General features: G+C 51.7%; 34 protein-coding genes and 1 pseudogene (1 of these 35 running past the window's edge). 18 read left to right on the forward strand and 17 right to left on the reverse strand.

Annotation, left to right across the window (positions count from 1 at the left end):
• The 5 genes and pseudogenes from BLX24_RS32575 to BLX24_RS04000 form a co-directional block, all read left to right on the forward strand.
• Nucleotides 1-308: pseudogene (locus BLX24_RS32575) on the forward strand (bZIP transcription factor); the annotation flags it as partial.
• Nucleotides 309-380: 72 nt separating this feature from the next.
• Nucleotides 381-1,811, forward strand: a complete 1,431-nt coding sequence (locus tag BLX24_RS03985; RefSeq protein WP_071501819.1) for a M14 family zinc carboxypeptidase — start codon at nt 381-383, stop codon at nt 1,809-1,811.
• Nucleotides 1,812-2,033: 222 nt separating this feature from the next.
• Nucleotides 2,034-4,913, forward strand: coding sequence for a TonB-dependent receptor (locus tag BLX24_RS03990; protein WP_071501820.1), 2,880 nt, complete (start codon nt 2,034-2,036; stop codon nt 4,911-4,913).
• Between the two features lie 67 nt (nt 4,914-4,980).
• The gene (locus BLX24_RS03995; protein ID WP_071501821.1) at nt 4,981-6,666 is read left to right on the forward strand and encodes an IPT/TIG domain-containing protein; all 1,686 of its coding nucleotides are present in this window, start codon (nt 4,981-4,983) and stop codon (nt 6,664-6,666) included.
• A 280-nt stretch (nt 6,667-6,946) separates the two neighbouring features.
• A complete protein-coding gene (locus tag BLX24_RS04000; RefSeq protein ID WP_229201694.1) occupies nt 6,947-8,674 on the forward strand; it encodes a beta-helix domain-containing protein in 1,728 nt (575 codons plus the stop codon).
• On the opposite strand, the gene BLX24_RS04005 is transcribed toward BLX24_RS04000, so the two are convergent.
• Complete coding sequence (locus tag BLX24_RS04005) at nt 8,671-8,865, reverse strand: hypothetical protein (RefSeq protein WP_218160675.1); 195 nt, start codon at nt 8,863-8,865, stop codon at nt 8,671-8,673. The two genes, BLX24_RS04000 and BLX24_RS04005, sit on opposite strands and share 4 nt — an antisense overlap.
• Before the next feature lie 242 nt (nt 8,866-9,107).
• Here BLX24_RS04005 and BLX24_RS04010 point away from each other — a divergent pair, with 242 nt between their 5' ends.
• Both BLX24_RS04010 and treF read left to right on the forward strand, forming a co-directional pair.
• Nucleotides 9,108-11,789, forward strand: coding sequence for a cellulase family glycosylhydrolase (locus BLX24_RS04010; protein ID WP_071501823.1), 2,682 nt, complete (start codon nt 9,108-9,110; stop codon nt 11,787-11,789).
• A 92-nt stretch (nt 11,790-11,881) separates the two neighbouring features.
• Entirely contained in the window at nt 11,882-13,384 is a 1,503-nt protein-coding gene (gene treF / locus BLX24_RS04015; RefSeq protein ID WP_218160676.1) for an alpha,alpha-trehalase TreF, read from the forward strand.
• On the opposite strand, the gene BLX24_RS04020 is transcribed toward treF, so the two are convergent.
• Nucleotides 13,385-14,167 carry a DUF2490 domain-containing protein gene (locus BLX24_RS04020; protein WP_083421789.1) on the reverse strand — a complete coding sequence of 261 codons (783 nt, stop codon included), beginning with the start codon at nt 14,165-14,167 and terminating at the stop codon, nt 13,385-13,387. It abuts the gene before it with no gap.
• A 197-nt stretch (nt 14,168-14,364) separates the two neighbouring features.
• Between BLX24_RS04020 and BLX24_RS04025 the strand changes: the two genes are divergently transcribed.
• The 3 genes from BLX24_RS04025 to BLX24_RS04035 all read left to right on the forward strand — a co-directional run bounded on the left by BLX24_RS04025 (nt 14,365) and on the right by BLX24_RS04035 (nt 23,032).
• Nucleotides 14,365-16,581 carry a S46 family peptidase gene (locus BLX24_RS04025; protein ID WP_071501824.1) on the forward strand — a complete coding sequence of 739 codons (2,217 nt, stop codon included), beginning with the start codon at nt 14,365-14,367 and terminating at the stop codon, nt 16,579-16,581.
• Nucleotides 16,582-17,212: 631 nt separating this feature from the next.
• The gene (prmA, locus tag BLX24_RS04030; RefSeq protein WP_071501825.1) at nt 17,213-18,046 is read left to right on the forward strand and encodes a 50S ribosomal protein L11 methyltransferase; all 834 of its coding nucleotides are present in this window, start codon (nt 17,213-17,215) and stop codon (nt 18,044-18,046) included.
• Between the two features lie 90 nt (nt 18,047-18,136).
• Nucleotides 18,137-23,032: a helix-turn-helix domain-containing protein gene (locus BLX24_RS04035; protein WP_083421791.1), complete on the forward strand. Its 4,896-nt coding sequence runs from the start codon at nt 18,137-18,139 to the stop codon at nt 23,030-23,032.
• Between the two features lie 104 nt (nt 23,033-23,136).
• On the opposite strand, the gene BLX24_RS04040 is transcribed toward BLX24_RS04035, so the two are convergent.
• From BLX24_RS04040 to BLX24_RS04050, 3 genes are all read right to left on the reverse strand, one after another.
• A complete protein-coding gene (locus tag BLX24_RS04040; protein ID WP_071501827.1) occupies nt 23,137-24,852 on the reverse strand; it encodes a S41 family peptidase in 1,716 nt (571 codons plus the stop codon).
• 287 nt (nt 24,853-25,139) lie between these two features.
• The gene (locus BLX24_RS04045; RefSeq protein ID WP_071501828.1) at nt 25,140-26,594 is read right to left on the reverse strand and encodes a S41 family peptidase; all 1,455 of its coding nucleotides are present in this window, start codon (nt 26,592-26,594) and stop codon (nt 25,140-25,142) included.
• 155 nt (nt 26,595-26,749) lie between these two features.
• The gene (locus tag BLX24_RS04050; RefSeq protein WP_071502291.1) at nt 26,750-28,738 is read right to left on the reverse strand and encodes an acetoacetate--CoA ligase; all 1,989 of its coding nucleotides are present in this window, start codon (nt 28,736-28,738) and stop codon (nt 26,750-26,752) included.
• Nucleotides 28,739-29,076: 338 nt separating this feature from the next.
• Between BLX24_RS04050 and BLX24_RS04060 the strand changes: the two genes are divergently transcribed.
• The 3 genes from BLX24_RS04060 to BLX24_RS04070 all read left to right on the forward strand — a co-directional run bounded on the left by BLX24_RS04060 (nt 29,077) and on the right by BLX24_RS04070 (nt 34,755).
• Nucleotides 29,077-31,305, forward strand: a complete 2,229-nt coding sequence (locus BLX24_RS04060) for a pseudouridine synthase (RefSeq protein WP_083421792.1) — start codon at nt 29,077-29,079, stop codon at nt 31,303-31,305.
• A gap of 155 nt (nt 31,306-31,460) precedes the next feature.
• A complete protein-coding gene (gene dxs / locus BLX24_RS04065; RefSeq protein WP_071501830.1) occupies nt 31,461-33,395 on the forward strand; it encodes a 1-deoxy-D-xylulose-5-phosphate synthase in 1,935 nt (644 codons plus the stop codon).
• A gap of 91 nt (nt 33,396-33,486) precedes the next feature.
• Complete coding sequence (locus tag BLX24_RS04070) at nt 33,487-34,755, forward strand: aspartate kinase (RefSeq protein ID WP_071501831.1); 1,269 nt, start codon at nt 33,487-33,489, stop codon at nt 34,753-34,755.
• A gap of 134 nt (nt 34,756-34,889) precedes the next feature.
• Here the strand turns inward: BLX24_RS04070 and BLX24_RS04075 are convergent, their stop codons facing one another.
• The 4 genes from BLX24_RS04075 to BLX24_RS04090 form a co-directional block, all read right to left on the reverse strand.
• Nucleotides 34,890-35,498, reverse strand: coding sequence for a cytochrome c oxidase subunit 3 (locus tag BLX24_RS04075; RefSeq protein WP_071501832.1), 609 nt, complete (start codon nt 35,496-35,498; stop codon nt 34,890-34,892).
• A gap of 17 nt (nt 35,499-35,515) precedes the next feature.
• A complete protein-coding gene (locus BLX24_RS04080; RefSeq protein ID WP_071501833.1) occupies nt 35,516-36,325 on the reverse strand; it encodes a 4-(cytidine 5'-diphospho)-2-C-methyl-D-erythritol kinase in 810 nt (269 codons plus the stop codon).
• Between the two features lie 75 nt (nt 36,326-36,400).
• The gene (locus BLX24_RS04085; RefSeq protein WP_071501834.1) at nt 36,401-38,968 is read right to left on the reverse strand and encodes an OmpA family protein; all 2,568 of its coding nucleotides are present in this window, start codon (nt 38,966-38,968) and stop codon (nt 36,401-36,403) included.
• A 148-nt stretch (nt 38,969-39,116) separates the two neighbouring features.
• Complete coding sequence (locus BLX24_RS04090) at nt 39,117-41,186, reverse strand: T9SS type B sorting domain-containing protein (protein WP_177225773.1); 2,070 nt, start codon at nt 41,184-41,186, stop codon at nt 39,117-39,119.
• A gap of 422 nt (nt 41,187-41,608) precedes the next feature.
• Between BLX24_RS04090 and BLX24_RS04095 the strand changes: the two genes are divergently transcribed.
• The 4 genes from BLX24_RS04095 to BLX24_RS04110 all read left to right on the forward strand — a co-directional run bounded on the left by BLX24_RS04095 (nt 41,609) and on the right by BLX24_RS04110 (nt 44,988).
• Nucleotides 41,609-42,748 (forward strand): TlpA disulfide reductase family protein, encoded by a 1,140-nt coding sequence (locus tag BLX24_RS04095; RefSeq protein ID WP_071501835.1) that lies wholly within the window; start codon nt 41,609-41,611, stop codon nt 42,746-42,748.
• Between the two features lie 166 nt (nt 42,749-42,914).
• Entirely contained in the window at nt 42,915-43,514 is a 600-nt protein-coding gene (locus tag BLX24_RS04100) for an RNA polymerase sigma factor (protein WP_071501836.1), read from the forward strand.
• On the forward strand, nt 43,511-44,134 hold the full coding sequence (locus BLX24_RS32040; protein ID WP_071501837.1) for an energy transducer TonB family protein: 624 nt from the start codon (nt 43,511-43,513) through the stop codon (nt 44,132-44,134). The genes BLX24_RS04100 and BLX24_RS32040 overlap by 4 nt, the downstream gene beginning before the upstream one ends.
• A 137-nt stretch (nt 44,135-44,271) precedes the next feature.
• On the forward strand, nt 44,272-44,988 hold the full coding sequence (locus BLX24_RS04110; protein ID WP_083421793.1) for a porin family protein: 717 nt from the start codon (nt 44,272-44,274) through the stop codon (nt 44,986-44,988).
• A 68-nt stretch (nt 44,989-45,056) separates the two neighbouring features.
• Here BLX24_RS04110 and BLX24_RS04115 read toward each other — a convergent pair whose 3' ends face one another.
• From BLX24_RS04115 to BLX24_RS04150, 8 genes are all read right to left on the reverse strand, one after another.
• Nucleotides 45,057-47,552: a TonB-dependent receptor gene (locus BLX24_RS04115; protein WP_071501838.1), complete on the reverse strand. Its 2,496-nt coding sequence runs from the start codon at nt 47,550-47,552 to the stop codon at nt 45,057-45,059.
• A gap of 38 nt (nt 47,553-47,590) precedes the next feature.
• Nucleotides 47,591-48,376, reverse strand: coding sequence for a hypothetical protein (locus tag BLX24_RS04120; protein ID WP_071501839.1), 786 nt, complete (start codon nt 48,374-48,376; stop codon nt 47,591-47,593).
• A 53-nt stretch (nt 48,377-48,429) separates the two neighbouring features.
• Nucleotides 48,430-49,251 carry an NAD(P)H-binding protein gene (locus tag BLX24_RS04125; RefSeq protein WP_071501840.1) on the reverse strand — a complete coding sequence of 274 codons (822 nt, stop codon included), beginning with the start codon at nt 49,249-49,251 and terminating at the stop codon, nt 48,430-48,432.
• A gap of 6 nt (nt 49,252-49,257) precedes the next feature.
• Nucleotides 49,258-50,109 (reverse strand): ribose-phosphate diphosphokinase, encoded by an 852-nt coding sequence (gene prs, locus BLX24_RS04130; RefSeq protein WP_071501841.1) that lies wholly within the window; start codon nt 50,107-50,109, stop codon nt 49,258-49,260.
• Between the two features lie 12 nt (nt 50,110-50,121).
• A complete protein-coding gene (locus BLX24_RS04135) occupies nt 50,122-51,597 on the reverse strand; it encodes a nicotinate phosphoribosyltransferase (RefSeq protein WP_071501842.1) in 1,476 nt (491 codons plus the stop codon).
• A 12-nt stretch (nt 51,598-51,609) separates the two neighbouring features.
• The gene (locus BLX24_RS04140) at nt 51,610-52,299 is read right to left on the reverse strand and encodes an NUDIX hydrolase (RefSeq protein WP_071501843.1); all 690 of its coding nucleotides are present in this window, start codon (nt 52,297-52,299) and stop codon (nt 51,610-51,612) included.
• Between the two features lie 138 nt (nt 52,300-52,437).
• Nucleotides 52,438-53,709 carry a D-alanyl-D-alanine carboxypeptidase/D-alanyl-D-alanine endopeptidase gene (gene dacB, locus BLX24_RS04145; protein WP_071501844.1) on the reverse strand — a complete coding sequence of 424 codons (1,272 nt, stop codon included), beginning with the start codon at nt 53,707-53,709 and terminating at the stop codon, nt 52,438-52,440.
• A gap of 81 nt (nt 53,710-53,790) precedes the next feature.
• Nucleotides 53,791-56,469, reverse strand: coding sequence for a T9SS type A sorting domain-containing protein (locus BLX24_RS04150; protein ID WP_071501845.1), 2,679 nt, complete (start codon nt 56,467-56,469; stop codon nt 53,791-53,793).
• Nucleotides 56,470-56,819: 350 nt separating this feature from the next.
• Here BLX24_RS04150 and BLX24_RS04155 point away from each other — a divergent pair, with 350 nt between their 5' ends.
• Nucleotides 56,820-57,671, forward strand: partial view of a RecQ family ATP-dependent DNA helicase gene (locus BLX24_RS04155; RefSeq protein WP_083421794.1) — the 5' portion only. It continues 1,074 nt past the right edge of the window; the window shows 852 of its 1,926 coding nt (coding positions 1-852); it begins with the start codon at nt 56,820-56,822; its stop codon lies beyond the right edge, outside the window.

Genomic DNA, 57,671 nt, shown 5'->3' on the forward strand with positions numbered 1-57,671 from the left:
AGCGGATCAAGGTAGCGGTGAAGAACAGCGGTGAGTGGAGTGATTATGTGTTTGCGCCGGGTTACCGGTTACGTGAGCTGAGCGAGGTAGAGGCGTATGTGAAGGCGCACAAGCACCTGCCGGGCGTACCGAGTGCGGAACAGGTGGTAGCAGAAGGGGTAGATGTGGTGAAGATGAACGCTAAGCTCCTGGAGAAGATCGAAGAACTCACGCTGTACATGATCGACCTGAAAAAAGAAAATCAGCAGATTAAAGCGGAAAACAAAGAGATTAAGCAAATGCTGAAAAAGCAGGCCGCTAAAAAATAGTTGACAGAACACGTTTGATACCTATATTGTAGCCCGCAGCTGTCGACAGCTGCGGGCTATTTTTTTACCGGAATGAAACCGAATACAGACATAGAAGCGGCAAGGACGCTTTTCCTGCAGTTATACGAAAATTACCATGCTTACCGCGAGCCGTATTTTACACACCGCCGGTTTAAGCATAAAGAGATTGAACCGCTGATTCAGGAACTGGCAACGGTGTACCCGTTTGAGGTATCCGTTATCGGGACATCCCTCGAAAAACGCCCGATTTATCAGGTTAAAGCCGGAAATGGGCCGATTCCGATTTTGCTTTGGTCGCAGATGCACGGCGATGAGGCTACAGCAACCATGGCGCTGTTTGATATATTTAACTTTCTGCGGGTCTCCGGCGACGGACTGGATACGCTCCGGCATGACCTGCTGACTAAAACAACGCTTTACTTTATTCCGATGCTGAACCCCGACGGGGCAGAACGCTTCCAGCGGCGGACGGCTCTGGATATTGATATGAACCGTGATGCCCTTCGGTTGCAGTCACCGGAATCTGCCGTCCTGAAAGAACGGCAACAAACGTTAAAACCGCTGGTTGGGTTTAACCTGCACGATCAGAACCCCCGCTATACGGTCGGGACAACGGGCAAACAGGCCGTTATGTCGTTTCTGGCAACGGCCTATGACCAGGACCGGAATATTAACGACGTCCGGAAACGCTCGATGCAGTTGATTGTGAGTCTGAACCGGTTGTTGCAAGCCTATATACCCAATCAGGTTGCGCGCTTTGATGATGAGTTTGAGCCCAGAGCGTTCGGCGATAACATTCAGAAGTGGGGAACAACCCTCATTCTGGTTGAATCGGGGGGCTACAAAGGAGACCCGGAAAAGATGTATATCCGCCGCCTGAACGTTGTTGCCCTCCTTACGGCAATGGGCGCTATCGCGAATGAAACGTATGTGGAGGAAGACATCAGCGCCTATCAGGCGATTCCGGAAAATGGCCGGACGCTGCTCGACGTGCTGATCCGGAATGCACAGGTCATCTGTCAGGGACATACAACCCGTATGGATATCGGTATCCTGCGTCACGAAGAAAACACAGCCGGAGCAGCGGATTTTTACTACCGGAGTGTTATCGACGATCTGGGTGATTTGTCGACTTTCTACGGATTGCAGGAAATTGATGCAACCGGGTTGACCATTCTTCCGCCAAGAGTGTACCCCGATGTGATGGATAACCCTGAAGCGGTAGCCGCGTTAGAGCTTGATACATTGCGTGATCAGGGCATTGTAGTATTCCGGGTAAAAGATATTCCTGCTAATTATAAACCGGTTTTACCGGTGCATATCGTCCATGAGGGTAAACCGCCGGAAACGCCGTTGTGTCTCGGACAGATTCCGACGTTTCTGCTGGCAGATGATACACGGATACGGTATGTGTTTGTTAATGGCTTTGCAATCAATACGATGCTGGATATCGGCTATCAGGTAACAGGGGTAGTTGATTAATATTCCGGGCGTCTCGCCGATCAGGCGTTTACCTAACTACGCGGTTAAGTAGACGCCTGATTTTTTATTTCCGGAAAGTATTCCGTATGTATTAAGAAGGCATGATAAACAGGCTGATAAAGAACGGGAAAGATAATTTAGGCATAACGGTGGCATAACATTGAGGTAACATTACAGCTCTAGTTTTGTGCCGTAATTCTACCAGTAGGTATTAATGCCAATATGAAAAAGATCTCGTTAATTATTTTTCTTCTGACACTAAGCATTGGCGCGTTTGCCCAGAAAGGAACCATCAGAGGTTCGGTGAAGGACGCCAAAACAAAAGAAGCACTCATCGGATGTACTGTCCGTATCGACGGTACCCAACTCGGCTCAACAACAGATATTGAAGGAAACTTCAGCGTTGCTAACGTACCGGCCGGGAACTACAACATTGTTATTTCGTACGTTTCATACAAAAACAAATCCCTCGCCAACGTACGGATCGAATCGGGTAATACAACGGTAATTGATACCGAACTGGAAGAAGAAGGCAAATCGCTCCAGGAGGTTGTGATTCGGGCTACCCGCGCAACCAATACCGAAATTGCGGTTATCTCCGAAATTAAACAGTTAAAACCTATCGCGGTTGGGTTGTCGGCACAGCAGATTGTAAAATCGCAGGACCGTGACGCTGCCGCTGCCATTCGCCGTGTACCTGGCGTCAGCATCGTCGACAACCGGTTCGTTATGGTTCGGGGGCTTGGGTCCCGCTATAACTCGGTATTAATCAATGACGTCATTACACCCTCTACCGAAGTTGATACCCGCTCTTTCTCATTTGATTTAGTGCCCAGCAACATCATCGACCGGATGATTGTCTACAAATCCGGTTCGGCTGAGCTGCCGGGTGATTTCGCTGGTGGAGCCATTAAAATCTACACAAAACGTCGTCCGGACCAGAATTTTATGGACGTCGGATTTACGGTTGGTTACCGCCCGATGACCACGCTGAACGATGCACAGACGCACTCACGCTCGGGCCTGAACTGGCTGGGTCTGTGGGGCGCCGACCAGCAGATTCCGTCGAGCTTCCCGTCGAAGGCGGCGACGTTTAACAACCAGAGTGCGTTACAGCGGGCGGCCTATGCCAGGCTGTTGCCAAACTCGTGGGGATTGAATACCGTTACGGTGTCGCCCGACGTACGGCTGGCCCTGAACATGGGACGCCGGTTTGATATCGGTAATATCCGGGTGAGCAACCTGACCAGTATCAACTACTCGATGACGCACCAGAGTGCGAATGTGAACTTTAACCTGTATCAAAATGGTCTGACCGCAAACGACCTTTTTGAACAGTATACCGATAACAGCTACGCCCGTCAGACCCGCTTAGGTCTGTTACACAACTGGACGCTGCGTTTCTCGCCTTCGTTTATTCTGGAGTGGAAAACCCTCTTTAACCAGCTGGGTAACACCGAAACGGTTGTCCGTAATGGTCAGAAAGTAGTGGATGGCTACGACGTGCGCAGCTACTCAGAGCGTTTTGAAAACCGGAGTATCCTGACAACACAGGTGTCGGGCGAACACACACTGAATGAACTGACGAAACTGACCTGGATTGCCGGTTACGGGTATACCGGCCGCTGGGAGCCCGACTGGAAACGGGTTCGCTACCAGCGTGCGGCGGGTTCGTCGGGCAATGAGTCATCGTATCAGATTGCGGCTCCGGTTGACCCTAACCCAATCGACGTAGGCCGCTTCTATTCAAAACTGGGTGAGCGTGTGGCTACCTTCGCTGCCAATGGCGAGCACACATTCGGTAACCCGGCTGACCGTGAGCCAAACCGGATACGGTTCGGTGTCTACGGCGAAAAGAAAGATCGTGATTACTCGGCCCGTTTCTATGGTTACAACACCATCGGTAACGCTTCGGCTATTACCCAACAAGATATTAGCAGTGTGTTTGCCCTGCAAAACATTACGGGTCAGGACGGTGGTCTGTCGCTGCGCGATGGAACAAAAGACCTCGACTCCTACCAGGGTCTGAACAACTACGGTGCCGCTTACGTCACGGGTGATGTTTACTTCGGACCAAAGGCAAACCTGACCCTCGGTTTCCGTGGTGAGTATAACGATCAGGGCCTGAAGGCAACGGTTTCAAACACGAACCGTCGTCTGGTCAACAACAAGATTTTCAGTCCGCTGCCTTCTCTGAACTTTACCTATAAGCTGGACGACAAACAGAACCTGCGTTTCGCGTTCTCGTCTACGGTCAACCGGGCTGAGTTCCGTGAGCTGGCTCCATTCAGCTACTTTGACTTCAACCTGCTGGCCGATGTACGTGGTAACACCGCCCTGAAAACGGCGAACATCCAGAACGTAGATGCTAAGTGGGAGCTGTACCCTACGCCGAATGAGCTCATTTCAATTACCGCGTTCTACAAGCACTTTACTAACCCGATCGAAACGTTCCTGTTGCCAACCGGCAACGGCTTAGCCTACACCTTTACCAATGCAAAGTCGGCACAGAACTACGGGGTTGAACTGGAAATCAGGAAGGGCTTCCCGAACGCATCAAGTGTGTTCCTGCAAAACCTGACGTTTGTCGGTAACGCATCCTTCATCAAGAGCCGCGTAAACCTGGGCCAGTTTGTAACGGCTCCAGACCTGAGCGGGGCTACACAAAACTACGACCTGACAGGGGTTGCCGACAAAGAGCGTGCCCTGGCCGGTCAGTCGCCGTACCTGCTGAACATGGGTCTGTACTACAGCGATCCTAAGTCGAACTGGAATGCTAACCTGCTTTACAACGTGTTTGGCCAGCGGATTTTTGCCGTGGGTAACGTTAATAACCCGACCGTCTACGAGATGCCGCGTAACGTAGTTGACCTGAACATCAGCAAGCAATTCAAGAAACAACTGGAAATCCGGTTAGGTATCCAGGACCTGCTGAATCAGTATGTCCGGTTTAGCCAGGATTTCAACCGGAACGGTAAAATCGAGAGCGATGTGACCTCAAAATCGGCGAACGCCGATCAGGATGTCCGGAAATTCAAGCGGGGCAGCTATTTCACATTGACAGCGGTATACACGTTTGGTCGCCGAACTATTATCCCATAATCGCTCTATCTGTAAAACACGTAGCAGGTCGGGCAGAACAGTCTAAAACAACCAAATCCGTTTAATTATGCAATTCCTCAAAAACTGGTCGTATTGTTTACTCGTTGTCACGGGCTTATTCATAGCCGTCTCAGCTTGTAAAAATGACAGCACGCCCGAACCTGTTTTGACAATTGAATCGATCTCCAATACGTCGGCTCCGGTTGGAACGACCATGACTATCACCGGTACTAAGTTTGACGCAACGCCGGCAAACAACGTGGTTAAGTTTGGTAGCGTACAGGCTACGGTTGTTTCGGCAAGCCCGACACAACTGGTGGTTCAGGTACCGGCCGGTGCGCAGAACGGCCCGATCACGGTTACTGTAAATGGTGTAACGGTAAGTAGCACACAGGCGTTCTCACTGAGCAACCGCCCGGTTATCACCGTGCAGGGCGCCATCACGGCCAACACAACCTGGTCGGCCAGCAACGTTTATAAGATTCTGGGTTTTGTATATGTCCGTAACGGCGCAACACTGACAATTGAAAAAGGTACGATTATCAAAGGCGCGCCGAAAGAAGAAGACCCAACGGCATTAGGCAAAGGGGGAACGCTGATCGTCCAGCCAGGTGGTAAACTGGTGGCTATCGGTACGGCTGACCAGCCTATCGTATTTACATCGGGCAAAGCTGCCGGTCAGCGTAACTATGGTGACTGGGGTGGCATTGTCCTGATCGGTAAAGCGCCGATTAACCAGCCGGGGGCTACGACATTCGAAGGGGGTATTGAAGGATCAACCGGTACCTATAATGAACCAACAGACAACTCCGGTACACTACAGTACGTTCGGATCGAATTCGGTGGTATTGCTTTATCAAATGCCTCGAACAGCGAAATTAACGGTCTGACGCTGTACGGTGTAGGCTCAGGCACAACCATTGACCACATTCAGGTTTCATACAGCGGCGACGACTCATACGAGTGGTTTGGCGGTACCGTAAACGCGAAATACCTGGTTGCTTTCCGTGGCTGGGATGATGATTGGGATACCGACTGGGGCTTTACAGGCAAAGTACAGTATGCTGTTTCCCTGCGTGATCCGGAGTATGCGGACCAATCAGGATCAAATGGATTTGAGTCCGATAACTTTACCGGTACAGGTGAACCGGCAACGGGCCCGAATGCAGGTCTGCCACTGACGGCACCTGTCTTTGCAAACGTAAGTAACTTTGTCACGAGTGGTACGCCGTCAAATGCAACGATTAAAGGCAGCGGGGGGTACCAGTCAGGGATGCACCTGCGCCGTAATACATCGATCAGTATCTTCAATTCAGTATTTGTTGGCTACCCGGAAGGGCTGCGTCTGGACGGTACAGTAACCGGTACACAGGCAAATATAAACAGCGGTGCACTTGATTTAAAAGGTATTGTGTTAGCAAACGTTGGTACCTCATCAACAACTGCCGTACGCGGTGCCAGCGCGATCACAAACCAGCAGGCGCAGGACTACTTCAACGCCACGGCACGTAAGAACCAACTGATTGCTTCTTCAGATGTAGCGACCCTGTTGCTGAATGCAGCTTCGTTTAACCTGACTGCTCCGAACTTCCTGCCACAAACCGGTTCGCCGTTGCTGACAGGTGCGGTATGGGAAGGCAAAGGTGCCGATTCATTCTTCACGAAAGAAACATTCCGTGGTGCGTTCGGGACAACCAACTGGACAACCGGCTGGACTAACTGGAATCCACAGAATACGGATTACGATAAATAAACTCTTTTTTTTAATTCATATTGGTGTCGCAGAAAGACCGGGAGCCTTGCCCCCGGTTTTTTTTATGGCTGTAAGTTTATGTTGTTAATTATCAATATAGAACTGCATTAAAGTGGCAACTTATCGAACGGTGGTAAAAGTGTTAGTTGTTGCGCCAAGGTTTTCCGAATTTAGCTAATCAAAAACCAAATTATCCGACCTGATGCAAAGCCAATACCCGGATTCAGTAAACTATTATCAGATTTTATCAGTATGGAGACGTACGTCTTCTTTGATTAATGTGTTGACAGTCACACTACTGTCAGTAGTATTTCTGTATGGTTGTAAGAAAGAGGAGGATGTGCAGCCTGCCCCAACTGTTGCCTGGAACCAGACAACGATAGAGGCAGCTGCCGGACAGCAGATTACGATTGGAGCGTCTGTCAGCGCACCGGCCGGCCTGAAAACCGTAACTGTTACCCGAAACGGAACAGCTTTTGACAGCAAAGCCTATACAACTGAAACAACCGCTGCCTATAGCGTTAGCTATACGGTACCCAAAACGCAGCCACTGGGCTCACAACTGGTGTTTACGATCGTGGCGCAGGATAATATGAGCCGGCTTTCGCAAACGAGCACATTGGTGGTAACCATTACCCCGAAACCTGTAATCACGGTTACCGGATCAATCACAACCAATACTACCTGGACTAACGACAAGATTTACAAACTTTCGAGCTTTGTTCGTGTCGGTGCTGATCAGACCATTACCGGTAGTCCGTCGGCTACGGCCGTGTTAACCATTCAGCCGGGAACGATTATTCTGGGCGAGCGCTCAACACACGGAACATTAATCGTACAGCGGGGAAGCCGGCTGATGGCTGAAGGTACTGCCGACGCACCGATTATTTTCACCTCAGAACGTGAGCCGGGCCTGCGTGAGCCAGGCGACTGGGGCGGTGTCGTCTTATGCGGCCGGTCAACGTTTAATCAGGATGGCTGGGGTGAACTGGAAGGAAATTACGGGGCGTTTGCCGGCGGCGGGCCGTCTCCTGTGCTGGCTGATAACTCGGGCACACTGCGCTACGTACGGATTGAGTATGCTGGTTACAGCCTCTCACCAAATGCCGAAATCAATGGCTTAACGCTGGGGGCTGTCGGCAGCGGAACCACGCTCGAATACATACAGGTGTCGTATTCCGGCGATGATGCGTTCGAATGGTTTGGCGGTACCGTGAACAGTAAGTACCTCGTGGCCTACCGGTCGGTCGATGATGATTTTGATACAGACAACGGGTATACCGGTTATAGTCAGTTCGGGTTGGGCATTCGCGGCAGTATGCTGGCCGACGGATCGGGATCTAACGGGTTTGAGTCAGACAACAATGCCTCGGGGAGCAGCGCCCTGCCGGTTACCGCCGGTGTGTTTGCCAACTACAGCCTGATTGGCCCCAAGGCCGATGCCAACACAGTGATTAATGTGCAGTTCTATAATGGTATTCACCTGCGCCGTAATACACGACTGAAGGTATATAACACCTTTGTAACGGGATATCCCAATGGGTTATATGTCGATCCGGCCGATGCCGGTGTGACGCTGACTAATGCGCTCAACGGCACACTGCTGCTCAACGGCGTGGTTTTGGCCGGTATTCAGAACTGGGGATCAAACGGGTTTGGTCTGGGAGCGGCTACCGCACCGAGAGGCTATCCGGTCCGGAATGCCACACTCTCGGCAACAGAAACGCCTTATAACATCGGGCTGCAGACACCGACGCAGTGGTTTTTGTCACAGACTGGTAATAAGACGCTGGCCGACAACCTGACGACAGGTGTAAACCCGGCCAATATCGTTACCGGACGGCCATCATTAACCGTCGGCACGGCCGGAACCTTGCTGAGCGGTTCGGCTACGTTACCTAATAATGCGTATTTGACAACGGCTGCCTATATTGGAGCCTTCGGTGCGACAACAGACTGGACAAGTAGCTGGACAGAATTTAATCCACAGGTGCAGGCCTACCGTTAAGGGCGGGTCTGCTTACCGAACAGCAGAAAAGCAAGACTGCCTGCTGCAAGGAAAAGGAAGAAGTAGGTGGTTCCTGATAAAAGCGTTGAAATTGACGCCGTTTCCGATACCGTATCGGTAGCAAAACGGGAAGCGTGCGGATACATCAGCTGATGCACAGCTAACAGGCTTCCGGCAAAAATAAGCGTCAAAACAATTCTGATTTTATCTGAGGATATATTCATTTTCTGGTATAAATAAACTGCTGGTTAGGGAACTCCCGTTGATCGAAACGGCCCCTGATCAGCAGTTGTTTGTTTTATGGCCGGAAGTTAAGCCCCATTTCCTCAAAAATTTATAAAAAAATGACCCAATGGTAAGACTTTTAGTAAGTGAGCGATATTAACAAAAAAGTACTTATGTTTTGTCGTCACCCATAAACCGGTTACATACCATGAAACACATTTCCTCTTTTCTGGTCAATATCGTGATCCTTTGGCTGGGGTTCTGTACGCTTGCAGATGCGCAGGCCCCAACACCGGTTGCTGCCAACGGTCGCCTGAAACTGGTGGGCCGCCAGTTGTCAAATGAGGCAGGAAAGGCTATTCAGCTGCGTGGCATGAGTTCACACGGTCTTCACTGGTTCGGGCAGTGTTACAATGCCGGGGCCATCCAGACCCTTGCCTCGCAGTGGGGAGCTGACGTATTCCGGGCGGCAATGTATGTTGACGAGGGCGGATACACTAACAACCCTGCCGGTCTGCGGGCAACGGTCGACAATATCGTTGACTGGACGGCACAAAACGGCATTTACTGTATCATCGACTGGCACATCCTCAACCCCGGCGATCCGAATATTCATCTGAATGAAGCAAAGCAGTTTTTTCAGATCATGGCGCAGAAGCACGCCGGTAAGAAACATGTGATCTACGAAATCTGTAATGAACCGAATGGGGTAAGCTGGAGTTCGGTGAAAAGCTATGCCGAGCAGGTGATTCCGATAATCCGGCAATACGACAGCGAAGCCATTATTCTGGTTGGTACACCAAACTGGAGCGGAACACCGGGTGACGTGATCAGTAACCCGCTGACAGGAACCAATGCCTACAACGTCATGTATACCTTTCATTTCTACGCCGGTTCGCATTACTCACAGAGCTACATTGATAATGTACTCAAAAGTGTTCCGCTGTTTGTTTCGGAATGGGGTACGAGCAACTATTCCGGCAACGGCGGCAACGACTACACGAATGGTCAGAACTGGATTAACCTGATGGCGGGTCAGAACTCATCGGGTATAAAGGTAAGCTGGTGTAACTGGAGCTTCTGCGATAAAGACGAGTCGTCGGCGGCACTCGTGCCCGGCGCCTGCGGGAGTAATGGCTGGAACAATACAAGCCAGTCAGGGGCGTACGTGAAAAACTGGATACTGAGCCCGGCTGATGATTTCGGTCCGGCCACACCGGCGGTTACTATCGCCAGCCCTGCTGCTAATACGACGGTGACGATTGGGGCAAATGTAGTGATTGCCGCAACGGTGAGTAATACAACGGCTGCTTCCGTTGCTTTCTATAGCGGCAATACGAAGCTGGGCGATGATACTACCGCGCCGTATGCCTGGACCATCACCGGTATCGCGGCGGGTTCGTATACATTGACCGCACAAGCTACCTTACCGGATGGGCAGACGCTCACATCAACGTCCGTGCAGGTAACCGCTGTACCCGCTCCGAACCAAATTCCAACCGTCTCCCTGACCGCTCCGGCTGCGAATGCCGGCTTTACGGCACCTGCCCTCATCAATCTGTCTGCCACGGCAACCGACGCCGATGGTAGTGTCGTCAAAGTCGAATTTTATAACGGGAATACGAAACTCGGAGAAATTACGGCAGCACCGTATACCTTTTCATGGACAAATGTCGCGGCCGGTTACTACACGGTATCTGCAAAGGCAATAGATAATCAGGGGGCTATAGGAACATCGGCGACGGTGAATATTATCGTCACCAATCCCGGTAGCTCCGGCGCTGATTTGATCGGCCCGGATTGTGTCAGTGTAAACGACATTAAAATATTCGAACTGAATCCGAATCTGTTGCAGAATGCGACGAATTTTTCGTGGTGGAGTACGGGGTCGACCAGCAGCATAACACCGACGCAACCCGGCAAGGCAACGTTTAATTTCGGGCCTTATTTTTCCGGCGGGCAGGTCTGTGTGGGCGTTAATTATTCGGCCGCGCCGTGGTATCAGCAATTCTGCAAGACCGTATCGGTTTGCTCCACAACCGTAACACCACCGGCTAATCAACCGCCAACGGTAGCGCTGACCAGCCCTGCCAACAGTGCCACCTTTACCGCACCGGCTTCGGTTACTATTTCAGCCAATGCATCGGATAGCGACGGTACCATCGCGAAGGTTGAATTCTACAACGGCACGGCCAAACTCGGCGAGTCTATGGCAATGCCGTACCGGTTTGTCTGGGGCAACGTAGCGGCCGGAACCTATACGCTCTCGGCAAAAGCAATGGACAATGCCGGTGCCGTGACTACGTCAGGGACTGTTACCATCAACGTGCTGACCGCAACGGTTACCCCGCCAACCCCGGCAACAGCTGGCATCGTCGGGCCGGATTGCGTAGCTGCCAATGCCGTGACCGCGTTTGAGTTAAACCCTGCCTATCTGGCCAATGCGACCAATTTTTCGTGGTGGTGCACCGGCTCAACGAGCAGCGTCACTCCGACGCAGCCAGGTAAGGTAAGTATTCATTTCGGACCCTGGTTTACGGGAGGTGATCTCTGTGTCGGGGTTAACTATTCGGCGTCGCCATGGTACCGTCAGTTCTGCAAACGGGTGAACAAGTGCTCGGCAGGCGCACGGGAGGCCATCGTGGAGGAGGTGCTGAACGTTGCCTACCCCAATCCGACCGCTGACCGGTTCACGTTTGTGGCCGATCAGGATATTTATGCGCTGCGGGTACTGGATATGCTGGGCGTAGAGCGAAGCGTGCCGGGGAGCGTACAGAAAGGCGAAAAAGTAATTTTCGGGGACAACCTGAATGCGGGTCATTACCTGCTCGACATTCAGTACACCGCTGGCGGGCGTCGGACCATCAAATTAGTGAAAGCCGGCCGTTGATCGGATAATCAATAAAAAAAAAGTAAAAAAGTAACCCAAAGGTCCGGAATGGGGGTTTATGCTAGCATGTGTTAGTGTAAACCCCTTTTGCTGTGACAAAGAACCTGGTCTCACCGGATATTCTTTTTGGCGAACTGTTCTGCGAGGTGCAGTTAAGCCGCATTTTTACCGATACCAAGACATTTGTGGACGCTGTTCCCCTGTTGTCGCCTGAAAATATTCTGATGCTGTACCGTGCTGAGAAAGAAAAGCCTGACTTTAATCTTGAGCAGTTTGTACGGCAGTATTTCGATATACCCGAATCGGCTACCAGCCATTTTGTGAGTGATACGTCCATGACAACTAAGGCGCATATCGAACGCCTCTGGGATGTGCTTACCTGCCCGGCTGATCCCCTGGTAGAGGGTAGCTCACGGCTGCCGCTACCGCATCCGTATGTTGTTCCGGGCGGACGGTTCCGCGAGATTTTTTATTGGGACAGCTACTTTACCATGTTGGGGCTACAGCGTTCGGGGCGGAACGGACTGGTGCGGGGGATGGTCGATAATTTTGCTTATCTGATTGATACCTATGGATTTATTCCGAACGGCAACCGCACATACTTCCTGACACGGTCACAACCCCCTTTTTTCAGCCTGATGGTTGAACTGCTGGCTGAGATTGACGGGGCCGACGTATTCAGCGAGTATTTGCCGCAGCTGGAGAAGGAATATGCCTACTGGATGGCAGGCGGCTCGGGTGATACGGCGGTGGCAGAACATGTGGTAACGCTGGATACCGGCGGCCTACTGAACCGGTATTGGGACCCCACCCCTACCCCGCGTCCGGAAGCGTTCCGGGTAGAGTCGGAGTTGCGGACAGAAGCCCGCTTTCTTGGTGTTGACCCCGACAATATGTACCGGAACCTCCGGGCGGCCTGTGAATCAGGCTGGGATTTCAGTAGCCGCTGGATGACCGATGGGCAAAGCATTCCGTACACTATTACCATTGATATCCTGCCGGTTGATTTGAATACACTGCTTTTTTCTTTTGAGCGCACCCTGGCCAAAGCATACCGGCAAAGCGGGCAGGAGATGCCGACCGCAGAATTTACCCGGAAAGCGGAAGCCCGCCGGCAGTTGATTCAGGCACTTTTCTGGGATGATCAGGCCGGTTTTTACAAGGATGTCCATGGCAGTACCTTAACGCCGTTGCCCGCCTTAACCCTGGCCGGTGTATTTCCGCTGTTTTTTCAGATCGCTACGTTTGAACAGGCTCAGCGGGTTCATGACCTGCTGGAGCAGGAGTTTCTGCAGTCAGGTGGCTGGGTGACCACCCTGAAGCAATCGGGGCAGCAGTGGGACTGGCCAAACGGCTGGGCTCCGCTGCAGTGGATTGTCTATCAGGGATTACTGAATTACGGATTTACGGCAACTGCCCGGAAAGCACGTGACCGCTGGCTGATGCTGAATGACAAGGTATTTCAGGTAACGGGCAAAATGATGGAAAAATACAACGTGGTGGATGATGTTCTGGTAGCCGGCGGCGGTAAATACCCGAATCAGGATGGCTTTGGCTGGACCAACGGCGTATATCTCGCCCTTTTACATAGCTGATCACCGGCGGAAATCAAGGTCGCCGTATACACTCAGGGTAAAGCCGTTGTTGCGTTCCATGACCGGTAAACGGGTTGCCGGATCGGCTTCGGCGTGTTGAACAACCTGATTCAGAAAACCGGCTTCAAGCCTGAACGACGGCGAAAACCGGTAGCCGAGGCCCAGAAAGATCCGGTTCTGATCAAAGATATCCAGCTGAACATTAGGCCCGAAGCCAATAAACAGCTCGTCGTAAGCGGTCAGGTACCAGTTGGCCTCATCCATCGTTGGCTGGCCAAGGGGGAGCGCCCCGCGAATACGGTAGCGGGCCCGGTTCTGGTATTGCCAGCCCGGTGATTGATCGCCTCCGGTATCTGGCCAGGTACTCATCCAGCGTTGTTCGAGCCGGAAACGATGCGTAAGTTGCAGGCGGCCGGTCGTTTGCTCCAGGTCAATATCCTGGTACATCCGGTGTTCGGGATTGGGGACACCCGCTTCGGATTCCGGGAAACGGCCGTATGGAAAACCCAGTAACAGCGTGTAGCCCGCCGACGTTTTAATATGGTCGGTAAGGCTATATTGAATCCCGGCACGGGCCAGAGATTGCTGCCAGCTCCGGATCAGATCAATCCGGCGCCATTGGTATTCCGTATGAATCGCCCATTTGTCCGACAGTTTATGATCGCCGAAGTAGGCATACCAGCCAATGGTATTCGCATCGTGTATTCTGTTTTGTGCTGATAAGCAGACCGGAAAAAGCAGGCATGACAGGATATATAGAAAATAACGTTGCAGAGTAAACATGAGATAGAGACGATGCCGGCTTGGTTTATTAAGAGAACCGACAAGGCGGCCGGTAAGGCTGAAAACTATATCAAAAGGGACCGGAAGGCCGCTAAACCGGTAATTTGCAGGAGCTTACTCAACAAATTACCGGTTTGTCCGTTTTTAGTCTTACTTTACCACAGGAATGTTATATACCATCGTTAGAAATCAAACCTATGCAAGTTCAACATAGATGGAGACAGGAAGCCGCTGTGCTTCTGACGATTGCCACTATTTTAAGCAGTGGCCTAACACCGGCGCGGGGGCAGGCCACTGCTGCTCTCCGGGCCGATACGGTCAAGGCCGGCCCGTATGATATGGGTAAAATGTGGACTTTTGATAGCCCGCCGAAAGAATACTTTGCTAAAACATACGGCTTTAAACCCGATGACAAGTGGTTTGAAGAAACACGGCTGGCTTCTCTGCGGTTTGCCGATTATTGCTCGGCTTCGTTTGTGTCTGCGAGCGGGCTGGTGATGACCAATCACCACTGTGCCCGGGAATCCGGAACGGGTGTTGCCCGCAAAGGGGAGGACCTGAACAATACCGGGTTTTATGCTAAAACACTGGCTGAGGAGCGCAAGGTGCCGGGCCTGTTTGTCGATCAGCTGGTAAAAATCGAAGACATAACAAAGCGGGTACAGGATGCCATGGGCACCGGTTCGGAGCGGGAGCAGTTGCGGGGGCGCGAGCAGGCGTTCGCTGCGATCAAACAGGAGTACACGGCCCGGGCCGACTGGAAGGGGCTGGAGCTGCAGACTATTACGCTTTACAATGGCGGCCGGTATGCGCTATATGGGTTTAAACGCTATACCGATGTGCGGCTGGTGTTTATGCCTGAGCTACAGCTGGGCTTTTTTGGCGGCGATCCCGACAACTTTACCTATCCGCGTTATGCGCTCGACTGTTCGTTTTTCCGGGTATATGATAACGGGAAGCCCCTGCAAACCAAACATTTCTTTAAGTTCAATACAAACGGTGTCCGCGAGAATGAGCCCATTTTCGTAATTGGTAACCCGGGGAGTACCGAACGGCTGAAAACGGTAGCCGAGCTGGAATTCGACCGTGATCTGAAAATTCCGTACATCCTGACCCTGATCCGGAACCGGTCGGCCGCGCTTCAGGCGTATAACGCAACCGCTAAAAGTGACAGCGTTCTGAACGAAATTTTCAGCTTCGAAAACAGTTATAAGGCCTACAGCGGACAGCTCGATGGCCTGCGCGACCCATACCTGATCGCCCGCAAAGCCGCCTTCGAACGGCAGTTTAAAGCCGATGCCTTGTTGGAGCAATCGGCGAAACGGGAAGCACAGGTAGGCGGCAGTTCGGCCACCAACGGCGTACCGGCTACGTCGCCCGGCAGTTCGGCCCGGGGCGGGGCCACAACGGGCAGGGCAGACGTTTGGGCCGATATTTCGGAAAACGTAACGGCAATGCGGCAGTTGTTTAACGACAATACCTACTTGTCGCCCAATCCGCTGGCGCGGGGCGAATTACTGACGTTTGCTCATCTGCTGGCGCAATACGGTGAGATTTATCTGGCCCAACCCCGGCAGGCCGAGCGGATGCGTACCATGCTGGAAATGCCGGAGATAACCAGCCGCACGCTGGAAGAAAGCTATCTGGCGGCTCATCTAGCCGAAGCACAGGCCGCTTTGGGGAATGATGATCCGTATGTAAAAGCGGCTTTAACGGCGGAAAACGGGCAGCTGCGGACCCCCAAAGAAGCCGCCGCTTATTTGCTGCGCACCACAAAACTGCTTGATAAAGCCTTCGTTGAGGATATGATTACACGGGGCGGGGCCATTACATCGTCGACCGATCCGATGCTGGTGCTGGCGCGGGCAGGTCAGAAACGGTACGAGGCTGCCAGCCAGAAAATGCAGCAAATCAATGCCCGTCAGGAAGTGTTGAGCAGCCAGCTGGGAAGGTATGTGTATGATGTATACGGTAATAACGTACCACCGGATGCCACCTTCTCGCTGCGTATCAACGACGGGATTGTGAAAGGCTATCCGTATAACGGCACCGTTGCGCCGGTGATCACCACCTTTGCCGGGCTGTATGACCGGAATTATTCGTTTGGCGATAAATACCCCTGGAGCCTGCCCGCCCGCTGGAAAAATCCCCCGGCTGAGCTGTTGAAGCAACCCATGTGTTTTATCACCACCAACGATATTATTGGCGGTAATTCCGGCAGCCCGATGATAAACAAAAACCGCGAAGCGGTGGGGCTGGTTTTTGATGGTAATATGGAGAGTTTACCGGGAAGCTTCATCTTTGTGCCGGATAAAAACAGAAGCATTTCAGTACATGCCGGGGGGATGGTCGCCGCCATGCGTTACATCTACAAAGCCGACCGCCTGATTCTGGAGCTGACAACCGGAAAATAACCGATCAAGACCGCAATACGAACCGGCGTTTTCTTATGGAATCATTCATAGGGAAATGCCGGTTTTGTATTCAGGGACGAAGAATCTTAGTAATGTTGCTTATTTTACGTTAGGATTTGAAAAAAGATGGAACCTGAACAGTTTATATTAGACCGGAGTGCATTTCATATGGGTAACCATACAACCGTATCCAGCTACCACGCCCGTATGCAGCCCGAATCATTTGCCGGTCGTTTACAGGCCGCTAATTATTTGATTAGTGTAGCTTTTCGATACGACTTGAGAAGGCCACCTAAACTCGATAGAGACTGTTTTCTGGCCCGTAAGCACAATGGCTAACCTGCTAAATCCTTCAAATGGCTATACCACATAGGCACATAGAGCTCATAAGTATTTAAAAATCTTTGTTTTTCTATGTGCCTATGTGGTATAATATCGAATAAGCTGTTTAGTGTTTAAGCAGACAGAGTTCTGAATTAAAGAAAGAGGTTGATACTGGAGGAAGATAAAGGCACCTTCCGGTAATTCAGTTAATATATCACTACAATGATTTAATCAAAGCTAAAAGAGCAGCGGGACGTCCCCGGGATTTGAACGATATTGAACAGTTAGAAAAAGGAAAACAAAACACATGAATTATATTGAATTGTCGCTGACACTCTCGCCCGATTATACCGATATCCTGATGGCAGAGTTGGGAGAGCTTGGTTTTGAGTCATTTGTTGAAACCGACGAAGGGCTGTTGGCATACGTTACCGAAGATCTGTTCGACGAAACAGCTATTCAGGAAGTTATCGCGAAATACGAAGAGCTGACTGCAATAGCCTATCAAGTCAGTTCGTTAGAGAAAAAGAACTGGAACGCCGAGTGGGAACAGAATTATGAACCCATTACGGTGGGCGAAAACCTGGTCAGAGTGCGGGCGTCGTTTCACGAGCCGGATGCTGCCTTTCAGCATGAACTGGTGATTAACCCGAAAATGTCGTTCGGTACCGGTCATCATGAAACTACATCGATGATGCTGGAGCACCAGATGCACATCGGTCATGCCGGTAAGGCGGTCTTAGATGTCGGCTCCGGTACAGGCATTCTGGCGATTCTGGCCGCTAAAATGGGGGCTTCACCGGTGGTTGCGTTTGATATAGAAGAATGGGCTGTGGAGAATGCAGTGGAAAACGCCGGGTTAAACAACCATCCCGAAATCCGGGTCTTTCAGGGAACCATCGCCGATGTTGATCCGGCTGAACGCTATGATATCGTACTGGCCAATATCAACCGCAACGTGTTACTGGTCGAAATTCCGACGTATGTAAGCCTGCTGAATGAGAACGGTTACCTGTTTGTGAGCGGATTTTATGAGCACGATGCGGCCGACATTGAGGCTAAGGCCAATGAAGCAGGGATGGAGCTGGTCCGGTCGCTGACCAAAAATCAATGGTCGTCGCTCGTTTTCCGGAAAGCGTAATAAACCCGTCGGGGTATAATTGATTGATAAACAGAATGTCGGGCTGGCCTGGTGGTCGGCCCGCGTAGTTGAATACAACAAATGAGGTTCATGAAACGTGTTTACCTGCTTTTGCTTGCAAGCTGGCTGGCTGGCTCGATGGCCTTTGCACAAGCCATTAAACTTTCCGAAAATCCCGACCAGTTTCTGACTGATCTTCAGAAGCTGATGGCGACGGGCGGGCCGGTGGCGGCGAAGGCTCAGAAAGATCTGGAGTCGCTTTGGGCCGACAACCGGCTGAGTCAGCCGCAAAAAGAGCGGATTATTGCGTTAAGCCGCAAAATGAACACAAAGCGCTACCAGCCGGCGACCCATTTTGCGCCGTTTTTTCAGGCGCTTTACCATGCGTTGTACACGCAGAAAAATATTTCGCCCCCCGACGTTGATAACCTGATTCTGGTGGCCGAAAAGCAGTTCGATGCCAACGACCCTAAGGCGTTTACGCGGGTGATGGAAACGATGCGGCTGTTTCTGGAACGGCGGTTGTTCTACAGCAGCAACTACAACAAGCTCTATGCAGAGGGTGGTACATTCAGTTTTCGCTATATAGATGCAAACGCTACCGCTCCGGCCAACGGCACCGTAACGGATCCGCTAACCAATACCGGATCGGCCGCTACCCGCGTGCTCGACGACGACGGTTGGGGTACGCCACCCAGTCAGCGTGATACGACCCAGCCAAAGCAATATGGCAATGTATTTATTCCGCAAAAGCGGGCGCTTCCGGCCGTAACGGGTCCGGTCCTGACGGTGAAAGATGTCTTTCTGGCTATTGTCGCCAACGGCGATTCGGTCATTGTGTCCAACACCGGCGGTGATTTGTTGCTTAAGGATGGCGTGTTTGTCGGAAAAGACGGTAAGCTGACATGGGATATTGCCGGTCGTTCGGATATTTCGGTGACCCTGGCCGATTATGCCATGGTCACCATGAATCCGCGCCTGTCGGCCGATGATGTAACGCTGACGTTCGAAAAAGCCAAACCGATTAAAGGAGTTCTGGAATATGTGAGTAAGAAACGGGTGGCCGGACAGGCCGCTCAGTATCCGCGATTTGTTTCCTGGCAAAACAACGTGACGATTCCGGATCTGGGGCCTGATATTGAGTATCGGGGCGGGCTGGCGCTGATCGGCGTACAGGTGGTCGGAGCGTCGGCCAGCGGGCAACCGGCCGTACTGGTTGTAAAACATGCCGGCAAACCGGCCTTTAAAGCCAGCAGCCGCCGGTTCGAATTCAGCGACTCGCTGATTACAGGCAATGCCGTGCAGTTTGTTGGCTACATCCAGCCCGCAGACTCCATTACCCACCCGGCTGTTCAGTTTAAGTATTCAAAACAGCAGAAAATTGCCTGGCTGAACCGCGTCGACCGGACGAGCTACGGGCAGGTACCGTTTGCCGATTCCTATCATAAATTCTACATCCAGCCGGAAGTGGTGCGCTGGGACCTGGGCCGCCAGAAGGTTGATTTTTATCAGGTCGGCGCCAAACGTGAGGTGCCGGTGCGCTTTGAATCTTTTGATTACTTCCATCCGCAACGCTATTCCGACCTCTCGGTCGACTACGGGTACCATCCGCTGCAGCTGATCGGAAACTATATTACCGTCAGGAAAACCCAGAGTTTTTTCCCCGAAGACATTGCACAGTTTGCAAAAGTGAATCCGGCAACGATGGCCGGTACACTGGATCGTATGGTGCAGGAGGGGTATATCGACCGTGAAGCCAACGGAACCATGCACCTGAGCCGCAAAGGTATCCTGTACGTGCTCGCCTACAACGACAAAAAAGACTACGACAACTTTCAGGTTCAGTCTTATTTTACGTCGAGCGATAGTGTCAAAAATGCAACCATCAACCTGAACGACAAGTATCTGCTCATTCGCGGGGTATCGCAGTTTACGATCAGCGACTCGCTGAAAATTTTCGGGCGGCCATCCGACAAGACCCTGAAGGTTGGCAAAAACCGGTCATTTACACTCAATGGCCAGCTGAAATCCGGTAATTTCCGCTATTCGGGCCGTGATCTGGTATTCGACTACGATAAGTTCGGGATGAATCTCAATAAGATTGATTCTATCACCTTTACGCCCCAGAAACTGGCAGCACAGGGCAAGAGCGGGGAAATCGGCGGCGATATCAAATACGAAAAGCCGGGGATGGTTTACTTCGCAACGACAGACAATAAGTCGGGACGGATGAAGGATAAAAAGACGACCCAGCGGCTGGTAATGCCGGAGGGTATGACGGTATACTTCAACCAGCCTGACCGGGGTAACATTACGTACAACAACAAGGTCTATTTCAAAATCCCCGCCATCGACAACGACAGCATCGGGAAGGGCGATATCTCATTTGTCGGTACGTTCTACTCCGACGGTATTTTCCCGCCGTTCAAGGCTGAGTTGAAAACGATGCCTGACAATACCCTTGGTTTTGTGCATAAGGCCCCTGCTGCCGGTTATCCGGTTTACGGCAGCAAGCCTGGCCCCAACCAGTCGAACGTGAAGTTCACGGGCGACATCAAGATGGACAAAAGCGGGTTACGGTCAGAAGGGATGCTTCATCACCTGACGACAAACCTGACTGCCAGCGGTATTCTGTTCATGACCGACTCGTTACTGGCCTCGGGAGATAAAGGCGAGATCAAAGAGGGGATAATCGGCAAGGGGTATTACCCGCAGGTGCAGCTGAATAATTACAGCATGAAGTGGTTCCCGAAGACGGATAGCATGGTGATCATGAGCCAGAAAAACAACTTCAATTTCTATAACGGAACGACTAAACTGGACGGCAACCTGCTCGTGCGGGCAACGGGCCTGTTCGGAAACGGTACCCTGCGCCGGAACGATTCCGAGACGTTATCGGAAAGCATCAAGTTCAATAAGGAAGGGTTTCTGGCCGACAACGCCCGGTTCCGGGTGGTGTCAGATGCGGCTCAGCGCAATGTGGCCAACAAGCCGATTCTGCTGGGCAATGCCGTCGATGTGGATTTCAATCAGGTGAAGGGAATTGTGAACGTGGCCATTAACCAGAAAAAGACACAGAGCATCGATGATACCTTGCAGTCGAGTATGGAGTTTCCGTATGCCGCCTATAAAACGAGTATCAACCGGGCGCAGTGGAACATGAATGCCAAAACCATTGCGATGAAAGGCGATGTAAAAACATCGACGTTTACCGGTACCAGTGATGAGCTGGAGGGCTTGACCTTTAACGGGGCTGCTGCGATTTACGACATCGAAAAAATGACGCTGAATATCAGTGGCGTCCCATACGTAAATTCCGCCGATGCCCGGATTTATCCGGACAAAGGGCTAGTGTCAATCCGCCGGAACGGAGAGATGGCCGCCTTGAAAAACGCCCGTATTGAACTGGATACCATTACATTGCACCACCGGATGAAGAACGGTAATATCCAGGTGGTGTCGAGAACCCGTTTCTCCGGCGACGCGACCTACCAGTTTGCGACTGCTGCCGGTGATACGGCGAACATCAAGATGGGCAGCTTCGAGCTGAAAGAGAGTATCGGGACACCGGCTGCTCTGGCATCAGCAAGTCCATTATCGGCGGCGGAAAAAGCAATGGTGGGCGATGTGAAGGAGACGAAAGAAAAAGAGAAGGAAAAGGAAACCCGCTCCAGGAAGAAAGCCGGGAATGCCCCCGTCCGCACTTACTTTACCGTGGCGAGGGCCGAAATCGAGGAGAAGGATAACCTGATGCTGGCACCGCGGATTGCGTTCAAAGGCGACATCGTGATGCAGGCTCCCGACAAAGACCTGGCGCTGGATGGCTTTATCAAGCCGGTGTTGCGGAAACGACAGGACCTGGTCAGCGGCTGGATTCCGTTTAAGGAAAAAGTCGTGGAGCGGATTGAGGTGAAAGTCGATAAAAACCTGAAAAACGAAGGCGATCAGCCATTAGTAGCCGGTATCCATGCGCGGGCAGACGGAACGGGTCTGTATCCGACGTTCCTGTCGCCGAAAGAAGACCCGAAAGATGCCGATCTCTTCACGGCAAACGGGGTGATGCGCTACGATGAAAAAGAAAAAGTCTATCGTATTGTACAGAAAGGAACCGACGGGCTGGAGGATATCGAAGGGGCGTTTACGTTTAACGACCCGAAAGGCATTATGACGTTCAAAGGCAAGTTAGGCCTGATTACAACTACGTCTGAGACAAATCCGAACGCGCCGGCACTGATTTCATCGGCAGGCTCGGCCCGGGTAAATGTGGATAGTGTGAAGTATGAAATCAACGCTTTACTGTCGTTTGCCTTCCCGATTCCGGAGCCGCTGAATCTGGCCATTGCCGATAAGCTTGTGAAAACAAATCTGGATGAGAAAAATGACGATCCGGCCGACGACGATCTGAATGAACTGGCCGATAAAATGATTCCGCTGATTGGCCAGAAAGAAACCGAGGCATACCGCCTGAAAGCCCAGAACGCCCACGTGCCGCTGGTTCAGGCCTCGCCGAAGCTGAATACTGCGCTGGTGTTGTCGAATGTTAACCTGCGCTGGTCTGACAAGTTCAAGTCATTTTATAGCATCGGTCAGCTGGGCGTGTCGCACATGAACAATACCGATATCAACGCACAAATGGATGGGTTTATCGAAATACGTAAAACCGCAAACGGCGATGAATTCAGTATTTTACTGGAAGCCTCCCCCGATGTCTGGGTATTTTACGACTATAAACCAAACGGTACGTTATCCATCGTTTCGTCGGAACAGGAGATTAACGACCGTTTACTGGCCGGATCGAAAAATACGGCTAAAGGAGCCATTGAGATTGTCGCAGGCGAGGCAGAGGAGAAGAAGCAGTTTATGGCCCTCTACCTCGATCAGTACAAAACGCGGCCGAAACCACAGCCTAAAGGGGCTAAAGTGGTGAAAAAAGACGCACCGAAAGAGAAGAAGAAAGAAAAAGACGAGAAGCAGGAAGGATTCTGATCGGGATCGTTACAAGTTAAAATGAGTGAGGGGTGGCCGACCTTCCCGGGAGTTCTAAACTTCCCGGAAGGCCAGCCACCCCTCATTTGTTTCCATTAATTTTATTACTTCCGTTCGCCTTTCGGAACGTAGGAGTAAGTGCCGTGTTCGAGCTGACGGGCGCGGTCAAAAAGACTCAGGGCCTTTTTGTAGGTGTCGTCTACCTCACCGGCAATTTTAAAATATTCGTTATTCTGGCCGTTGCGGTTGTTGCGCTGGTAAATGTAGCGGGCTACATACGCTTTCAGCTGGGTGCGGATGTATTCTTTCGAGCGGGCAAATTCAGCCGGATTTTGTTTAATTCCTTCCGACGATGCCAGGCTGACCAGTTTGTTTAGCTGATCATCCCCGAAGTTAACGGTCCGGTTAAACTCAGCAAACGGCATTTTTTCAAATTTCTTCCGGTTATCGTTGGCGTATTCCAGCGCGTATTCCCGCAGCAGGTTTTTACCGTACAACTGGGCGATATAGCTTGTCTGCCAGCTGGTGTCGCGTGGCACAAAGTAATCCGGGGTGATACCGCCTCCGCCATAAACCAGACGGCCGGCATCGGTTTTAAAGCGCAGCTTAGGGTCGTTCTTGATCGAATCGGCGATAAAATATTCACCGCGTTTGGAGCGGGCTTCCAGATCTTTCTCATAATCCCCTTCGTGGCCCGGCACATACGGTTTCTGAATACTCCGGCCACTTGGCGTGTAATAGCGTGAAATAGTCAGCCGCAGCTCAGAACCATCGAACAACTGCACCGGCATCTGTACGAGCCCTTTGCCAAACGAGCGACGGCCAACGATCAGCGCGCGGTCATGATCCTGAAGCGCACCCGCCACAATTTCAGACGCCGAGGCACTGCCTTCATCGATCAGAACGATCAGCGGGCCATCTTCAAACTGACCGGCGATGCGGGCAAATGTCTGACGATCATAGCGGCTGTCTTTGCCGTTAGTATAAACGAGCAGCTTGTTGCCGCCGATAAACTCGTCGGCCAGACTCGTAGCGCGGTCCATGTAGCCGCCCGGGTTATTCCGCAGGTCAAGCATCAGTTGCTGCAAACCCTGCTGTTTCAGCGAGGTCAGGGCCGTTTTAAACTCGTCGTAGGTTGTTTCAGAAAAGCGGTTTACCTTGATGTATCCCGTTTTATCATCCACCATATAAGCTGCATCAACCGAGTACGTCGGAATACGGTCGCGCACAACCGTTACCACTTTAGGTTCTTTTTCGCCACGGCTCAGAATAGTGAGCCGTACTTCGGTTCCCCGCCGGCCCCGCAGCGCCTGGAAAATAGAACCATTGTCAACTTTATTGCCCGTCAGGGCTTTATCGTCTACTTTCAGAATCTTGTCGCCGCTCTGAATACCAGCCGTTTCTGAAGGACCACCGGCCAGTGGGGTTACCACATAAACGGTGTCTTTGTAGAGATTAAACTCAATCCCGATACCATCGAAACCGCCTTCCAGCTGTGTACGGGCCGCGACGGCCTCGTCTGGGTTCATGTAGCTGGTATGCGGATCGAGTTTCTCCAGCATTTTACCGATTGAATAGTCAACCAGCTCGTCGGTATTTACCGTGTCAACGTAGTTGTTTTCAATGAGTTGTAGAATTTCTTTGTATTTGGTGTAGCCGCGCCCAATGTTGTTGAGGTTCTTTGACCCTCCGAAAAAAGTAGCTCCGATAAGAATACCGCCTGCCATCGTAACGCCCAATATCATGGGTAGCCGTACGGCGGCCTTGTTGTTTTGTATTGGCTTATCGCGCTTAATACCGAACTCCTCTTTCTCTGCCATAGCCCATTAGTAGTTAAAGTTGTATTCCTGGTTGTGCTTGACGGGTTTATGGCGACAAGACAAAACGATCTCTGCACCATACATACGCCGATAACGTAATACCAAAGGCATAATGTTTGCCAAAAAAACGATTTTTGAAAAAAAAGTATGTATGTGGAAGAAAGTTTACACAAAAATGCCCGAAACCATGACACATACAGATTTAACGGCCTTAGGGTGAAGCGAAAAGTAAAAAAAGTGGGGAAGCCACTGTGTAGCTTCCCCAACAACTCTGTTGATTTATTGCCTTATTGACGTGATTTTACCGGCAGGCTTTTCAGGTGTACGAAGAAATTACTGCCCCCTGCCTTACGCTGTACCGATGAGCCGATGACGGTCAGCGGGTTGTTATCGCGGATGCCAAACCGGCCGCTACCGGTACCACTGATTTGCTGAAGGGCCGTGCTGAGCAAGTCTTCGTTAATATCCCCGAGTGGTTTAAGAACAATCGGCTCCTCAATCTCAACCGTTGGCGCAAAGCCACCCGTATAATCCGACTGCCCCAGGCTGTTGTACGCTTTGACAATAATAGGTTGCAGTCCCCACTTGATTTTGCCGGTATCATCCGAAATAGTCGTTGACCCTACGTTTTTACCATACGTTGCCGTACCGATTGTTATAACGGACATGTAAGGCTTTAGCCCGTTGATAATCAACTCGCTGGCCGATGCTGTCCAGTCAGTTGTCAGGACAAAGACGCGGTTCAGGCTGGCACCGATGCTTTGGGCCTTATTCGCAAAGTTATTCACAAAGACACTGCTGCCATACTGGCTTTTCAGGTATTGGGTTACCTGTGAATTATACTCTTCATGGAAGAACTCCTTCGTATTATCAACGTTCTTGCCGATCAGACTCGCCAGGTTGATGGCCGACCGTTCATCGCCGCCGCCATTATAGCGCAGGTCAAGAATCAGTTCGGTAACGCCCTGCGCCTTAAAGCTGGCAAAGACAGCATCCACTTCGTTATCGTACTGCGTACCCGAGCTGCCGTATGGTGCCTGTGTGAATAGGTTATACATCAGATACCCGACCTTCCTGCCATTAACAGTATAGACTGAATCCAGAAAGACAGGGTCTTCCTGGAAAGTCTCAGCCGTGACACTGCGGGTGTCATCCGTATCTGCGAGGGTGCCGTTGCTTACCTTCGCCAGCCCGAACGTAAACGAAGTCTGCTGGAAAAGCAGCGAGTAATAATTTGTTTTGTTGAGCGCAGTGCCATTAACCTTACTGATGATATCGCCCCGGACAATCCCGGCTTTGGCCGCCGGTGAGTTAGGTAAGACATACAGCACCTGTGCAATGACCGCGTCTGAACCAGCCGATCGCAGATAAAGCGTAAACTCCATACCCGTTGTTTTGGTCTGCCCGCTCAGTTCGGCCTCAAGCGATTGACTGTCATCTTCAATCCACGAAAAACGGTCGCCGTCGGGGCGTAGCGTGGCATCGTATTTATACAGAATCGAGTCGAAGAAATCGGCCGGAGCCAGGGTGGTGTCCGGACTGGCGGGGATTTTATCATTCCAGTAATACAGATCACGCATATTATCCAGAATCCAGTTATTCACCAGCCCATTCTGAACCAATGTCGGATCGGGTTCCGGCGTAACGGCGTCATCTGCTTTTTTGCAGCCGGTAACCACCCACGTACTGACAGCCAGCAGACCCAGTACCCATACATGACGCAGTGAAACGTTTGTGTGCATAAATTGTAACAGTTAGTAAGCCAATAGAGCTAGTCAATTAAAGAAACACACTGCTACGCAGTTGGATCGTATATAAACCATTACGCGATTGGCTTACCGGACTGTTGCAGGCAGCAAGGGAATTAATTCACTTTTAATTAAAACAGGTTACAGCCTTAGACCTTGTCCTGAAACGGCACAAAGTAGTCCAGCGCATCGGGGTTACGCATGGTATCTTTTGCGGCAACCAGAGACGGATCAAGGCCCGAAAGGATCTTTTTTACCGGCATTTCCATTTTTTTGCCGCTGATGGTATACGGAATTTCGCGGACGGCAAAAACCGCGTCGGGCACATGGCGGGGGCTGCACTGGATACGCAGCGTTTTTTTGATCTGGTCGACCAGTGTGCTATCAAGATCCTGGTTTGCTTTCAGAACGACAAACAAAGGCATGGCGTACCCGCCGTTCTCCTTCTCGATCCCGATCACGAGGCTATCGGCAATTTCGGGTAATTGCTCCACCGCGCTATAAATCTCGGCCGTACCGATCCGGACGCCATCGCGGTTGAGGGTGGCATCTGAGCGGCCATAGATAATAACACCGTTGTGGCCGGTGATTTTGATAAAATCGCCGTGGCGCCATACATGCGGGCCAAAATTGCCGAAATAGCTGTCGGTATAGCGTCGGTTGTCGGTATCGTTCCAGAAAAAGACCGGCATGGAGGGCATGGGGGCCAGAATCACCATTTCGCCGAGCGACTCCCGAACCGGATTGCCGGTTTCATCAAACGCCTCAAGTTTGCAGCCCAGTAACCGTCGCTGAATTTCGCCGGGGTAGACCGGAAGCAACGGACAACCGCCTACAAAACCGCTGCAGATATCGGTGCCGCCGCTGAAGGAAATAAGCCAGACATCTTTTTTCACGGATTGGTAAATCCACTCAAAGCCCTCATTCGGTAACGGCGAACCTGTCGACCCGATAGAGCGGAGCGCGTTCAGGGAGTGGGTTTTGGCCGGTTCAAGCCCCGCCCGCATGGCGGCGAGGTAATAGGCCGCACCGCCTCCGAAATGATTTATTTTGAGCTGATCGGCCAGGTCCCACAATACGTTCATGTCGGGATATGCCGCTGAACCGTCGTAAAGAACCAGTGTAGCGCCCACCAGCAGCGACGCCACGGAGAAGTTCCACATCATCCAGCCCGTTGTCGAGTACCAGAAGTAGCGCTCACCCGGCTTTACGTCCTGATGCAGGGCCAGCGTTTTCAGGTGTTCAATCAGACAGCCACCTACGCTGTGGGTGATGGCTTTCGGTTTCCCCGTTGTTCCTGACGAATAGAGGACCCAAAGCGGGTGTGAAAACGGTACGGGCGTAAATTCGAGGCCGGTATGCGGTGTATTGAGTACTTCATCCCAGTTAATGCTCCATTCGAGTCGGCTGTCGGGATTGAGGTAGGGTAGCCAGACAACCTTTTCAAGAGTAGGCAGGTGCTGGCGCAGCTCACGGAAGGCACTGATCTTTTCGATAGGCTTCCCGTTGTAGGTATACCCGTCGACGGCAAAAAGTACTTTAGGCTCAATTTGCTGAAAGCGGTCAAGAATGCTGCTTGTACCGAAGTCGGGCGAACAACTCGACCAGATGGCCCCGACGGCGTTAGTCGCCAGAAAGGCCACAACGGCTTCCGGAATGTTGGGTAGTACAGAGACCACGCGGTCGCCCGGCCCGACATTGACCGACCGGAGATACGCTGCTACCGCCGCTACCTCTTCTTCCAGTTGTGTCCACGAAATGGCCGTTGGTCTCAGATCCGACGCCACCGACCGCTCCGAATGAAAAAGGATGGCAGGATGCTGCTTGTTTTTAAACCGGAACGCGTGCTCGGCGTAATTGACCGTTGCGCCGGTAAACCATTCCGTACCGATCATACCGTCGGGGTTGCGGTCCAGTACGTCGCGGTAAGCAGAGTGTGATTGTATGTCAAAAAACTGATAAATACTCTCCCAGAAATCCTCCAGATCCGTAACCGACCAGTCCCACAGGTCGTCATAGTCCCGGATGTATAATCCCTTTTTGACAAAAAGCCAGTCCATGTACCGCTTCAGTGTCGAACTCTCGATAAATCGGCGGTCAGGTTTCCATAGATACGAAGATGCTTGTTTCTGTGTCATCTGCCGGTAGTTGTTAGCCCGAAAAGATGAGTCATGCATGGGGTAATAAGTAAGCTAACAACTTACCACTAACGATTGACACCCCTTCGGGATTGTTTTTCGGGAAAATTACGTTGTTGAGAGAAGTGCGTTTTGCGGGCCAAAATACGCAAATCAGCCTGAAAAGTAAGGGACTGACGGAGAGTAGCCAATGTCTTTTTTTGATGGATGACGGGCTTTATTCCGGCATTAATCAGAAAAGCTGTAACTTTGCATCCCTTTTACAAGCTATAAATAAAAATAAGCTGATTATCAGCAGCTATGCATGTCGACAACAGTAACAATTACTGTACAATTCCATGAAACGAGATAACGACTTCGAAGGAAACGACCGCCGCGAGGGTGGCCGTGGGAAATTTGGCCGTCGCGAGGACGACCGCTTTGGAAATGACCGCCGTGGCGAAGGACGCCAGACTGGTGGCCAACGCCGCGAATTTGGCAATACAGATCGCCCGCGCGGAGCCGGAGACGGTGAGCGCCGGTTCGGACAAAACAGACCATTCAACAACGATAACGATAAACCACGTTTTAACCGCGACAACGACCGGCCACGTTTCAACCGGCCGGATGATGAGCGGGGAGAACGGCCACGCAATGCCGGCTTCGACCGCGAAAAACGCGGATTTGGCAGCCGTCCGGACGATGACCGCAAGCCGTTTAACCGTGAGGGTAGTGACTTCAAGCCACGTTTCAACCGCGACGGTGATGACCGCAAACCACGCTTCGACCGTGAGGGTGGTGACCGCAAGCCGTTCAACCGCGACGGCGATGACCGTAAACCGTTCAGCCGTGACCGTGAGGGTAGTGACTTCAAGCCACGTTTCAACCGCGACGGCGATGACCGCAAACCACGCTTCGACCGTGAGGGTGGTGACCGCAAGCCGTTCAACCGCGACGGCGATGACCGTAAACCGTTCAGCCGTGACCGTGAGGGTAGTGACTTCAAGCCACGTTTCAACCGCGACGGCGATGACCGCAAACCACGCTTCGACCGTGAGGGTGGTGACCGCAAGCCGTTCAACCGCGACGGCGATGACCGTAAACCGTTCAGCCGTGACCGTGAGGGTAGTGACTTCAAGCCACGTTTCAACCGCGACGGCGATGACCGCAAACCACGCTTCGACCGTGAGGGTGGTGACCGCAAGCCGTTCAACCGCGACGGCGATGACCGTAAACCGTTCAGCCGTGACCGTGAGGGTAGTGACTTCAAGCCACGTTTCAACCGCGACGGTGATGACCGCAAACCACGCTTCGACCGTGAGGGTGGTGACCGCAAGCCGTTCAACCGCGACGGCGATGACCGTAAACCGTTCAGCCGTGACCGTGAGGGTAGTGACTTCAAGCCACGTTTCAACCGTGACGGCGACGATCGCAAACCACGCTTCGACCGTGAGGGCGGCGACCGTAAACCGTTCAACCGTGACGGCGACGATCGTAAACCACGCTTCGACCGTGACGGCGATGACCGCAAACCGTTCAATCGCGATGGTGGCGACCGCAAACCATTTAACCGTGACCGTGATGGCGACCGCAAACCGTTCAGCCGCGATGGTGGCGACCGCAAACCGTTCAGCCGCGACCGTGATGGCGACCGCAAACCGCGCTTCGACCGTGACGAAAAGAAAGGACGCAGAATTGGCCGGCAGGAAGAGGCCGAAAACGGCCGTTTTTCTAAGGAGCAAACACTGGATAGCCGCGAGCGCCGTGTAGGTAAGTTTGAAAAAGCACCGAACTATAACCTCGATGCCTTGCGTGAAAAAATGCCGGCGGGCAAAAAAAAGGCAGCAGCCCGCGAGGAAAGCAGCCACAAGTCAGTCGATGACGGAACCGTACGGCTCAACCGGTATATTGCCATCGCCGGTATCTGCTCGCGCCGTGAAGCCGATGCCCTGATTGCCAGTGGCGATATTACGGTAAATGGCAAAGTCATTACCGAAATGGGGTATAAAGTAAAACCAAACGATAAGGTAAAGTTTGGGACAAAGGTGCTGAATCCGGAAAAGATGGTCTATGTGCTGCTGAATAAGCCGAAAGACTATATCACTACTACGGATGATCCGGAAGAGCGTCGGACAGTGATGGAACTGGTGGCTGATGCAGGCCCGTACCGCATGTATCCTGTTGGTCGCCTCGACCGTAACACAACCGGTCTTTTGCTGTTGACAAACGACGGTGAACTGGCCGAAAAATTAACGCATCCGTCAAACAATATCCGGAAAATTTATCAGGCTGAACTCGATAAACCATTGACCGAAGAGCATTTTGAGGCGATCCGGAACGGGGTGGAACTGGAAGACGGTTTGATTAAGCCGGATGATTTAGGCATTGTAACACCGGATGCCCAGGTGATTGGTATTGAAATCCATAGTGGCCGTAACCGGATTGTGCGTCGTATCTTCGAACACTTTGGTTATGAGGTAACTAAGCTGGATCGTACAACATATGCCAGCCTGACCAAGAAGGAATTGCCACGTGGAAAATGGCGGTTCCTCGAGCCTAAAGAGGTGGTTAAGCTGAAGTTTTTTTAAGGAGCCGCGTGCCCCTCTGATACAAAGAGGGGCACGCGTATTGAAAAATCCATTACATTCGCTCCGAACTCCTCAAAACTGTCATTTCGAGGAGACACAAAACAAAAGGTAGGTTAAGTTAGTTGTTGCATGACAGGCACTTCTCGTCGTCGCGTATGTTAATCACTCCCGGTAAACTTTTAGCCACCATCAATACGCCCGAAGATCTTCGGCGGCTTGACAAAACAAAACTGCCGCAAGTCTGTGACGAGCTTCGTCAGTTTATCATTGACAACGTATCCGTATATGGTGGTCACTTCGGTGCCAGCCTCGGTGTTGTCGAGCTTACAGTCGCATTACACTACATCTTCAACACACCCGATGACCAGCTGATCTGGGACGTAGGCCATCAGGCATACGGCCATAAGATTCTGACCGGTCGCCGGGATAAGTTTCATACCAACCGGTTTTATGGCGGGCTATCTGGTTTTCCGAAACGCCGGGAAAGTCCGTATGATGCCTTTGGTGTAGGCCACTCTTCTACCTCTATTTCGGCTGCTTTGGGGATGGCTGTCGCGTCGCAGCTGCAAAACCAGATGCACCGCCACCATATCGCTGTCATCGGCGATGGGGCGATGACGGCGGGCGAAGCGTTTGAAGGCATGAACCACGCAGGAGCCACAAACAGCAACCTGCTGATCGTGCTGAACGATAACTGCATGAGTATCGACCCGAACGTGGGGGCGCTCAAAGAATACCTGACGGATATTACTACTTCACACACCTATAACCGGGTGAAGGATGAGGTATGGAATCTGCTCGGTAAAATGAGCACGTTCGGTAAGAGTGCGCAGGAGATTGTGTCGAAGGTAGAGGCGGGGATGAAAGCTACGCTCCTGAAAAGCAGCAACCTCTTTGAATCGCTGAATCTGCGGTATTTCGGCCCGATTGATGGCCATGATATCGACCACATGACCAGCGTACTGGAAGACCTGAAAAATATTCCCGGCCCGAAATTGTTGCATTGCGTAACGGTAAAAGGAAAAGGATACGGCCCGGCCGAGAAAGATCAGACCAAATGGCACGCGCCTGGGCTGTTCGACAAGGTGACGGGTGAAATCAAGAAAAAAGTATACGAAACGCCGCAGCCACCGAAGTATCAGGATGTTTTCGGACATACACTGGTTGAACTGGCGCAGGCGAATGAGCGTATTGTGGGCGTAACACCGGCTATGCCGTCGGGTTCGTCGATGAATCTCATGATGAAGGCTATTCCGGAGCGGGCGTTCGACGTAGGGATTGCCGAACAACATGCTGTGACGTTTTCGGCCGGTATGGCAACGCGGGGCGAAGTGGTGTTCTGTAACATCTACTCCACCTTTATGCAGCGTGCCTACGATCAGGTAATCCACGACGTTTGTATTCAGGAATTACCGGTTGTTTTCTGTCTTGACCGTGCCGGTTTTGCCGGTGCCGACGGACCGACTCACCACGGTGCCTACGATATTGCCTTCATGCGCTGTATTCCGAATATGATTGTGGCGTCGCCGATGAACGAAAAAGAGCTCCGGAATATGATGTTCACGGCAGCATCTGACACCATTCAGTCTGGCAAACAGGCCTTTACAATCCGTTATCCGCGCGGCGAAGGCGTTATGCCGAACTGGCGGACTCCGTTCGAAGAAATTCCGGTCGGGAAAGGACGCATGGTACAGGATGGTGAAGGCGTTGCTATACTGACGTTCGGCCCCATCGGCAACTATGCCGTGAAAGCTTCGGCCATGCTTGAAAAAGAAGGGCTGCGTCCGGCACACTTCGATATGCGGTTTGCCAAACCACTGGATGAAGTATTGCTGCACACCATTTTCCAGCGTTTTGACCGTGTGTTAACGGTAGAAGATGGCTGTCTGCAGGGAGGTTTCGGAAGTGCTGTTCTGGAGTTCATGGTTGATCATGGCTATGCGGCCCGCGTGAAGCGGCTCGGTATTCCGGACGCAATTGTCGAACACGGCGAACAAATCGAACTGCACCGGGAGTGTGGATTCGATCCGGAAGGTATTGCCGAAGCGGTTCGTGAATTAATGTTTGCGGGTTCATCCGTCAGGATTTAATATTTGCGTATTTTAGGACAGGGTTAATGGTTACTGCTTTCGGGTAGTTACTGTTAATCCTGTTTTGCGTTTCTCTACTAACCCAAACATTATGAAGATCTTTAAATTTGGAGGAGCATCTGTCAAAGATGCGGCAGGCGTACGCAATCTTGCCCAAATTCTACAGGCTTATCAGGGCCAGCCGCTGGTTGTTGTGGTGTCGGCCATGGGGAAAACAACGAATGCGCTGGAAGATGTGGCCGCGGCCTATTATCAGGGTAATCCGGCGGAAGCAATGACCCGATGGCAGACGGTCAGGGCTTACCACAAAGGCATCATGCGCGATCTGGCGGGTGATGACATTACGCAAACCTTCCAGATTGTACTGGAATCATTTGACAAGATTAAAACCTACCTCCTGCGCCCGGTTGAAGGCTCTTTCGATCAGGTGTATGATCTGATTGTTTCGTTAGGCGAACTCATTTCCACGCAAATCATTGCGGCCTACCTCCGCAAGCTGAAAATGCCCGTTAAATGGACCGATGCCCGGTTGCTGATCCGCACCGACGGTACGTTTCGGGAAGGCAAAGTCGACTGGGAAGAAACCGAGTGGCTGATTCAGGATTACAGTAAGAGCATTCCGCCACAGACCATTACCATCACGCAGGGCTTTATGGGGCGTTCGGCAGACGGCAACACCACAACCCTGGGCCGTGAAGGCTCCGATTACTCAGCGGCCATTTTTGCCTACTGCCTCAACGCCGATGACGTAACCATCTGGAAAGACGTTCCCGGTGTACTGAATGCCGACCCGAAATGGTTCGACGATACACAGCTGATTCCGGAGCTTACCTACCAGGATGCCATCGAACTGGCCTACTATGGCGCGACTGTCATTCACCCCAAGACGATAAAACCGCTTCAGAATAAGAAGATTAAACTGTACGTACGGTCGTTTCTGGAGCCTGCTGCGCCAGGGACCGTGGTTGGGGAGTTTAACAACCATCTGCCGGTTCCGTCGTTTATTTTCAAGATCAACCAGACCCTGATTTCGCTGCATCCCAAAGATTTTTCGTTTATCGCCGAAGATAACCTGAGCCGGATTTTCAGCCGGTTTGCGGAAGCGGGTGTAAAAATCAACCTGATGCAGCACACTGCTATCAGCTTTTCGGTGGCCGTAGATAACCATCCGGAAAAAATACCGGCTCTGATCGATCAGCTGCGCGAAGATTTTCGGGTGAGCTATAACGGTGGCCTTGAGCTGATTACGATCCGTTACTACAATCAGGAAACCATTGATCGTGTCTGCGTCAATAAAAAAGTATTGCTGGAGCAGAAAAGCCGCTATACGGTGCAACTGATCGTTAAAGACTTGGGATAACTGTTTTGTTGCTGATGGTTCTGTTGGGGTAGTTATTGGGTTGCTGGTTGTTCGGTGGTGGCTATATCTCACTAACCTGCGAAAACAATCAGCAACTCACTAATACAGTAACAGGTACCAACTCCGTGAAAAAATTAAAATGTAAACCGCCAGTCAATGCCGTGGTGGATGAGCAGAAAAGCAAACACAACGAGCCAAAGGATATCTACGAAGTGCCAGTATAACGTCATTAGCTTGATTTTGAGCTGATTGGGCGGATTGACGCTGTACACGAAAGCATCGATATATTGTCGCCGGCGAATGGCTTCGGCAAAGGCTATGGTCAGGAAAATAAGTCCGATCAGGATATGCAGCAGGTGCAGGCCCGAGAGGATATATACAAATCCGCCTGCCGGATTAGCCTGTAAACCGATCCCTGCCAGTACCATCTGCCGCCATCCCCAGGCTTGTAAAACCATGAATAGAATCCCTAGCAGCAGGGTCATGCCCATGTAGGTACGGTACATGGGAAAACGCTCATTACGGAATGCCTGATTGGCGGTATGTAAGGTCAGACTGCTTAGTAAAATAACAACTGTACTAAGGAGAAAGACATTCGGCAACGCTACCTGTTTCCAGCCCGGGCCACCGCTCCGGAGGAGATAGGTAGCCAGAAGTACCAGAAAGAGGAGCACACTGCCGGCAATGCCCAGCCAGACCATAAAGCGGAACGGCTCCCGCCGTTTCGTGAAGATATTGCTCATCCTAAAGCCTTTTGCGCTTAGAGTAACTTACCCTGCCATACAGTATAATGGCTGAATCGACTGTTGAGTTCCGGTTCACTGGCAAAGATTCCATAGATTGTTGATCCTGAACCGCTCATACTGGCATAAACGGCTCCCAGATCATACAGGGAGTTCTTTACCTGTTGCAATACCGGATAACGCGGAAAAAGACTTCTCTCAAAGTCGTTGATAACTGTATGACGCCATTCCTGTATAGGTTGCGTCAGCAAGATATCAAGCGGAATAGCCGGTTTTTCCGGTACAACACCGGCATACGCCTCTGCTGTCGAAATGGCCAGATCCGGATAAATCAGTACGATATGGTAACCAGCTAAATTAACGGCAATTTCCTTAAAAACATCCCCCTTTTCGACACAGTATAAAGGCCTGTTCTGTATAAAAAACGCACAGTCGCTGCCGATGGGCCGGGCATAGTCTTCCAGTTGCGAAACGGACAGGCCTAACCCGAAACGTTCATTCAGCATTTTCAGCACGAAAGCGGCATCGGCAGAGCCACCGCCCAGGCCCGCCCCAATCGGGACAAGTTTGTGCAGATGCAGGTGAACGGGTGGCAGCTTAAAATCAGCGCTGAGGGCGTTATAGGCACGTACGCAGAGATTCTTTTCGGGAGGGCCATCGATTGGAATACCGCTTGCCGAAAACGAAAAGGTATCGGCGGGTATCAGTTCCAGGACATCTCCCCAGCCAACCGGGTAAAAACACGAAAGAAGGTTGTGAAATCCGTCAGGACGTTTTTCGGTAATCTGTAGACCGATATTAATCTTGCTCGTCGGGAAAACGACCATAAAGGGTGATTCGGCTGTTTAGCGGTTGTTGATTGAGATAACAAACAAACAGACAAACCGCTAAACAGACAAGGATTATTTTATGGCTAATACTTTAAATTCGGTCCGGCGGTTGCGCTGGTGTTCGGCCTCGGTACAAATAATACCATCGGTACAGTTATTCAGCAGCAGCGACTCACCATACCCGTTTGCGACAATCCGTTTGCGGCTGATTCCTTTCGAAACAATGTAGGTAGCCACTGATTGGGCACGCCGTGACGACAGGGTTTTGTTGTAGGCGGCATCGCCCCGGCTGTCGGTATGCGACCGGATTTCGATCACCATCGACGGATAACGCCGCAGTGTGGCAACCAGCTTGTCCAGCTCCCGTTGAGATTCCTGACGCAAACTCACTTTATCGAGGTCAAAATGTATTTCGTCAATCGGAACAATCTCGCCAAGGCCAAGCATGCGCAGGTCGGCCGAGACTTCTTTAGGCTTCGACTTTTTCGGCAGCTTTTTGATCTTGCTCGTGTTGGTGCCGTATTGCTCTTTGGTGGCGATCAGCGTATAGTCACACCCTTCGACCAGGTTGAACACATAACTACCGTCAGGGCCGGTGGTTGTGCTCAGAATCTGGCCATTACAGTCATTCCGCAGCTTTACCAGAACCCCTTCAATTGGTTTCTTGTCTTTCTGACTCCGGATGACCCCCCGTACCCGCGACGCATTCAGATTGATCTGATTAGCGGAGGCCGAGGTCGGGTCGTCAAGTGTATCAATGAGCATGGTTGGCTTGGCCAGTGCCATTTCAAGCCGGCTTGGCTGATCATCGGTCAGGAAGCGGGTTGTAAAACCAATGGTGCTGCTGATATAAGCATCTTTTGAGGCTGTAAACATGAAGTCATTATCGGCTTCCAGGCATAATTTCAGCAACCCGTTGCGGTCGGTAAAGACCTGCTGATCGGGCCGTCCTTCGCCGCGGGCTTTGATGTCGACCTGCACACTGTCGAGCGGTTGGTCGGTGTCGGTGTCATAAATCCGGAGGGTCAGATTCCGGCAGTTGTACATTGAACTTTCGCGGACGAAGCGGTAAATATCGTCGTTGCCATCGCGGCGGTTGCTGCTAAAGTAACCCGACTGGCGGTCGCCTTTGGCAATCAGCCCGAAATCATCCTGTGCGGAGTTGATCGGGGCATCCAGATGGTCAACGCTCCGGACGGTAGTGCCCGCCATACTGGCATAGAAAATATCAAGCCCGCCCAGTCCTTTCAGGCCGTCAGACGCAAAGTAGAGGTTACCCATCTCGTCGACAGACGGGAAGAGTTCATTGCCTTTTGTATTAACTGTAGCGCCCAGATTAACGGGTTTCGACCAGTTACCGTTTTCCCAGCGGGATACGTAAATATCGCTGCCGCCAAACCCTCCCGGCATATCAGAAGCGAAAAAGAGCAGGCGGTCGGGGTTGCCGTTCGGGTCACGGCCCAGGCTCGGGTGCCCGACCGAATACTCATCGCTGTTAAACGGCAGTTCCTCAATATTCATCCACTCGCCATTCTGCTGAACAGCCGTGTATAATTTCAGTTTGTTAACGCCTTCTGTGCTTTTCCGGGCACGGCCGCCGTTGAAGTTATTCCGGGTAAAAATCACCCGCGAGCCATCCTGATAGAATGTTGCAGGGCCTTCGTGGTAACGGGTATTGAGCGACTGGCTGAAGCGCTGCGCCGGATTTTTGGGTCGTGCGTCATATCCGAGGCCTTCGCTGATGTTGATACCGCCATCGTAGCTCATGACCGTGCGGGAGTCGTTGGCGGTCGGGCGGGTATAGTCATCTACCCCGTTGCGTTTGGTGCTTTTGACACGGTCGTTCTGGCCTTTGGTTGTCGATCCGTCGGCATTGATGACTTCTGCGACTTTGAGTTGGTTCCGGTTCGGTACGTAAAACAAATCGAGGTAACCCGAACCACCGCCGCTGCCGGTGGTCTCAATGGTTGAACCGCCTTTACTACCTGCTACATATACCAACCCGTCCCGGTAGAAAGCAGGGCTGAACTCTTCGTTGCGGGTATTCAGTGCCAGATACTCAAGCCGGTATTTAACCGACTCATTCCGTTTTCCCTGATCGCCGACCATGATAGGCTGCTCAGACGCCCGCTGTGTGATAACGGCTTCTTTAAGTTTCAGATAACGGTCATATTGCTCCTGGCCTTCCGCTAATTTGCCGTTTCCGGATAGGGCCTGGGCAAACGACAGTACCCATTTAGGGTCCGGATTCGGATTCGCATCCAATAAGATACGGTAGGTCCGTTCTGCTTTATTGAGGTCACCGGCCTGTTTATAGGCAAACGCCAGCCCGCTGAGGGCGTTATTCCGCTGAGCGGATGTCAACCGGCGATCGGTATCTTCCAGTAATTGTGTATAGATTTCGATGGCACGGCCGTAAGATTTCCAGCTGGCCAACCGGTCTGCCTGACGAAGAAGGGAATCCGGTGTAACACGTGGTCCCTTAACGGCTTTAGCAACGGGTTTATCCCCGATTGACGTAGATGCGGTCCGGCCCGGGTTTTTACGCGACAGCACCTCCCGATCTGCCGGTGCCCAGGACACCAAACCAATCAGGCAGAATACTCCCATTACGAAACCGATTACTCCGAGCTTATTCATGCGTATTGCACAAAATTAATAGTTGTTTTGTACGACGAACGAAATATTTCTATAAAAATTATAGACTATTCGGCGCTTACCATTTTGTATCATAGATAGCCTTAGGGGCTAAGTCACTCACGTAAAATGCATTACCTCTGTGGTGTTTTTATCGGCTTATGGTCATAAACCGCGTAAACTCCCTGCCATTGCTGAGCCGGACAATGTAAAAATAGGTACCTTCCGGAACGCCGGCTCCGGCCGCGCCAATGCCTTGATTTGGCCGGCCATCCCAGTCATTTCTGTAATCCTGACTGCGGTAGACCACATGACCCCAGCGGTTGAGTACTTCCAGATCAACCCGGATACCGGTTGGCACCTGCTGAATCACGAAGCGGTCGTTTACTCCGTCTCCGTTTGGTGAAAACCCTTCCGGAATAAAAACGGTGCTGCCTTCCGTAGCGGCAGCATGCAACGCGATAACAGTTGGGTCTGCATTATCTCCCGGATTGCCGTTCTGGTCAGGGTCCGGATTGGTGCCATTGGTTGACTTGTCCCGGCAAATCATGCCAGAAACATCGGTAGCTGTTGCCCAGGCGCTGTTTTCAAATGTCAGTGTGTTTGCCTGACCGACATCGATGCGGGCGGTCAGATAAATACTGTTGCTGGCACCGGCTGCCAGTGACTGACCGGCCGCCAGTAAGGTTGTATCAGCCTGCTGACCGGTATAGGTAGCAGCGGCTGTCCAGCCGGCATCGGTCCGTACCGTTACACGCTGGATGGCAGCACCAGACGCGGTGAAAGCACGGGTGAGATTGTCAGAAACCTGTACGTTCGTCAACTGGTTTTTGCCGGCATTGGTCACGGTCAGCTGATAGGAGACCTCAACCACACTATTACTGACCCAGGTCGGGTCAAAGGCTTTTTTGCTGAGTCCGATCAACTCGGTTGACGGGGCGTTTCGGGCCGGGATGGTGGCTGTCAGTTTGGTCGTGGCAGCTGTGCAGGGGCCATTGCCGTCGGGATCGGGTGTCGATAGTGTGAACTCAACAGCACCGCGTTGCTGGTCGGCATCTGAAAACAGATAACGGGTGGTGAGAGAGGTCGGATCAACGATCAGGCCACTGCCCGTTGTTTGCCAGGTCAGCGATTGGGCTACGCCCCGCAGCTGTGCTTTTACCCGGATAGCGCGTGTCTGAAAATCCAGGCTGTCGACCCATGCCACGATACGGGCCGGATTACTGATACAAACCGGAATGGCATTCTGGCAGGCCGAGATAACGGCCGTTACGGCAACCGGTTCGCTATAGCAACCGCTATTGTCCTGAAAAATAATGTAATACGTTCCGCTTTCGACCGCAGTCGGCGACTGAACAGCGGGGGCACTTGCCGACGGGCCGGTACGGAAAAGCCAGCTGCCTTTCAGCGTGGCTGCCGGTGATTCCTGAATAAGCCGGGATAAATCGGCAGTCTGATAAGGGCAGCCGTTCTTCGCCAGCGTTAGTACCGCAGGCTTAAAGGCCGTATTCTGAACCTGAATGGTTTGTTGGTCGCTGCTGTCACTCTGGCAGGTACCGATGCGGCAAACGGCGCGGTACCTGCTGGTCTGTGCCGGACTGATTTGTCTGCTTATACCGGCATAGCCATCTGACCAGATTACTGTGCCTGAGCAGCCAACCGCCGTTAACTGCACCGACTGACCACCGCATATGACCGGCTTATCTGCCTGAATCAGCGGCTTGACCGGTGTCTCAATTTGAACAATAGCCGGAAGAGAAGGCGCACTGACACAACCGGACTCCCTGCAAGTAGCCTGGTAGCTGCTTGTGAAGGCAGATCGTATACTGAGTGTGTTGCCGGTATGGCCGTTTGACCAGGCTACTGTTCCTGTGCAGCCCGTAGCCGACAAAATGACGTTATCATCAGGGCAGGCAAGTGCTATCCCGGGTGTAAGAACCGGCGCCTTCGGGGTGTTTACAGTGATCGTATATACTTCGGCAAAACAGCTGATGCAGCCTTTCTGCAAGCGGCAGATCGCCGTATATTTTGTCGTTCGCTGCGGGCGGACGGTGATGTTTGTTAAGGTGTCGTTTGTGCTCCAGACCACCGTTCCGGGGCAACCCAGCGCCGTAAGCTTTACCGAATCACCACGGCAAATAGCTGTGGCCGACCCGTTGATAACCGGCGGCGTTGGCGGAGCCGGACAAGGAGCGGTCTGTGCTGATGCATGGGTTATCATGAAGCCGGAAACGATTCCGGGTATCAGGATCCAATGGCTGAGTATATGTAAGTGTTTCGGTAAAAACTGTATCATGCAGCCCGGCAAAAAAAAGTGAGCGAAATAAATCGATGCCCGTGCCTGAACGGTACATTTATTTATGTCGAAATTCATGCCAACTCATTAAAAAAGCATTATTGAGTAATTCCGGCGGGTATTAAGTTGCCGGAAAAGATCGAATGGTGTTACTAAGTTCACATATATGTAAATAAGAAGGGGTTGTTTTTAGACTTTGTGTGCGTTATCATAAATCATGCCATATTGCACGTACCAGATTTTAAGGGATACGTATCCCGGCGCTTTCGTTGGTTTTACCGGCAGAAGTTGTCTACATAAAAATAGTTTTCGTAAATTGTTACTTTAGAACCAACAAACCTCCTTTCATGAAGAAGTATCTGCTAACCGCCTTTATTGCCATGCCATTCCTCGTTTCGGCTCAGGATAAGGGATATACGATCAAAGGAAAGATTGGCGCACTGGCGTCGCCGGCAAAAGTGTATTTACGATATGCGGCTGCCGGAGTGGCCAAAACTGACTCCGCACTGGTGCAGAACGGTGTCTTTGCCTTTAAAGGGAATGTCGACAATCCGACCCGGGCCAGTCTGCTGGTAGATGCCAAAGGCAAAGGCATGCGTCAGATCAGCCCGTATAACGTAATCGGCATTTATCTGGAGCCTGGTACAATCTCGGTTGTCAGCCCCGACTCGGCGGCAAACGCAGTGGTAACGGGTACCCAAATGAACCTCGATAACGAGAAACTGAAGGCTGCCCTTAAGCCATCGAACGAAAAGATGGATAAACTGATGGCTGAATACCGCAGTGCTACGCCTGAGCAGCGTAAATCAAAAGAGTTTGAAGCCGACATTGATAAGCGTTACGAAGCCATCCAGGCGGAACAAAAGGCGGTTAACGGCCAGTTTATCAAAAATTCGCCTAAAAGCATGGTTAGTCTCGATGCGCTCCGGTCATACGGTGGTATGGTGCCGGAGTACGGCGATGTAGCTCCTTTATACAATGGTCTGTCTGACGAAGTAAAGAGCAGCACGGCCGGTAAGGAGTTTGCTACATCGCTGGCCGCGATCAAAGCCACAGCCATCGGTGAGGTGGCACCGGAGTTTTCACAGGCCGATACATCGGGGAAAGCGGTGGCCCTCCGTGATTTTCGCGGCAAATACGTGCTGGTTGATTTCTGGGCGAGCTGGTGCGGACCTTGCCGTGCCGAAAACCCGAATGTGGTGAAAAATTTCCATCAGTTTAAAGGACAGAATTTTACCGTATTAGGCGTTTCACTTGATCGCCCGGACGCTAAAGAGGCCTGGATGAAAGCGATTCATAAAGACGAGCTGGCATGGACGCATGTATCGGACCTGAAATACTGGAATAACGAAGTGGCGAAACAGTATAACGTCCGCGCAATTCCGCAAAACTTCCTGATTGGCCCTGACGGCAAAATCGTGGCGAAAAATATTCGTGGCGAAGAATTAGGCAAAAAGCTGGCTGAAATCCTGCCGGCGAAACCTTAACCGGATAGCTGGATATTAGATTACTGGATAATGAATAGTGGCTGGTGGCACCCAGAGAACCATTATTCATTATCCAGTTTTCATTTTACACGAAGGCGTGTGGAATAGCCGGCCGTTTTGCATCTACTTAACAGAAGGCCTCGTTCACGAATCCACGATTGCGACTATGTTTTTTAAACGGTTCCGGAAACCCCGTCTGACTACCGACGCAGAGTTCATCGCTGCTTACAAGGCAACCGGCGATCTTGAATTGCTGGGTGAGCTGTATGAGCGTTATATGGATATGGTTTATGCCGTTTGCTTTAAGTATCTGCGCGATGAGGAGGAGAGTAAAGACGCCGTTATGCACCTGTTTGAACAGTTGACAACCGATTTGAAACGACATGAGGTACAGAACTTTAAGAGCTGGCTACACACCGTAGCCCGGAATCATTGCCTGATGTATCTCCGCAGCCGGGAAGCGTCGCTGCTGAAAGTCAAAGTGCCGGACGACGAACGGGATGACGATGCCCTGGTTGAGCAGCAACTGATGGTGGCCGACGATGAATACGCGCTGGAGCTGGAGCAAAATCTGACACAAATGACCGGTTGTCTTTCAACACTGCCGCGCGATCAGCAAACATGCCTTGAATTGTTTTATCTTCAGCAAAAATCGTATGCTGAAGTCGCCGACCTGACGGGTTTGTCGCTCAAGCAGGTAAAAAGCTCTTTGCAGAATGGCCGGCGTAATTTGAAAATTTGTCTGGAAAAGACGGCTGGAAAATGAGTAATCAACTTACTATACATGATTTACGCGCCTATCAGGCTGGCTTGCTGAGCAAAGCTGAACAGCACCGGATAGAGCGTGCGTTGCTCGAAGATCCGTTTTATGCCGATGTGCTCGACGGGCTCGACGCGTTGCAGCAGGCCGGTATGTCACTGACCGAACAAACGGCAGAACTGAAGGAAGTGCTGCACGAACGTGTGCATGCGTCGGCTACAAAACAACGGCTGATGCCGCTTTGGGTCGCCTCGGCGGTCGCCTCGATTATGCTGATGCTGGCCGTGGCCATCTACATGATTTATTTCTATCAGCCCCCTTTCAAAGCCGTTGACCCGACTAAGCCGATGGTATTTGAGGTAGAGCTGACGCCCGTACACGAGCAGAAACTGCCCGAAGTGTATCAACAGGAGTTTGCCGCGTTTGTTAAAGCCAGCCGCCGGCCGGAGGTAGCCGGAGCGGGGCAGGTAATTGTGACGCTTGACGTAACGGACCGTGGGGAAATCAGCTCGGTAACGATTCGGAAATCGCTGGATGCCGCCCATGATCAGGAAGCCGAACGGCTGGTCCGTGCTTTCCGGAAATGGCCGTCTGGTAAACAGGAAGTACAGATTGACTTTCCGTGAGGCAGAAATAAACATCAGGGTTACGATACCCGTAATCAGGTAAGAAAAACGGGCCGTTTACGAAAGTCTTGCAAACAAATGAAACATTTAGTTGCAGACTGCGTTTACCCCGCAGTACCTAATACATTTTCGTACCTATGTTTAATACAATTTCTCAACGGCAAACGCCGACCTCTTTTCGACTGCTACTGGCTACCTTAGTTTTGTTATTTATTTGTTATTCAAGAACATACGGTCAGCAACGCTGGAGTGCAGGTCCTCGTGTCGGCGTAAACTTTTCAGATTTGATTGGCGATGTGCAAAATCGCAAAGGGATGCTGCCGGGTCTTTCGGCGGGTCTTGGCGTAATGTACAGTGATTACAGCCGCTTTGGGCTGGCAGCAGATGTATTGTTTTCGCAGCGCGGTGCCAAATTTGAGATCCCTGTAGGAAACGGTCAACTGGCCTTTAATCAGCGGATCAATTACATTGAAATTCCGATTACACTGCGTTATTACCTGAACGATGCCGGTAATTTCCGGCCGAACGTCTACTTTGGTCCTTCACTGGGTCTGATGCTGAAAGGCAAGCGTACCAACCAGAAGCTAAACGGTAACGATATTGCCGATGCCGATAACAGCCGTGATTTCCGGCCGGCCGATCTGGGCGCTACTGCCGGTATTCAGTTCAACTTCCGTGCCGGTAACCGCCAGCGGTTTACGATTGATGCCCGGTATACCTATGGTCTGACGGATATTTCGGTGCCTTCGGAGCGCATGCAGAACTCGTTTATTACTGTTGGGCTTGGCTACAACTGGGGCATTGGCCGCGAATACACACGCCGTGACCCGAAAATCCGCCAATACCGTCGGTAGTGTTTTAGGATTCCGACGAAGGAGGAATCCGGGAAGTACAGAGATTCCTCTTTCGTCGGAACAACAAATCAACGGAAGTTGAGATACACCTCAACGCCGTAGTACCGTGGCCGGCTCCACGCAATCTGATCGCCCCAGTCATACTCCCAGCCGTGCTGAATGAACCGTTTGTTTGTCAGGTTCTTCCCCCAAAGTGCCAAACTCCATTTACCGTTACGCGGCGCCAGTGAAATCCGGCCGTTGACAATCGTGGCCGCCTTACGGGCAATAACGTCGGAGTTGGAAATATCGTTGAACGCTTTTCCGGTATGGTTGATGTTCATACCAAAAAACAACCGCATCTGCTCGCTGATGGGTAAGGTATATTCGGGCGCTACCGAGAACGTAAAGTCTGGCGCTTTCAGGAGCCGGTTCCCTGCATAATTGACCGGGTTCCCCTCATCGTCGGTACCAAACGGAAAGTCGATGTACCGGAAATGCAGATAACCCATCGATACATCAGTCCGGAAGTTTTTTAACATCCCCGAAAATTCGGTTTCTACACCCCATCCGCGGGTTTTGGGCGCATTCGCTACCCGTACGCGGGTGCCCTGATCCAGCAACTCCTGCTTGTTGAAGTAATCGGTATAAAATACAGCCGCGTTGAACCGGGTCCGTTCGCTGAAACGCGATTTGAAGCCAAGCTCATAGTTGTTGACAAATTCCGGTTTAAACACCAGCCCGGTGCCTTCAGGGTCTTTGGTAACAGACGTGTTGAAACCCGCGCCTTTGAATCCTCTGGCAAACTTGGCATAGCCCATTAAATAAGGCGAAAAACGGTAGTCGAGCCCCAGGTCATACGACAAGGCTGTGTTATTGGCTTCCCGCCGGACGGGGTCGTTCTTGCTGCCGACATTAACGGCGTAGATATTAATCAGCTCAAAAGGTACGCCGTTGGTATATTGATTCCGGATACGCTGCCAATAGTCGAGTGTGCGTTTTTCGGATGTAAGCCGCAGCCCGAAATTAAGGTGTAGTTTTTTCGACAGCTCATACGTTCCCGACCCGAAAGCGGCCAGGCTCCGCGAATGGATCTGGCTGTTGGTTGTATATCCTTCATTGTTGAACAGCTGACCGTTCGGAATCGGCTCTCCTTTCATCTCTTCGCCGATAAGCATAAAATCTTTTTCGAGCGTGAAGGTATCGATGGCCGCAATCTGTTCGGTCAGAAAATAAAGCCCGCCGATGTACGAAAACTTTTCATCGCGCGGCGAATGGATACGCAACTCCTGACTGACGTTTTTTAGTTTTTGGGTCCGTCCCCAAATAGACACATTGGCCGATGCCACATCGTTGTCACCGAAATAGTCATCTACCGAATTATTGAACGCGGTAATGGAGGTCAGGGTATTGCGGCCAAGTTTAAATTCGCCCTTGGCTACCGTACCGGCCTGGTTACGCTTAAACGTATTCGGTACACTCTGATTGGTGTGTAGCCCCTCATCGGCCGGGATACCCAGTGGTTCATAGTCGGGCTTACCGGCGTAGACAAAGGTGTTTTCGGCGTTGCCGTCCTTGCCGTAGTAAGCACGCAGCGTAACGGCAATGTTGGGGTTTGGTGTATAGAGCGCTGACGCCCGGAAGCCGTAGAAGTTGGTTTTATTGGTCGCTTCGATGGCGGGTACCTGATCCTTGATATAACCCTCACGGCTGGTATAAGCCCCCGTTACCCGTACCGCCAGTTTGTTTTTAATGATTTCGCGGTTGAGTTTGGCCCTGGCCTGAAAGAAATTATAATTGCCGTAACTCAGTTCAACCTGACCATTATTAGCCAGTTCCGGTTTCTCGGATACGACGTGGATAACGCCGCCGATGGTATTTTTACCAAATAAAGTGCCGTGCGGACCGCGCAAAACCTCAATCCGGTCAATATCCATCAGCGTCGAATTAAAGGCAAAGCTCCGTGAAAAATAGACGTCGTCGATATAAAGCGCCACAGTTGACTCAAAGCCGACATTGTCGAAAACCGTTGACAGCCCCCGGATGGAAAAAGAAACCTGTGAGTTAAGCCATGAATCGGTAATCAGGTTCGGCACGTTGTTGAGCGACTCCATCGTGTTATACACGCTGCGGCGTTCCATATCCCGTTGTGAGATCACCGAGGCCGCCACCGGCACTTTCTGCAGGTACTCTTCAACACGGTTGGCGCTCACAACAATGTCCGACAATTGCATGTCATTGCTAATGAGCTTGAAATCAATGGTCTGGCGGCGGTCTGGTGTCGGACGCACGGCTTTTGACTGATCCCGGAAACCAATAAACCGCACCGCCAGTTCAGAAGGCTGGGTAATGCTGATCCGGTAGCGGCCAAACTGGTCGGTGATGGTACCCCGGTTGGTGCCTTTAATAAAGACCGAAGCGCCGACCAGTGGCTCATCATTGGACGCCCGCGAAATCCGGCCGGTAATGATGGTACTGTTTTGCGCCTTTAGGGATTGCAGGCTGGCCAGGCTTACCAGAAGAACAAACACAGCCCGGAAACAGGTATTGTGCTTCGTGCCAAAACGCGGTAAAGTTATATTCATGGGTACAGAGTCAGAAAGAGGAGAGAGAGAAGGGAGGGTTATTTGTCGGAAGTGCCTTGCAGTTTTCCTTCCAGAAGCCGGAACGTTTTTTCACGGTACAATTTGATTTTTTCCTGATCGCGCTGTTCTTCAAAGGGCTTATTGCTGTACCGGGTCTTTTGCAGCAGCCGTGTTTCACCGAACACGATGCACTTCTGCGGGTCGTAGAGATGAGGTTTAATCCGGATTTTCAGTTCCAGAATGGTATCAAGCGTTTTATCGAATACCCACCATGCTTCGGCCTGGTCGTTAAAGTTGCGGGTAATCTGGATTTCATCGTCTACAAGAGCATCGTCGTACTGAAAGCCCGAGCCATCTTTCGCCAGGCTCTGCAGAAACTCTTTCCGGACATCGCTGGCCGAAAAATTATAAATCCGGACAATTTTATCGTCAATCAGGCTTTTCTTATCATACTCAAGCACGCTGATTTTCTGATAGGCGGCTTTAAGATCGGCCGTCTGACGGGCAATAATCTGCTCCAGTCGTTTGACTTCCTTGATCTGATCGCTCAGTCCGCTGTTCAGATTACCGATGGTTTTCTGGAGTCCCTGAATGCTGTCGTTACGTTGGAGAAGTGTTTTCTGAAGGCCGGCAGTGATGTTCTGCAGTTGTGTTTTTTCAGAGCCTGCCTGACGCAGGGCGATTCGGAGATTCGTGTTTTGCTGGGTAAGTGTGGCGATTTGTTTCTTCAGGTCATCGGTGGGTGGAGAGGCCGGGGTTTGTGCCGTTATATCCTCTCCACAAACGAGTACCAAAATAAAGATTAAGAAAGCTTTACGGTCCATAAGGGTACACATTTTTTATAATGGTAAATATAGACGAACTTTCAAGTATTCAATCAAGGTAGACTGTAAAAAAAGTTAAGTGGATTGGCGTATTGATACGTGTATAGTAACTGGTTGGTAAGTTTTTGATTACTAACCAGTTTGAAAGATATTGGTTCGGCACTTTCGGTAAAAGATGGCATCGCAACCTGCAGGTCAGTACAGCTCTTTTCGTAGACCTCCCGACGGGTTGGGTGTATAGGCGCAACCACATTAAATGTACCGGTCAGTGATGTCCGGAGCAGGGCCGTAATGATCCCGGCCGCATCGTCGCGATGGATATAGTTGACGGGTACGTCGCCGGTCGAAACAGTCTTGCCGGCAACATACTTACCCGGTATACGTTCGTAGCCCATCAGTCCTCCGCAGCGCAGAACGGTCACCAGGCGGTCGCCCGGCATCGTGAGCCACGTTTGCTCGGCTGTTACGAGCGCGGGGGCGGCCGATTGTTCAGCAAGAACGACATCAGTCTCAAAAACTTCACGGTTCAGTTCGGGGTAAACCGACGTAGAACTGATGTAAATGACCCGCTGAACCGCCGACTGCCCGACGGCCTGCGCCAGATGGCGGATCTGCTCCGGATGAAAGTCGTCGCCGAACTTGCCGGCCTTTGGCGGAATATCCACGATCAGTATATCGGTGTCGAGCAACGCTGTCAGATCACCGGCTGGTTCGGGATTTAGCTGTACTAAGCGGGCATCAATGCCAGCCGCCTGAAGCACAGGGAGTTTGTCGGGCGTTGTGGTACTGCCTTTTACCGCATACCCTTCCTGAATCAGTTGTTTTGCCAGTGGCAGGCCAAGCCACCCGCAGCCGAGGATTGAGACCGTTTGCATGAGTTGTTATCGGGTTAAATACGTCATAACCGGTAAGACGGTAAGCGAGTCGTGAACGGAGTCGAACGTCCGGAACGAATCGGTCGTGTATATGGCGTCAATACCGGCTAACGAAAAGCCTTTGCTGAAAATTCCATGGCTGACGATCAGGACAACCCGGCCGGCATTGTGTTTTCTAAGTTGTCCGGCAATCCCAATGAAGGTGCCGCCCCCGTCACAGATGTCGTCGGCAATGTAGCAGGTTTTGCCGGCCAGATCGCCGTCAAATACTTTAAAGCCAGAGAGTTTTCCGGTTTTTACGTCTCTTGTTTTAAGGCATTCGACTACATGTCCGGCCCCGATCACCTGTGCAACATCATGTACTTTTTTCAACGCCCCGGCATCCGGCGAAACCAGGCACCAGTTACCGGCCGGGAAGCGGGCCTGGTCGTTTTGAATGGCATCGCTCACAAAACGGGTGTTGTCAATCGCGTGGCTACGGTTGAGTAAAGCCGTCGACACGTTGGAGTGCGGGTCAAATACGGCAACCTTGTGAAATCCGGCCATGTTGATGATGCCGGCAATAACCTTGAGCGAAAAGGGCTCACCGTTCGTCATGACGCGATCCATACGAGCCCCGGTCAGATAGCTGATCACTAGTTCAATGCGTTCGAAACCCAGTGTACTGAGGGTTTGGTGTACCAGTAATGCCAGCAAGACATCGTTGGCATTGGCCATGCGGGTAATGATCCGGCAGCTCTCCCGATGATCCGGCAGGCTTTCCGTTTTGATCGTAATATGTGGTTGTCCGTCCGGAAAAAGAAACCGTTCAAAGGCTATGGCCGAAGCTGCTGGTTCGAGTAAGTTGAGGGTAAGCATATGCGTGTGTGCTTAAAGTTGCTGCAGTAACCGGGTGCGTATTTCATTCAAGGTCTGGTCAATGAGTAATTGGCCGTCGCGGAAAACGGGTTTCAGTTCGCCTTGAGCTTCTTCGGCCCAGGTACATCGGTCTTTAAGTACCAGCTGATCACTGACCGGATCGCGGTGTACGGCCAGCAAGCCACGTGCCGAGCGTTTGGTGCCATCGTCGGTTTTAGGGTCCTTAAAAATATCACGCCCAATATGGTCAACTTCTCCATAGGTCGCTTTCATCGCAAAGCCATACGTATCCCGTGTAACGTATTCGTAAGTGTAGGATCCGATACCAAGTACGACATTATAGCTGGCAAATCCCTTTTGGGCCAACCCCTCCAGAATACGGAGTTGCCGCTCTGTGGTAATGCTGTCGCCGTAGATCAGGCCAATGTGTGGGTCAAGAAGTTTGTAACCGGTTTCGGTCAGACTCCCGCCGAATATTTCCCACAAACAGGCGATGGCTCCCTTGTGTTGGGGTGTACCGGACGGTGCATCGGGATCGCCGACGATGATTTTGACCGGATCACCACTGTCGGGCCGGATGACCACCTTCCCGTTACGAGCCAGAATCGTTTGTTTCAGTTCAGGCAAAAAGCTGGTGATGACCTGCCAGAAATCCCAGGTATCTGACACAATTGATACAATGCCGGTTGGATAAACCTCCGTAATCAGCCGGTTAAACGTACTGATCTCGTCGGTTTGCGTACCCATACACATAACACTGTGTTCGGTTGCGGCTACCGAACCGCCGATTAGTTCCTGTTCGCAGTCGGCGTTGTAATAGGTTTCCAGAAGGTCGATAGCCGGAATGGTGTCGGTGCCGGTGAATGAAAGCAGGTGGGCTGCCCCGCTCATCATGGCATCCTCAATCCCCGACATGCCGCGAAACGAGAAATCGTGGCCTTGCCAGGGGACAAAGCTCATATCGTGACCAACGGTTTTCGTAGCATACTGACGGAATGTGCGCAGGTACTGAAAGGCAGTGGTTGCTGAGGTACATGGCTTCCAGAGAATCGCACTCATAAGCGTTTCAAGCATATTGGTCAGCCAGAAAAACGCCGGTAGTGTATTCCGGATGGTCAGTACCGGTACACGCATGGGGGTCAGCTGTCCTTCAGGTAATGCCTTGATCTCGAGTGGTAAATAACCCAGATCGTGCAGGTCGGCAATGTGCTGATACGAAATGCTGCCGGGGCCGAGGTAGCTGTCAATCCGGCGGCGATACTGAGTGATTACTTCGTCTTTCGGGCGCCGAAAAAAGTGTTCGTTAAACTGCCGGATGAGGTACTCTTTCAGAAAGTATTGCAATCCGAAAAAGACTACTTCCTGCGTTTCGGGAATCCGTGACTTGCGGGGCGTCAGGTTTGAGTAAACAAGGGTCGTTTTGTCGGGGTACTGGAACCTGTGGCCAACCTTGTAGCCATCTTTCAGCAAAAGGGGTAAGGTACTCATGGCAGACTGTGGTTAAATTTTAAACTGAAAACCGCTTTTGACTAACTCGTTATACTGTTCACGGTCAAACTCAAACAGCTCCGGGGCACGGTTTTTTTCGCCGAGCCGCTTTTGGCCGGTAGGTCTTACAATGCCGCTCGCCATCATTTTTTTGTGAAAATTGCGCCGGTCGAGCTTCACATCGAGGATACATTCGTATAAATCCTGTAGCTCACTGATGGTAAACTGCGGATTTAAGAGCTCAAAACCAATCGGTTGGTAGGTCGCTTTTGCCTGTAGCCGCTGTATTGCGGTTTTCAGGACATCGTTGTGGTCGAACCCCAGTTCAGGTAGCTGACCGATCGGAAACCAGTTAACATCGTTAGCCATATTTCCGGCAGAAAGCTCAAACCGTTCGGGGTTGATCAGGGCATAGTAGGCTACCGATAAAACCCGCCCGCGCGGATCCCGATCGGGTTTGCCAAACGTGAAAAGCTGTTCCAGAAAAAGGCTTGCAATACCGGTTTTAGTTGTCAGGATCCGGTCTGCTGACGCTTCGAGTGTTTCATCAAGATATAAAAAGCCCCCCGGAATCGTCCACATGCCGGCGTAGGGTTCTTCTTTCCGGTTCAGCAGCAGCACAGATAGTTGTTTACCGTCATAGCCGAAGATCACACAGTCGACTGTGACGGATGGTTGCGGGTATGCGGATAACGTATGCATTACTCTATGTTTGCGTATTGTTTACGCAAACATAGAGTAATGCGCCGAATTAGCAAATAGTTAGCGTATTTTTTACGCTAACTATTGAGCCAACGGGCTGTCTAACACTGTTAGATGGTTTATGCTGTAGATATTACGTTAAAAACGCTCGTGAATCTGCGCCAGAAAATCGGCAGTACGCTTCCGGATTTCGGAAACAGTCTGCGTGAAGTTGTTATGCATCATACTGAACAAAAGTACCTTACCTTTCTTTGTTACGATGTACCCACTCAGGTTATATACCCCCGTCATAGATCCCGATTTGGCAAAAATATAGGGTGTCGAGCTGTTATTCATCGTCCGTAATGTACCTGACCGGCCCGCTGCCGGAAGCAGGGCGAACAACCGTTGCTGCGCAGCGCGGCGGCTGATTTCCTGCAAAAGCTGAATCATTGTATCGGGTGTGAAGACATTATACCGCGACAGGCCCGATCCGTCGACCCAGCGGTCTTGTTTCAGTTGGCCGTTAAGGGTTTTGTCAATGACGACGTTCATGGCCGTGCGGGCATGGAGCTGACCGTCTGTCTGCGCGGCGCCCATCAGCAGGATATGTTCGGCAAACATGTTATCGCTGACTTGTAACATGCGCTTATACAGCGAGTCGGCCGGTACGCTGCCGTACAGCATCCGTGTGTTAGCTGGTAGCGGCTGATTCACAACGGTAACGGTGCGTTTGAGGGTGTCGGCGAGTAGCTGCGCGGCCAGTCCTGCCGACCACCGGAACGGGACATCCTGCCGGACAGGCTTTGTAACTACACCTAATGTAAAGCGGTTGGCCGCCTCCTGCCGCTGTACGGCGGAGCCTTTCGGGCCAGCTATCAGGCTGTCAGCAAAAAGCCGCGGACTGATGGTCACGGGTTTGCCGGGTGTACTGGTAAAACGAACCAGATTGCCATAGACCGGCAGCGGGGCCAGCTCGGCGGAATAGTCGTCGTTATAGTCGTCCCAGGCCCAGCCGGCGCCGAAGCGCTGACCCGTATAGTTGGCTGGTGAGAAAAAGAGTTTTTCGGGGCGGTTACGCAGGAAACCGAGTAAGGCCGTATCGGGCAGGTCAGGATGGAGCAACAACGGGTGACCGGTACCCCAGAAAATAAGCGAGTCGTTGCGGCTCACGTAGCGAATGGCTGGTAATGAATCGGTCAACGTCATCAGACCAGCCAGAAACGTGACCAGTTTGGTATTGGAAGCCGGTGTAAAATGGAGGTTTGTATTATGGGCGATGAGCGTTTTCTGCGTGCCGGGGTCGTACAGTGCAAATCCGGTGAGGTGGTCATTATACAGCGTATTGCGTGTTAGTTCACGGCGTATCTGACGACCTGGTGAACAGCTGACCAGGAGCAGACCGAGCAGGGCAAAAAGGAAGTATCTCATCGTTTGTTAAAAAAGAAGCAGGGCCACCGCCCCGAATACATAGTTCGTGACGTTGGCCCTGCTAAAAACGGAGAAAAGATGTTATCGTGCAATCATAATCTTCTTCGTTTGTACAGAATCACCGGCTTTCAGCTGCAAAAAGTAGAATCCGGTTGGTAATTGCGTCAGGTCAAGCTGCTCGTTGATGCTGGTGCCCTGCACTTTCAACGGCAACTGGCGGAGCATCTGTCCCGAAGCCGTCGTAACGGTCAGGTCGGCCTCGGTAGCGGCTTTGGCCAGTTTTGCCTGGACACGGATTTGCCCGTTGCTGCTTGGGTTTGGATAGACCTGGAATGTTGACGCAACCTGCGGTTCTGTCGCCAGAATTTTGGCCGCCGGTGGTGTCTGAATCCGGAGATTATCAATACCCCAGCCCCAGCCAATGGCTAACTGATCCGAGAAAAGGCGGAAACGAATCAGAATAACGTCGTTGGCTTTGAAGTTACCGTTGTCGAGCATATAAATCTCGCGGGTTTTGTAGAGGCTTGGCGTGCCAACAGTAGTTGAGTTTTTCTCACCTGGCTGACCATCAACCAGACTACGGTTATAGGCGGTCAACCAGGCCGACTGGTCGTTGGAGTCATAACCATCGGCGAGTGGCAACCAGGTGATACCTCCGTTTTTAGACCCTTCAACGACAACATAATCGTAGAAACCATCATCGCCGAATTTGGTACCGGCATCACCCGGCTCAACCAGCACCACCTCGTCAAAGCGCAGAGTGGCGCTGTCCGGATTACTTTTCAGCCTGATCGGCGTCATGTAGTTCAGGTACGTATGACGCTCATAGAAGACGTCAGCACCCCGTTCATACGGGTGCGCCGAATGGATACCCGGATCCGTGAAGCCCGAGGGCTGCGTAATGGAAAAGCTATTGCCAACGAAATCACTGGCGCTGACAGACGCAAACGAGGTTGAGAAACTGGTTTTTGCTGTGGTTTGCGGCTCAACAATTTTCACTTCGTAAAAACCGGTTGCCGGCAGAATCGTCTGGTTCTTGTTTTTGGACTTATCCCGTGCAATAATCCGGTATTTCAGCACATCACCGGCATTGAGGAATTTGTTGGTAGTTGTGCCCGGCACAATAACCCCTACGTATACACTGTCACCGCTTGCCAGACTACCCGCATAGCGTAATGCACTGGTTTTGGTCGCCTGCGAGTTTACCGCATATTCAACATAAGCCGTATCCATATTCATCTGGCGGTCGTCGTTGATAGCAACGGACAGGAACAGCGAGTCAGAAGCGCCTTTGAGTTCGTAAGGCTGTGGAATATGCCGGCGAACGGCCGGTGCCACGTTGTCGGGGCCCATCACGAAGTAATTCACGACCTGACCGCCGGTATAGTTTTTGCCCGGATTGGTAAATGTCCGTCCCGAAGCGTCTTTCACTTCGTAGTAATAGCGATACTGTCCTGCTGCCTGGTTGGCCGGAATAGTATATGTATACTGATCCGTTGTACCGACCCGCGTTGGCGTTATGGTCTGGAAACTGCTCAGGCTTGTTGGCGGCGTTGCGCCTTTGTAGATGTAAAGTTTAACCGAAGAGGCATCATAAACAGTGTCGCTGACAATCCGTGCCGAAAAGGTCAGATCTTTAATATCTTCCATATCGTCAAAGGCTGTATGCAGCAACGAGGTTGTTTTCCATTCCATATCCGCAAACATGGCAAGTGTCAGCGGCCCCGGCGAGTGAATGGCTTCGGCGTTGGCAATGGTGGGTGTCATCAGCGAGTTTGCCGTTCCCTGAGGGTAGGTTGATTCGTCTAAGTGCGAAATACTCGATCCGGCGTTGTAAGTTGACGGAGCATACAAGCGCGCTTTTCCACCTGTTTTCTGAGTCACGACAGGCCCTGAGAAGTAAAGGCTCCCACCGGTCAGTTGTTGTGCCAGTGCCTGCGACTCGTCCGGATAAGTGGCGAAATCGACGAGACTGCCGCCCTGCGCGTTCTGTGTAAAGTGAGCAAATACGGTCGGGTAGCCATATCCGTGGTAGCCGAGGCCTTGTGAAATGCCGAATCCGCTGACAAAACCAAGCCCGTGGCCAAGTTCGTGTAAAACAACCGTTGCCAGGTCAATTTGGCCCGCTCCCGGCTTAGCATCGGTGCCATAATAGAATTTTACGCTGCTGTTGCTGTTGAAAGCGGCATAAATGTCGGCACTATCGGGGCTGTTAAGTTGTCTTCTGGCAATTTTTTCGGCGAGGGCAATCGGGTATACCCCAAACGCTTTCTGCGCACCGTCGAAACCAATGCGGTAATCATCCGGCCGGGCCTGCCCGATGGTGACACCACCCGACGAACCGGCTCCTAAATCCTGCCAGTACGCTTTGATCCGGATCGGGACGGGCGACGAAATTAACGATGACCAGATATCAACGGCATATTGGAATGCTTTCTGCGCTTCCGGTGAGAACCCTTTATACTCAACGATAAACTGGGCGGTCGGGGCCGCTGCCAGGCGGGCGTTCCGGCGTTGCAGATATTCTTCCGGTGGCGGCACCGTGGTAAACGCGTCGGTGCGGGAGCCGTAACAGGTTACGCTGGCAGGTTTGTAGACCCGCATCTTCATCGCAAAGTTTTTGTAATCGCTCTGGTTGGGCGCAGCAGAAGCTTTAAGTTTAGCGGGCGGGTCAAATTTGGGTGCGCGCTGAGCCATGGCAGACCCGACGGACAGCAACCCCAGCACAACCCAAAGTCGGGCGAGGAAAGAAATAGTCATGTAAATGTGTAAAAGTTAAAGACGATACCGAATAAGTTGTGTTGTTGGCTTTTATAAACTAATCTACTAACGTTTAACCGTTCTGACTGTTGTATGAAAAAAAAGTGAAAGTTTGCGTTTCCGTCTGACTATAGCCGGATAAACCCAAACGTCAGGACCCGAAAACCGTCGTGTATCCGGCCTGTAGCTTTAAAACCAAATATACCGAATTGATACAAAATCACAAGCCGGTCAGCAACGGCGGGTTAGGGATACCAGCTGGTTTAAGATACGCATCAACCATGAAATACGTTGCATGTCGTTAACCAAAACAACCATCAATTGTCTGTAACAGGATATAATTTTGTAGTATGACACCGAATCAGATCTTACAACACTATTGGGGGTATCCGGCATTCCGGCCCTTGCAGGAGGATGTCGTCGGGGCAGTCCTGAACGGGCAGGATGTGTTGGTGCTCATGCCTACCGGTGGCGGCAAATCGATCTGTTTCCAGGTGCCGGCGCTGGCCATGGAAGGAATCTGCATCGTTGTCACCCCGCTGATTGCCCTCATGAAAGACCAGGTCGAACAGCTGCGGCGGCGGGGTATTCCGGCCACGGCCGTATTTTCGGGTATGCACTGGCGCGAAATAGACGCTACGCTGGACAACTGCATTTATGGCAACATGAAGTTTCTGTATGTCTCGCCCGAACGGTTACAGACCGAAATCCTTATCGAACGCGTGAAGCAGATGAAGGTGTGTCTGCTGGCTATCGACGAGGCTCACTGTATCTCGGCATGGGGCTACGATTTCCGGCCGCCCTACCTGCAGATCGCCGATTTCCGGCAATTGATACCCAATGTACCGGTTATTGCCCTGACGGCTTCGGCCACCCCCGATGTACAGGCTGATATTCAGGCTAAACTAGAGATGCGCCCGTCGCCAACCGGCGAAACGCTGGTGTTCCGGCAGACATTTGCCCGCCCCAATCTCTCCTATTCGGCCATTGCTGAAGAAAATAAAGAGGGGCGTTTGTTACGGGTGCTGAGCAATGTGCCGGGGTCGGCCATTATTTATGCCCGAAGCCGCCGCCAGACCCAGCAAATCGCGGAATGGCTGCGGTGGCAGAACATCCCGGCCGATTACTACCATGCCGGCCTAACCAACAAGCAACGGGCCGACAAACAGGATGCCTGGATCAATAACAAAACGCGGGTGATG

Source organism: Arsenicibacter rosenii, from assembly GCF_001870735.1.
Lineage (GTDB): Bacteria > Bacteroidota > Bacteroidia > Cytophagales > Spirosomataceae > Arsenicibacter > Arsenicibacter rosenii.

What these genes read in the sequence shown, in the direction of transcription:
- BLX24_RS03985 (WP_071501819.1), top strand. Translation starts at nt 381, where the DNA reads ATGAAACCGAATACAGACATAGAAGCGGCAAGGACGCTTTTCCTGCAG.
- BLX24_RS03990 (WP_071501820.1), top strand. Translation starts at nt 2,034, where the DNA reads ATGAAAAAGATCTCGTTAATTATTTTTCTTCTGACACTAAGCATTGGC.
- BLX24_RS03995 (WP_071501821.1), top strand. Translation starts at nt 4,981, where the DNA reads ATGCAATTCCTCAAAAACTGGTCGTATTGTTTACTCGTTGTCACGGGC.
- BLX24_RS04010 (WP_071501823.1), top strand. Translation starts at nt 9,108, where the DNA reads ATGAAACACATTTCCTCTTTTCTGGTCAATATCGTGATCCTTTGGCTG.
- BLX24_RS04020 (WP_083421789.1), bottom strand. Translation starts at nt 14,167, where the DNA reads ATGTTTACTCTGCAACGTTATTTTCTATATATCCTGTCATGCCTGCTT.
- BLX24_RS04025 (WP_071501824.1), top strand. Translation starts at nt 14,365, where the DNA reads ATGCAAGTTCAACATAGATGGAGACAGGAAGCCGCTGTGCTTCTGACG.
- prmA (WP_071501825.1), top strand. Translation starts at nt 17,213, where the DNA reads ATGAATTATATTGAATTGTCGCTGACACTCTCGCCCGATTATACCGAT.
- BLX24_RS04035 (WP_083421791.1), top strand. Translation starts at nt 18,137, where the DNA reads ATGAAACGTGTTTACCTGCTTTTGCTTGCAAGCTGGCTGGCTGGCTCG.
- BLX24_RS04040 (WP_071501827.1), bottom strand. Translation starts at nt 24,852, where the DNA reads ATGGCAGAGAAAGAGGAGTTCGGTATTAAGCGCGATAAGCCAATACAA.
- BLX24_RS04045 (WP_071501828.1), bottom strand. Translation starts at nt 26,594, where the DNA reads ATGCACACAAACGTTTCACTGCGTCATGTATGGGTACTGGGTCTGCTG.
- BLX24_RS04050 (WP_071502291.1), bottom strand. Translation starts at nt 28,738, where the DNA reads ATGACACAGAAACAAGCATCTTCGTATCTATGGAAACCTGACCGCCGA.
- BLX24_RS04060 (WP_083421792.1), top strand. Translation starts at nt 29,077, where the DNA reads ATGAAACGAGATAACGACTTCGAAGGAAACGACCGCCGCGAGGGTGGC.
- dxs (WP_071501830.1), top strand. Translation starts at nt 31,461, where the DNA reads ATGTTAATCACTCCCGGTAAACTTTTAGCCACCATCAATACGCCCGAA.
- BLX24_RS04070 (WP_071501831.1), top strand. Translation starts at nt 33,487, where the DNA reads ATGAAGATCTTTAAATTTGGAGGAGCATCTGTCAAAGATGCGGCAGGC.
- BLX24_RS04075 (WP_071501832.1), bottom strand. Translation starts at nt 35,498, where the DNA reads ATGAGCAATATCTTCACGAAACGGCGGGAGCCGTTCCGCTTTATGGTC.
- BLX24_RS04080 (WP_071501833.1), bottom strand. Translation starts at nt 36,325, where the DNA reads ATGGTCGTTTTCCCGACGAGCAAGATTAATATCGGTCTACAGATTACC.
- BLX24_RS04085 (WP_071501834.1), bottom strand. Translation starts at nt 38,968, where the DNA reads ATGAATAAGCTCGGAGTAATCGGTTTCGTAATGGGAGTATTCTGCCTG.
- BLX24_RS04090 (WP_177225773.1), bottom strand. Translation starts at nt 41,186, where the DNA reads ATGATAACCCATGCATCAGCACAGACCGCTCCTTGTCCGGCTCCGCCA.
- BLX24_RS04095 (WP_071501835.1), top strand. Translation starts at nt 41,609, where the DNA reads ATGAAGAAGTATCTGCTAACCGCCTTTATTGCCATGCCATTCCTCGTT.
- BLX24_RS04100 (WP_071501836.1), top strand. Translation starts at nt 42,915, where the DNA reads ATGTTTTTTAAACGGTTCCGGAAACCCCGTCTGACTACCGACGCAGAG.
- BLX24_RS32040 (WP_071501837.1), top strand. Translation starts at nt 43,511, where the DNA reads ATGAGTAATCAACTTACTATACATGATTTACGCGCCTATCAGGCTGGC.
- BLX24_RS04110 (WP_083421793.1), top strand. Translation starts at nt 44,272, where the DNA reads ATGTTTAATACAATTTCTCAACGGCAAACGCCGACCTCTTTTCGACTG.
- BLX24_RS04115 (WP_071501838.1), bottom strand. Translation starts at nt 47,552, where the DNA reads ATGAATATAACTTTACCGCGTTTTGGCACGAAGCACAATACCTGTTTC.
- BLX24_RS04120 (WP_071501839.1), bottom strand. Translation starts at nt 48,376, where the DNA reads ATGGACCGTAAAGCTTTCTTAATCTTTATTTTGGTACTCGTTTGTGGA.
- BLX24_RS04125 (WP_071501840.1), bottom strand. Translation starts at nt 49,251, where the DNA reads ATGCAAACGGTCTCAATCCTCGGCTGCGGGTGGCTTGGCCTGCCACTG.
- prs (WP_071501841.1), bottom strand. Translation starts at nt 50,109, where the DNA reads ATGCTTACCCTCAACTTACTCGAACCAGCAGCTTCGGCCATAGCCTTT.
- BLX24_RS04135 (WP_071501842.1), bottom strand. Translation starts at nt 51,597, where the DNA reads ATGAGTACCTTACCCCTTTTGCTGAAAGATGGCTACAAGGTTGGCCAC.
- BLX24_RS04140 (WP_071501843.1), bottom strand. Translation starts at nt 52,299, where the DNA reads ATGCATACGTTATCCGCATACCCGCAACCATCCGTCACAGTCGACTGT.
- dacB (WP_071501844.1), bottom strand. Translation starts at nt 53,709, where the DNA reads ATGAGATACTTCCTTTTTGCCCTGCTCGGTCTGCTCCTGGTCAGCTGT.
- BLX24_RS04150 (WP_071501845.1), bottom strand. Translation starts at nt 56,469, where the DNA reads ATGACTATTTCTTTCCTCGCCCGACTTTGGGTTGTGCTGGGGTTGCTG.